Annotated in this window: 52 protein-coding genes, 1 pseudogene and 1 riboswitch (2 of these 54 only partly in view); of the genes and pseudogenes, 12 read left to right on the top strand and 41 right to left on the bottom strand. The window is 69.8% G+C overall.

Features of this window, described 5'->3' with window-relative positions:
- The 5 genes and pseudogenes from QWY84_RS03935 to QWY84_RS03915 form a co-directional block, all read right to left on the bottom strand.
- Window positions 1-290: the 5' portion of an SseB family protein gene (locus QWY84_RS03935; RefSeq protein ID WP_290201148.1), read on the bottom strand. 148 nt of this gene lie to the left of the window's left edge; the window shows 290 of its 438 coding nt (coding positions 1-290); the start codon lies at window positions 288-290; its stop codon lies off the left edge, out of view.
- A gap of 89 nt (window positions 291-379) precedes the next feature.
- Window positions 380-1,270: pseudogene (locus QWY84_RS03930) on the bottom strand (NAD(P)-dependent oxidoreductase); the annotation flags it as partial.
- 39 nt (window positions 1,271-1,309) lie between these two features.
- On the bottom strand, window positions 1,310-3,190 hold the full coding sequence (gene speA / locus QWY84_RS03925) for a biosynthetic arginine decarboxylase (RefSeq protein WP_290202669.1): 1,881 nt from the start codon (window positions 3,188-3,190) through the stop codon (window positions 1,310-1,312).
- A gap of 79 nt (window positions 3,191-3,269) precedes the next feature.
- Window positions 3,270-5,399 carry a methyl-accepting chemotaxis protein gene (locus QWY84_RS03920; RefSeq protein ID WP_290201147.1) on the bottom strand — a complete coding sequence of 710 codons (2,130 nt, stop codon included), beginning with the start codon at window positions 5,397-5,399 and terminating at the stop codon, window positions 3,270-3,272.
- A gap of 11 nt (window positions 5,400-5,410) precedes the next feature.
- A complete protein-coding gene (locus QWY84_RS03915; protein ID WP_290201146.1) occupies window positions 5,411-6,577 on the bottom strand; it encodes an ABC transporter substrate-binding protein in 1,167 nt (388 codons plus the stop codon).
- Between the two features lie 275 nt (window positions 6,578-6,852).
- Here QWY84_RS03915 and speE point away from each other — a divergent pair, with 275 nt between their 5' ends.
- Entirely contained in the window at window positions 6,853-7,716 is an 864-nt protein-coding gene (speE, locus tag QWY84_RS03910) for a polyamine aminopropyltransferase (protein WP_290201145.1), read from the top strand.
- Window positions 7,717-7,977: 261 nt separating this feature from the next.
- On the opposite strand, the gene QWY84_RS03905 is transcribed toward speE, so the two are convergent.
- From QWY84_RS03905 to cbiB, 9 genes are all read right to left on the bottom strand, one after another.
- Entirely contained in the window at window positions 7,978-9,435 is a 1,458-nt protein-coding gene (locus tag QWY84_RS03905; protein ID WP_290201144.1) for a cobyric acid synthase, read from the bottom strand.
- A 251-nt stretch (window positions 9,436-9,686) separates the two neighbouring features.
- The gene (gene cobO, locus QWY84_RS03900) at window positions 9,687-10,298 is read right to left on the bottom strand and encodes a cob(I)yrinic acid a,c-diamide adenosyltransferase (protein ID WP_290201143.1); all 612 of its coding nucleotides are present in this window, start codon (window positions 10,296-10,298) and stop codon (window positions 9,687-9,689) included.
- Between the two features lie 6 nt (window positions 10,299-10,304).
- Window positions 10,305-11,639, bottom strand: a complete 1,335-nt coding sequence (locus QWY84_RS03895) for a cobyrinic acid a,c-diamide synthase CobB (RefSeq protein WP_290201142.1) — start codon at window positions 11,637-11,639, stop codon at window positions 10,305-10,307.
- The gene (locus QWY84_RS03890; protein ID WP_290201141.1) at window positions 11,636-12,451 is read right to left on the bottom strand and encodes an ABC transporter ATP-binding protein; all 816 of its coding nucleotides are present in this window, start codon (window positions 12,449-12,451) and stop codon (window positions 11,636-11,638) included. The genes QWY84_RS03895 and QWY84_RS03890 overlap by 4 nt, the downstream gene beginning before the upstream one ends.
- Window positions 12,448-13,455 carry a FecCD family ABC transporter permease gene (locus tag QWY84_RS03885; RefSeq protein ID WP_290202668.1) on the bottom strand — a complete coding sequence of 336 codons (1,008 nt, stop codon included), beginning with the start codon at window positions 13,453-13,455 and terminating at the stop codon, window positions 12,448-12,450. Before QWY84_RS03885 ends, QWY84_RS03890 begins: the two co-directional genes overlap by 4 nt.
- A 7-nt stretch (window positions 13,456-13,462) precedes the next feature.
- Entirely contained in the window at window positions 13,463-14,377 is a 915-nt protein-coding gene (locus QWY84_RS03880) for a cobalamin-binding protein (protein ID WP_494337365.1), read from the bottom strand.
- Between the two features lie 140 nt (window positions 14,378-14,517).
- Window positions 14,518-16,326 carry a TonB-dependent receptor domain-containing protein gene (locus QWY84_RS03875; protein ID WP_290201140.1) on the bottom strand — a complete coding sequence of 603 codons (1,809 nt, stop codon included), beginning with the start codon at window positions 16,324-16,326 and terminating at the stop codon, window positions 14,518-14,520.
- A 126-nt stretch (window positions 16,327-16,452) separates the two neighbouring features.
- A riboswitch (cobalamin riboswitch) is annotated at window positions 16,453-16,691 on the bottom strand.
- A 279-nt stretch (window positions 16,692-16,970) separates the two neighbouring features.
- Complete coding sequence (cobD, locus tag QWY84_RS03870) at window positions 16,971-17,963, bottom strand: threonine-phosphate decarboxylase CobD (protein ID WP_290201139.1); 993 nt, start codon at window positions 17,961-17,963, stop codon at window positions 16,971-16,973.
- Window positions 17,936-18,868 carry an adenosylcobinamide-phosphate synthase CbiB gene (cbiB, locus tag QWY84_RS03865; protein ID WP_290201138.1) on the bottom strand — a complete coding sequence of 311 codons (933 nt, stop codon included), beginning with the start codon at window positions 18,866-18,868 and terminating at the stop codon, window positions 17,936-17,938. The genes cobD and cbiB overlap by 28 nt, the downstream gene beginning before the upstream one ends.
- A gap of 157 nt (window positions 18,869-19,025) precedes the next feature.
- Here cbiB and cobT point away from each other — a divergent pair, with 157 nt between their 5' ends.
- From cobT to QWY84_RS03850, 3 genes are read left to right on the top strand one after another with little or no spacing between them, the layout of a single operon-like run.
- Window positions 19,026-20,078: a nicotinate-nucleotide--dimethylbenzimidazole phosphoribosyltransferase gene (gene cobT, locus QWY84_RS03860; protein ID WP_290201137.1), complete on the top strand. Its 1,053-nt coding sequence runs from the start codon at window positions 19,026-19,028 to the stop codon at window positions 20,076-20,078.
- Window positions 20,068-20,688, top strand: a complete 621-nt coding sequence (locus tag QWY84_RS03855) for a histidine phosphatase family protein (protein ID WP_290201136.1) — start codon at window positions 20,068-20,070, stop codon at window positions 20,686-20,688. Before cobT ends, QWY84_RS03855 begins: the two co-directional genes overlap by 11 nt.
- Window positions 20,688-21,440: an adenosylcobinamide-GDP ribazoletransferase gene (locus QWY84_RS03850; RefSeq protein WP_290201135.1), complete on the top strand. Its 753-nt coding sequence runs from the start codon at window positions 20,688-20,690 to the stop codon at window positions 21,438-21,440. Before QWY84_RS03855 ends, QWY84_RS03850 begins: the two co-directional genes overlap by 1 nt.
- A 44-nt stretch (window positions 21,441-21,484) precedes the next feature.
- Here the strand turns inward: QWY84_RS03850 and cobU are convergent, their stop codons facing one another.
- Both cobU and QWY84_RS03840 read right to left on the bottom strand, forming a co-directional pair.
- Window positions 21,485-22,012, bottom strand: coding sequence for a bifunctional adenosylcobinamide kinase/adenosylcobinamide-phosphate guanylyltransferase (cobU, locus tag QWY84_RS03845; RefSeq protein WP_290201134.1), 528 nt, complete (start codon window positions 22,010-22,012; stop codon window positions 21,485-21,487).
- 115 nt (window positions 22,013-22,127) lie between these two features.
- A complete protein-coding gene (locus tag QWY84_RS03840) occupies window positions 22,128-23,075 on the bottom strand; it encodes an ABC transporter substrate-binding protein (protein ID WP_290201133.1) in 948 nt (315 codons plus the stop codon).
- A 176-nt stretch (window positions 23,076-23,251) separates the two neighbouring features.
- Between QWY84_RS03840 and betI the strand changes: the two genes are divergently transcribed.
- Genes betI through betA form a run of 3 tightly spaced genes read left to right on the top strand, consistent with a single transcriptional unit; the run spans window position 23,252 to window position 27,063 of the window.
- Complete coding sequence (gene betI / locus QWY84_RS03835; RefSeq protein ID WP_290201132.1) at window positions 23,252-23,854, top strand: choline-binding transcriptional repressor BetI; 603 nt, start codon at window positions 23,252-23,254, stop codon at window positions 23,852-23,854.
- Complete coding sequence (gene betB / locus QWY84_RS03830) at window positions 23,847-25,310, top strand: betaine-aldehyde dehydrogenase (protein WP_290201131.1); 1,464 nt, start codon at window positions 23,847-23,849, stop codon at window positions 25,308-25,310. Before betI ends, betB begins: the two co-directional genes overlap by 8 nt.
- 58 nt (window positions 25,311-25,368) lie before the next feature.
- Window positions 25,369-27,063 carry a choline dehydrogenase gene (gene betA, locus QWY84_RS03825; protein ID WP_290201130.1) on the top strand — a complete coding sequence of 565 codons (1,695 nt, stop codon included), beginning with the start codon at window positions 25,369-25,371 and terminating at the stop codon, window positions 27,061-27,063.
- Window positions 27,064-27,113: 50 nt separating this feature from the next.
- Here betA and QWY84_RS03820 read toward each other — a convergent pair whose 3' ends face one another.
- Entirely contained in the window at window positions 27,114-27,665 is a 552-nt protein-coding gene (locus tag QWY84_RS03820; RefSeq protein WP_290201129.1) for a hypothetical protein, read from the bottom strand.
- Between the two features lie 350 nt (window positions 27,666-28,015).
- Here QWY84_RS03820 and QWY84_RS03815 point away from each other — a divergent pair, with 350 nt between their 5' ends.
- Both QWY84_RS03815 and QWY84_RS03810 read left to right on the top strand, forming a co-directional pair.
- Window positions 28,016-28,465 carry an Hsp20/alpha crystallin family protein gene (locus QWY84_RS03815; protein WP_290201128.1) on the top strand — a complete coding sequence of 150 codons (450 nt, stop codon included), beginning with the start codon at window positions 28,016-28,018 and terminating at the stop codon, window positions 28,463-28,465.
- A gap of 22 nt (window positions 28,466-28,487) precedes the next feature.
- Window positions 28,488-28,904, top strand: coding sequence for an Hsp20/alpha crystallin family protein (locus QWY84_RS03810; protein WP_290201127.1), 417 nt, complete (start codon window positions 28,488-28,490; stop codon window positions 28,902-28,904).
- Window positions 28,905-28,961: 57 nt separating this feature from the next.
- Here the strand turns inward: QWY84_RS03810 and QWY84_RS03805 are convergent, their stop codons facing one another.
- From QWY84_RS03805 to QWY84_RS03780, 6 genes are all read right to left on the bottom strand, one after another.
- A complete protein-coding gene (locus tag QWY84_RS03805; protein ID WP_290201126.1) occupies window positions 28,962-29,528 on the bottom strand; it encodes a cob(I)yrinic acid a,c-diamide adenosyltransferase in 567 nt (188 codons plus the stop codon).
- A gap of 59 nt (window positions 29,529-29,587) precedes the next feature.
- The gene (locus tag QWY84_RS03800; protein ID WP_290201125.1) at window positions 29,588-31,285 is read right to left on the bottom strand and encodes a methylmalonyl-CoA mutase family protein; all 1,698 of its coding nucleotides are present in this window, start codon (window positions 31,283-31,285) and stop codon (window positions 29,588-29,590) included.
- On the bottom strand, window positions 31,272-32,252 hold the full coding sequence (meaB, locus tag QWY84_RS03795) for a methylmalonyl Co-A mutase-associated GTPase MeaB (RefSeq protein ID WP_290201124.1): 981 nt from the start codon (window positions 32,250-32,252) through the stop codon (window positions 31,272-31,274). Before meaB ends, QWY84_RS03800 begins: the two co-directional genes overlap by 14 nt.
- 3 nt (window positions 32,253-32,255) lie before the next feature.
- Window positions 32,256-33,680, bottom strand: coding sequence for a phenylacetate--CoA ligase family protein (locus tag QWY84_RS03790; RefSeq protein WP_290201123.1), 1,425 nt, complete (start codon window positions 33,678-33,680; stop codon window positions 32,256-32,258).
- A gap of 74 nt (window positions 33,681-33,754) precedes the next feature.
- Window positions 33,755-34,171, bottom strand: a complete 417-nt coding sequence (locus QWY84_RS03785; protein ID WP_290201122.1) for a cobalamin B12-binding domain-containing protein — start codon at window positions 34,169-34,171, stop codon at window positions 33,755-33,757.
- A gap of 38 nt (window positions 34,172-34,209) precedes the next feature.
- Window positions 34,210-34,890 carry a GntR family transcriptional regulator gene (locus QWY84_RS03780; protein WP_290201121.1) on the bottom strand — a complete coding sequence of 227 codons (681 nt, stop codon included), beginning with the start codon at window positions 34,888-34,890 and terminating at the stop codon, window positions 34,210-34,212.
- A gap of 171 nt (window positions 34,891-35,061) precedes the next feature.
- Between QWY84_RS03780 and QWY84_RS03775 the strand changes: the two genes are divergently transcribed.
- A complete protein-coding gene (locus QWY84_RS03775; protein ID WP_290201120.1) occupies window positions 35,062-35,487 on the top strand; it encodes an OsmC family protein in 426 nt (141 codons plus the stop codon).
- Between the two features lie 243 nt (window positions 35,488-35,730).
- On the opposite strand, the gene QWY84_RS03770 is transcribed toward QWY84_RS03775, so the two are convergent.
- The 7 genes from QWY84_RS03770 to QWY84_RS03740 all read right to left on the bottom strand — a co-directional run bounded on the left by QWY84_RS03770 (window position 35,731) and on the right by QWY84_RS03740 (window position 46,298).
- Window positions 35,731-37,176: a bifunctional 2-methylcitrate dehydratase/aconitate hydratase gene (locus QWY84_RS03770; protein WP_290201119.1), complete on the bottom strand. Its 1,446-nt coding sequence runs from the start codon at window positions 37,174-37,176 to the stop codon at window positions 35,731-35,733.
- Between the two features lie 76 nt (window positions 37,177-37,252).
- The gene (gene prpC / locus QWY84_RS03765) at window positions 37,253-38,380 is read right to left on the bottom strand and encodes a bifunctional 2-methylcitrate synthase/citrate synthase (protein ID WP_290201118.1); all 1,128 of its coding nucleotides are present in this window, start codon (window positions 38,378-38,380) and stop codon (window positions 37,253-37,255) included.
- Window positions 38,381-38,436: 56 nt separating this feature from the next.
- The gene (gene prpB / locus QWY84_RS03760) at window positions 38,437-39,321 is read right to left on the bottom strand and encodes a methylisocitrate lyase (RefSeq protein ID WP_290201117.1); all 885 of its coding nucleotides are present in this window, start codon (window positions 39,319-39,321) and stop codon (window positions 38,437-38,439) included.
- A 1-nt stretch (window position 39,322) separates the two neighbouring features.
- Window positions 39,323-40,321 (bottom strand): oxidoreductase, encoded by a 999-nt coding sequence (locus QWY84_RS03755; RefSeq protein WP_290201116.1) that lies wholly within the window; start codon window positions 40,319-40,321, stop codon window positions 39,323-39,325.
- A 237-nt stretch (window positions 40,322-40,558) separates the two neighbouring features.
- Window positions 40,559-41,980 carry a dihydrolipoyl dehydrogenase gene (lpdA, locus tag QWY84_RS03750; RefSeq protein WP_290201115.1) on the bottom strand — a complete coding sequence of 474 codons (1,422 nt, stop codon included), beginning with the start codon at window positions 41,978-41,980 and terminating at the stop codon, window positions 40,559-40,561.
- Between the two features lie 36 nt (window positions 41,981-42,016).
- Window positions 42,017-43,339: a 2-oxoglutarate dehydrogenase complex dihydrolipoyllysine-residue succinyltransferase gene (gene odhB / locus QWY84_RS03745; RefSeq protein ID WP_290201114.1), complete on the bottom strand. Its 1,323-nt coding sequence runs from the start codon at window positions 43,337-43,339 to the stop codon at window positions 42,017-42,019.
- A gap of 127 nt (window positions 43,340-43,466) precedes the next feature.
- Window positions 43,467-46,298, bottom strand: coding sequence for a 2-oxoglutarate dehydrogenase E1 component (locus tag QWY84_RS03740; RefSeq protein WP_290201113.1), 2,832 nt, complete (start codon window positions 46,296-46,298; stop codon window positions 43,467-43,469).
- 406 nt (window positions 46,299-46,704) lie between these two features.
- Between QWY84_RS03740 and QWY84_RS03735 the strand changes: the two genes are divergently transcribed.
- Window positions 46,705-48,483 (top strand): cyclic-di-GMP receptor FimW-related protein, encoded by a 1,779-nt coding sequence (locus QWY84_RS03735; RefSeq protein WP_290201112.1) that lies wholly within the window; start codon window positions 46,705-46,707, stop codon window positions 48,481-48,483.
- 132 nt (window positions 48,484-48,615) lie between these two features.
- Here the strand turns inward: QWY84_RS03735 and tatC are convergent, their stop codons facing one another.
- The 11 genes from tatC to QWY84_RS03680 all read right to left on the bottom strand — a co-directional run bounded on the left by tatC (window position 48,616) and on the right by QWY84_RS03680 (window position 55,124).
- On the bottom strand, window positions 48,616-49,377 hold the full coding sequence (gene tatC / locus QWY84_RS03730; protein ID WP_290201111.1) for a twin-arginine translocase subunit TatC: 762 nt from the start codon (window positions 49,375-49,377) through the stop codon (window positions 48,616-48,618).
- Window positions 49,364-49,777: a Sec-independent protein translocase protein TatB gene (tatB, locus tag QWY84_RS03725; RefSeq protein WP_290201110.1), complete on the bottom strand. Its 414-nt coding sequence runs from the start codon at window positions 49,775-49,777 to the stop codon at window positions 49,364-49,366. The genes tatC and tatB overlap by 14 nt, the downstream gene beginning before the upstream one ends.
- Window positions 49,778-49,909: 132 nt before the next feature.
- Window positions 49,910-50,194: a twin-arginine translocase TatA/TatE family subunit gene (tatA, locus tag QWY84_RS03720; RefSeq protein ID WP_290201109.1), complete on the bottom strand. Its 285-nt coding sequence runs from the start codon at window positions 50,192-50,194 to the stop codon at window positions 49,910-49,912.
- Window positions 50,195-50,231: 37 nt separating this feature from the next.
- Window positions 50,232-50,564, bottom strand: coding sequence for a phosphoribosyl-ATP diphosphatase (locus QWY84_RS03715; protein ID WP_290201108.1), 333 nt, complete (start codon window positions 50,562-50,564; stop codon window positions 50,232-50,234).
- The gene (hisI, locus tag QWY84_RS03710) at window positions 50,557-50,949 is read right to left on the bottom strand and encodes a phosphoribosyl-AMP cyclohydrolase (protein ID WP_290201107.1); all 393 of its coding nucleotides are present in this window, start codon (window positions 50,947-50,949) and stop codon (window positions 50,557-50,559) included. The genes QWY84_RS03715 and hisI overlap by 8 nt, the downstream gene beginning before the upstream one ends.
- Window positions 50,946-51,731: an imidazole glycerol phosphate synthase subunit HisF gene (hisF, locus tag QWY84_RS03705; protein WP_290201106.1), complete on the bottom strand. Its 786-nt coding sequence runs from the start codon at window positions 51,729-51,731 to the stop codon at window positions 50,946-50,948. Before hisF ends, hisI begins: the two co-directional genes overlap by 4 nt.
- Window positions 51,728-52,480, bottom strand: coding sequence for a 1-(5-phosphoribosyl)-5-[(5-phosphoribosylamino)methylideneamino]imidazole-4-carboxamide isomerase (gene hisA / locus QWY84_RS03700; RefSeq protein ID WP_290201105.1), 753 nt, complete (start codon window positions 52,478-52,480; stop codon window positions 51,728-51,730). Before hisA ends, hisF begins: the two co-directional genes overlap by 4 nt.
- 10 nt (window positions 52,481-52,490) lie before the next feature.
- On the bottom strand, window positions 52,491-53,138 hold the full coding sequence (hisH, locus tag QWY84_RS03695) for an imidazole glycerol phosphate synthase subunit HisH (protein ID WP_290201104.1): 648 nt from the start codon (window positions 53,136-53,138) through the stop codon (window positions 52,491-52,493).
- 11 nt (window positions 53,139-53,149) lie between these two features.
- A complete protein-coding gene (gene hisB, locus QWY84_RS03690; RefSeq protein ID WP_290201103.1) occupies window positions 53,150-53,743 on the bottom strand; it encodes an imidazoleglycerol-phosphate dehydratase HisB in 594 nt (197 codons plus the stop codon).
- 87 nt (window positions 53,744-53,830) lie between these two features.
- Window positions 53,831-54,289 (bottom strand): D-aminoacyl-tRNA deacylase, encoded by a 459-nt coding sequence (gene dtd / locus QWY84_RS03685; RefSeq protein ID WP_290201102.1) that lies wholly within the window; start codon window positions 54,287-54,289, stop codon window positions 53,831-53,833.
- A gap of 316 nt (window positions 54,290-54,605) precedes the next feature.
- Complete coding sequence (locus QWY84_RS03680; protein ID WP_290201101.1) at window positions 54,606-55,124, bottom strand: hypothetical protein; 519 nt, start codon at window positions 55,122-55,124, stop codon at window positions 54,606-54,608.
- Between the two features lie 159 nt (window positions 55,125-55,283).
- Between QWY84_RS03680 and QWY84_RS03675 the strand changes: the two genes are divergently transcribed.
- A protein-coding gene (locus QWY84_RS03675; protein ID WP_290201100.1) for a lysophospholipid acyltransferase family protein crosses the window boundary here: on the top strand, window positions 55,284-55,458 show its 5' portion. Its footprint extends 704 nt past the window's final position; 175 of the gene's 879 nt are visible here — the first part of the coding sequence; its start codon is at window positions 55,284-55,286; its stop codon lies beyond the right edge, outside the window.

Below are 55,458 nucleotides of genomic sequence, written 5' to 3'. Positions count from 1 at the left end.
GCGAACGCGGGATTCTGCTCGGTCATGGGGTAGCCCCGGGCAGGCGCGGTGAATACCGCCAGGAGCCCCTCGCCGGCCGCTCCCTCCAGAACCAGCGGACGCACCCCTTCCGGGTGCTCGGTATCGGCGAACTCCTGGTCCACCAGCAGGGCCACCTGCGCCCGGGCCAGCTGCTCCAGGAAGGACAGGCTGTCCGTCTCGCCTTCCTGCGCGGCGACCAGCCCGCGCTCCAGGTCATTGATGGGCTCGAAGGTCTCGAACCGTGGGTCGATGGAGCCGTCTTCAGCCATGGCGGCCTCCGGGTTGATCGGGGACGTAGCCGCCGGGCGCAGGACCGGGATTCCGACGGGGACCCCGGCCGCTTCCTCCGCCCGGCGGCCTACAGGGAGCGCTTGTTGCCGGTACGGAACAGCTCGCGCTTGTCGCGGTACAGCGCGGAGATGTCTTCCTCGCCGTAGCCGGCCTCCATCAGGCGCTCGTAGTGCTTGAGGGTCATCTCCACCACCGGCAGGGCGACGCCCATGTTGTCGAGCATCTGCCGGCAGATGGTCAGGTCCTTGTGGTGGAGGCCCAGCTTGAAGCCCGGCTCGAAGGTATCGTTGACCATGGTCGGCCCGCGCATCTGCAGGAACCAGTTGCCGGCGGCGCCGCCGCTGACCACCTCGATGACCTTGTCCATGTCGAGCCCGGAGGTCTGGCCGAAGGCCAGGGCCTCGGTGACCGCCTGGTTGATGCCGGCGACCATGATCTGGTTGACGGCCTTGGTCGCCTGCCCGGAGCCGACCTCGCCCATGTGCGTCGCGCTCTTGCCCATGGCGTCGAAGGCCGGCTGCAGGCGCTGGAACACGTCCGCATCGCCGCCCACCATGAACACCAGCTGGCCGTTCTGGGCCCCCTCCTTGCCGCCGGAGACCGGCGCATCCAGGAACTCCACGCCGGAGGTGGCCAGCTTCGCGGCCGCCTGCTTGGCGGTGTCCACGGCGATGGTGGAGGTGTCCACCACGGTCTTGCCCGACGCCAGCCCGGAGGCCATGGCGTCCATGACCGCGAGCACGTCCTCGTCCCGGGAGACACAGGTGACGATCACGTCGCAAGCGCTCGCCAGGGCCGCCGGGTCCGCGGCCGCCTCGACACCCAGCTCCCCGGCGATGGCCTGCGCCTTGTCCGGGGTCCGGTTCCACACCGCCTGCAGCAGGCCGGCCTTGTGCAGGTTTCTCGCCATGCCCGTGCCCATGGCACCCATTCCGATGACGCCGACATTCATGCCTGCTCCCTCCTTTCGTTTCGTTGCGCCGCACCCGGCGGCGGATCAGTCTTCAAGATAGGTGTAGCCGGCCAGCCCCGCCTCCAGCAGCGTCAGGCACTCCTGCCGCTGCGCCGCATCCAGGCCGGCGGCCGCGACCCGCTCGCGGTAGGCGGTCATGAGCCGGTCGCGGTCGAAATGCACGTAGCGCAGCACGTCCGCGACCGTATCGCCGGGCACCGGGTCGCTGAGCCGGTAGCCGTCGCCTTCGCGGTGCACGTTGATGGCGGCGGTGTCGCCGAACAGATTATGCATATCACCGAGGATCTCCTGATAGGCGCCGACCAGGAAGATGCCCAGCCGGTACGGCTCGCCGGGCCGGAACGGCGGCAGCGGCAGCGTACTCTCCACCCCCTGGCCGTCGACGTAGTAGTGGACGCTGCCGTCGGAGTCGCAGGTCAGGTCCTGGAGGACGGCGCGGGCGGTCGGCCGGCGATCGAGACCGGACAGCGGCAGCACCGGGAAGATCTGGTCGATGGCCCACACGTCGGGCATGGACTGGAAGATCGACAGGTTGCAGAAGAGCTTGTCGGCGAGCTTCTCGTTGAGATCGTCCAGCACTTCGCGGTGGTTGCGCACCGCCGGATCGAGCTGCCCCCGCACCTCCCGGCAGATGGCGGTGTAGAGCTCCTCCGCCCGGGCGCGCTGCTGGAGGTTCAGCACGCCGTGGGTATACATGGCCTGGGCCTCCTGGAGGCCGTTGACGGCATCGTGGTAGCGCTCCACCGGGGAGCGCCCGGACCCGCCGTCCAGGCTGCGCCAGAGATCACGCAGGATCTGCGGGGCGTCGGCGCCCGGCGCGTCCGCTTGCGTCGGCTCCAGGCGATCCCGGTCGATGACGTTGGTGAGCAGCACCGCGTGATGGGCCGTGAGGGCGCGGCCGGACTCCGAGATGATGTCGGGGTGGGGCAGGTCGTGCTCCGTGCAGATCTCCGTGAGCGCGTGCACCACGTTGCCGGCGTACTCGGAGAGGCTGTAGTTCATGGAGCAGAAGTTGCGCGAGCGGGTGCCCTCGTAGTCCACGCCCAGGCCGCCGCCCACGTCCACGGTGGTCACCGGGATGCCCATGGCGCGCAGCTCCGCGTAGTAGCGGGCGGCCTCCCGCAGGCCCCGGCGGATATCCCGGACGTTGGGGATCTGCGAGCCCAGGTGGAAGTGCAGCAGCTCCATGGCATGGCTCATGCCGGCCTCGCGCAGGCGCTCGACGACGGCCAGGGCCTGGGAGGCGCTGAGCCCGAACTTGGACTTCTCGCCGCCGGTGTTCTGCCACTTGCCGGCGCCGATGGAGGCGAGCCGCACCCGCATCCCCAGCCGCGGGGTCAGGCCCAGCCGCCGGGCCTCGGCCAGGACCAGCTCCACCTCGCTGTGCTTCTCCAGCACGATGCGCACGTCCAGGCCCAGCTGCTGGCCCAGCAGGGCCAGGCGCACGTACTCGCGATCCTTGTAGCCGTTGCAGATGACCGTGCCGCCGGGCGGTGCCAGGGCAAGCACGGCCATGAGCTCGGGCTTGCTGCCGGCCTCCAGGCCGACGCGCTCGCCGCCCCGGGCCAGGATCTCCTCCACCACGCGGCGCTGCTGGTTGACCTTGATCGGGTACACGGCCGTGTAGCGGCCCTGATAGGCATCCGCGTCCATGGCGGAGCGGAAGGCATCGCACAGGCGCTCGACCCGGTCATGGAGGATGTCCACGAAGCGCACCAGCACGGGCAGGGACAGCCCGGCCGCCTGCACCTGGTCCGCCAGGCCGGCCAGGTCGATGCCCGGGCCGTGGGACGTACCGCGGGGATGGACGACGACATGGCCGCCGTCGTCGATGTCGAAATAGCCGCTGCCCCAGTGCGCGGTGTTGTACAGCTCCCGCGCCTGCTGGATGGTCCACTCGCCCATGGTGCCGCCGTACCCTGATTCGCGCTGCCTGATGCGGCTCTCCGGCGGCAAGCCGGAGAGCCGCATCAGGGTAACACCATCAGGTCCGGAAGCGCCCTGCCATCTCGCGCAGCTCGCCGGCCAGCCGGGCCAGCTCCTGGTTGGCCTCGCCCACCTGCTCGTTGGACGCCGCGTTCTCGCGGGCGATCTCGCTGAGGCGCGTGATGCTCTGGTTCATGCTGTCCGCGGTGGTGCTCTGCTCCTCGGCCGCACTGGCGATCTGGGTGTTCATGTCCGAGATCTCGGAGACCGTGGTGCTCAGCGTCTCCAGGGCGGCCCCGGCCTCGCCGGCCTGGGTCACGCTGGTCTCCGCCTGCTGCCGGCTCTCCTGCATCACGGCCACGCTCTCGTCGGCGCCGCCCTGGAGCTTCTCGATCATCTCCTCGATCTCGCGGGCGGACGACTGCGTGCGGCTGGCCAGGCTGCGGACCTCGTCGGCGACCACCGCGAAGCCGCGCCCGTGCTCGCCGGCCCGGGCCGCCTCGATGGCCGCGTTCAGGGCCAGCAGGTTGGTCTGCTCGGAGACCTCCTGGATCACCGACAGCACCTTGGTGATGCCGTCGGTCTGCCCCTTGAGCTCGCCGATGACCCGCACGGCGCGCTCCACGGCATCGGACAGCCGGCTGATGGACTGGGTGGTCTCGTCCACCACCGCCTTGCCCTGGGACGCCGCGTCGCGGCCGCTGTTGGCCAGCTCCGCCGCATGCTGGGTATTCTTCGCCACCTCCTGCACGGTGGTGGCCATCTCGTTGACCGCCGCGGCCACCTCTTCCGACTCACTCTGCTGGCGCCGGCTGGCGTCCTGGCTGGCCTGGCTCAGCTGCTCCAGGCGCGTGGACTGCTGCTGGACGCCGTTGGCCGTCTCCACGATGGCGCGGATCATGTCCTGGAACGTCTCCATCATGCGGTTGAAGGCGTCCGCCGTGCGGCCCAGCTCGTCGTCGCGCCCGGTGTGGATACGCATGCTCAGGTCGCCGGTCTGGCTGGCCTCGCCGCTCATGCTCTCCATCTGCCGGCGCATCTGGCCCAGGGGCTTGAGCACGCGCTGCACCGTCCGCAGGCCGAAGACCGCCAGCAGGCCGACCACCACCAGAGTGACCACGATGATGGTGTTGCGCCCGGCCGCCGCCAGCGTGTGCGCCTGGTCGGCGGCGTCATCGGCCTCGGCCGTGACGTAGTCTTCCAGCGCGCCCATGGCGTCGGTCATGGATGCCTTGGCCGCACGCACCTCGTCCAAGGCCGCCGCCTCTTCCGCGCCCAGCTCCAGCTGCTGCTGCCGCAGGGCGTAGACGGACGCGTCGCCCCCGACCATGAGCTCGCCGAGCTCGACGACGATGTCGTGGAGCCGGGAAGCGCTTTCCTTCTGGCCCGCGCTGGTCCACTGGGAATCCCGGATCTTGGCGGCGGATTGCTTCGCCAGGTTGATCTGCTGGCTGATCTGGTTGTGGCGCATGCTGGTCAGCAGGTACGGATCATCCACCAGCTGCAGGTTGCGGCCCAGGCTGGCCAGCTGCCCCACGGCGATGCGGATGTCGTTGCTCAGGCCCACCACGTCCAGGCGCTTCTCCACCAGCGCCTCGACGAGCATCGGCGGGAGCTCGCGCGTGTCACCGCCGACCCGCTCCAGCTCCTGGCGCAGGTCCCGCTCCTGGCGGACCCGACGCAGCACGGCCTGGCCGGCCATGCGCTCCGAGGCCACCATGACCTCGCGGATCTTCTCGTCCATCGTGTCCACCCGCGCCTGGATCTGCTCCAGGCGCTCCAGGTACCGGGTGCGCGCCTGCTCCAGGCGCCGGTCCGCGGCCACCAGCTCCTGATAGCCGGCGTCCAGGCCGTCGGCGAGCCGGCGGGCCTCGCCGTCCAGCTGCTCGAGATCGGCGCTGGCCTGCCGGTACGCCGCTTCCAGCTCTTCCAGGGACGTCACGCCGTCGAGATCGGCCGTCGCCTCGGCGGCGAGCAGCTCGGCGTGGCGCTCGCCGAACTCGGCCATGACGTTGGCCACGTCGGCGCGGGCCACCTGGCTGGGCATGACGTCGTCCAGGATATAGTCCTGGGTGGTCACCAGCCGGGCGTTGGACAGCAGGGCCACCGCGGCCAGCCCGAGGGCGGCGATGATCGCCGCGCCGAACAGCCCCAGAAGCATGGCGCGAATACTCAGTTGCAGGCGCATGGGCATCATCCTCAGAACAGGTCCGACCAGTCGAGCAGCTCAAACTCCCCGTCCTGGATGCGAGTGGGCCAGATGGTGTCACTGGCCTGGTGGTCGTCCGGCCCCAGGCTGAGGGTCTCGCCCACGCCGATGTCGAACTCGCCCAGCGAGAGCAGGCCGTCGATGACGTCCTCGCGGCCGGGGTCGTCGCCGGCGGCCCGCAGCCCCTTCACGAAGGTGCGCGCGGCCAGGTAGCCCTCCAGGGAGATGAAGTTCGGCGACAGCTCGTCGTCGTAGGCTGCCAGGGCCTCGCGATAGTCGCTCACCGCGGGCAGGTCGGCGTCGTGGGGCGGCACCACCTGCGTCACCACCACGCTCTCGGCCATCTCCGGGTCCAGGGCATCGCGCAGGGCATGGCTGCCGACGAAAGACACGGCGAGAAAGACAGTGTCCGGAAGATCCCAGTAGGCTTCCTTGATGAACTCGGAGATGGGCCCGTAGGTGCCCACCATGATGATGGCCCGGGGCTCGCGCTCGGCCTCGAGGATAGTGGCCAGGCCGTGGTGGATATTGGTGGTGCCGCGGGTGTAGCGACCGTGCGCCAGCCTTCCCGGATTGGCCACGTCGTGGTTCTTCAAGGCGGCCATGGCCCCGGAGTGGCCGGCGTCGCCGAAACCGTCGTTCTGGGTGAAGAAGGCGATCTCCTCGGGGTCGATCCCGGCCTCCAGCAGCCCGTCCACCATGGCCGCCGTTTCCTGGTGATAGGATGCGCGGAAGTTGATCACGTAGCGATCCGGCGGGTCCTTGCGCAGGACGCCGGCACCGGTGAAGGCGCCGAACAGCAGCGTCTCGTGCCGGTTGTGGATGGGAATCGTGACGATGGCCGTCGGCGTGCCCACGTTGCCCACCGAGGCGAGGATGTCCTCCTCCTCGATGAGCTCCCGGGTGGCCGGCGCCGACCGCGACGGCTCGTAGCCGTCGTCCCGGGTGACCAGGGTCAGCTCCTCGCCGTGGACACCGCCCTCGGCGTTCACCTCGCGGAAGTGCGCCTGGATACCGGCGCGCATGCTGGTGCCCAGCGTCTCGGCCGCACCGGAGAGCGGCGCGACCATGCCGATGCGCAGCTCGGCGGAAGCCAGTGTCGGTACCAGGCAGAGCAGTAGCGGCAGGGCGGCCTGCCAGTGTTGTCCCCGGGCCATGAATGCTCCTCGCAATGATGATGTCCGTTATCTCGGTTATCGGCCGGGCACTCGTACCCATGAGCACGGGAGCACATTTCTGCGACGGGTTTCGCAGAATGCCCCCTGGCCCCGGGACCGGTCGTTGCCGGCCGTCACGACCTGGCATCCGCCGGGCAGTTTCCGCATAATCCCGCCCGGCGGCGCGGGCCGATGCAGGCGCAACGCAGCGCTGGCGACGCTGTGAGCCTCCCTTTGGGGCGCGGCATGGGTTACAGGACACTAGAGAGAGGACCATGGGACTGGATAGCAAGCGCTGGTTCAGCGAGCCGTTTGCCGACGAGGGCATCGCCTTCTCGCTGGAGGTCACGGACAAGCTGCACGAGGAGCACACCCCGTTCCAGACCATCCAGGTCTACGAGACCACGCGGTGGGGACGGCTGATGGTGATCGACGGCTGCGTCATGCTCACCAGCCGCGACAACTTCACCTACCACGAGATGATGGCCCACCCGGTGCTGTTCACCCATCCGGACCCGCGTAACGTGGTCATCATCGGCGGCGGCGACTGCGGCATGCTGCAGGAGGTGCTCAAGCACCCGGAGGTGGAGCGCTGCACCCAGGTGGACATCGACGCCGGCGTCACGCGTGCGGCCGAGCGCTTCTTCCCGGAGCTGTGCCGCGCCAACGACGATCCGCGTGCCGAGCTGCGCTTCGAGAACGGTCTGGAGTACATCAAGGGCCTGCCGGCCGGCAGCGTCGACGTGCTGATCGTCGACAGCACCGACCCCGTCGGCCCGGCCGAGGGGCTGTTCGGCGAGGCGTTCCTACGGGACGTCCACCGCGCCCTGCGCAACGACGGACTGATGGTCCAGCAGAGCGAGTCGCCGATCCTGCACCTGGACACCCTGCTCCGGGACCTCCACACGGCCCTGCGCGGCGCCGGCTTTGCCCGCGTGGTCACCCTGCAGTACCCGGTGTGCAGCTATCCCTCGGGCTGGTGGTCCGCCACCATGGCGGGCAAGGGGGCGGACCTGACGCGGTTCCGCGAGTGCGACGCCCGGGACAAGCCCTTCGCCACCCGCTACTACAACGCCGACATCCACCGCGGCGCCCTGGCGGTCCCTGAGTTCTGCCGGGAACTATTGACCGACCAGTAGGAGCGACGTCAGTCGCGATGGTTCCAGAGCGTCGGACCGGGTCGCGAGTTACCTCGCTCCTGCGGCGGGGTCCACGGCCCTGCACCCAGCAGCCGTCGCGGCTGAAGCCGCTCCCACAGGATTCTGCACCAGGCATCACCCAAGCCGCGTAGGAGCGGCTTCAGCCGCGACCATTCCAGGGCGGCAGGCATGGTCGCGAGTTACCTCGCTCCTACGGCGGCGTGCACGGGACGACGGGCGGAGGTGTTTGTGGGAGGGGCTTCAGCCCCGACCCACCCCCAGCAGCCGCTTCAGCAGCGCTGTGTCCAGATGTGCCTCCACCTGGTCCGCCAGCCGGTCCAGCTCGGCCTCGCGGTGGGCAGCGTAGTCCACGGCCCCGGCGGCGCGGAGGCCGGCGCGGGCGAGCAGGGCATTGGCCGCCTCCGGGTGGTCGAACAGCCCGTGCACGTAGCAGCCGAACACCCGGCCGTCATCGCTCACGGCGCCGTCGGCGCGTCCGCCCAGATCCACCAGGGGGTGCTGCAGGCCGGCACCCGCGGTGACGCCGTTGTGGATCTCGTAGCCCCGCAGCGGCACGCCTTCCGGCTCCAGGGTGCCGGTGACATCACGGAGCTGCTTGCCGGCAACCAGGCGCGTCTCCAGGTCCAGCAGGCCGAGACCGGGTGTCTCGCCCGGCTCGCCCTCCAGCCCGTCGGGATCGGCCACCATGCGGCCCAGCATCTGGTAGCCGCCACAGATACCGAGGACGCGGCCGCCGTAGCGCAGATGCCGCTGGAGCGCCGCATCCCACCCCTGCTCGCGGAGCCAGGCGAGATCCGTGCGGGTGCTCTTGCTGCCGGGCAGGATGACGAGATCCGCCGGCGGCGGATCCCGGTCGGGACCCGCGAACTCCAGGTGAACCCCGGGGTGCAGCCGCAGGGGATCGAAGTCGTTGTGGTTGCTCATGCGCGGCAGCGCCGGCACCACCACCCGCAGGGCGTCCTCGCCGGGGTCGCGCCCGGTCCGGCCGATGCTGTCCTCGGCATCCAGGACCAGCCCCGGCAGGAACGGCAGCACGCCGGCCACCGGCACGCCGGTGTGCTTCCGGAGCCAGTCCAGGCCGCTGTCGAGAAGCGCCGGATCGCCGCGGAAGCGGTTGATGACGAACCCCCGGATACGGGCGCGCTCGCTGGCGGAGATCAGCTCCAGGGTGCCCACCAGCTGGGCGAAGACGCCGCCCCGGTCGATGTCGCCGACCAGCAGCACCGGGCAGTCCGCCGCCTCGGCAAAACCCATGTTGGCGATGTCGTTGTCGCGCAGATTGATCTCGGCGGGGCTGCCGGCGCCCTCGGCGATGATGACGTCGTGGCGCGCCGCCAGCGCCCGCCAGGCCTCCATGACCGCTTCCCGGGCGCGGGCCTTGAAACCGTGATAGTCCACGGCGTCCATATTGCCGTACACCCGCCCGCGCAGGATCACCTGGGCGCCGCGGTCGCTCTGGGGCTTGAGCAGCACCGGGTTCATGTCGCTGTGGGGATCCACGCCACAGGCCAGCGCCTGCAGGGCTGTGGAGCGGCCGATCTCGCCGCCGTCCACGGTCACGGCGCTGTTCAGCGCCATGTTCTGGGGCTTGAACGGGGCCACGGCCACGCCGCGGCGGGCCAGCCACCGGCACAACGCCGCCACCACCGTGCTCTTGCCGGCGTCGGAGGTGGTGCCCTGGATCATGAGTGTCGGCATGGATGGCGTCTCAATGCTCGCAGGCTGACAGGAAGACCGGCATGGATCGCACCCGTCATGGATGATCGTGGTTGCCGGCAAATCGGGGCTGAAGCCCCTCCCACGAGAACCGGCACAGCATCAATGTGGGAGGGGCTTCAGCCCCGACTGGCGTCCCGTTGAAGCGGTCTGCAATGGTCGCGACTCACGTCGCTCCTACAGGCGCTTCTCCAGCCCGCGTCCCGGCCACGCCCGGGTGCGCGACACCGCGGTCACATCTCCACGCCCTTCTGGGCGCGGACACCGCCGTCCTTGAAGGCGTGCTTGACGGCCTGCATCTCGGTCACCGTGTCGGCGATCTCGATGAGCTCGGGCCGGGCATTACGCCCGGTCACCACCACGTGCTGCATCTCGGGCCGGGCCATGAGGTCGTCGAGCACCCGGTCCAGCTCCAGGTACTCGTGGCGCAGGACGTTGTTGAGCTCGTCGAACAGCACCAGGCCGTAGGCCGGATCCTGCAGCATGGCGGCCGCCTTCTCCCAGGCCCCGGCGGCAGCCGCCTCGTCACGGGCCCGGTCCTGCGTATCCCAGGTGTAGCCTTCGCCCATCACGTGGTAGGTCACGTCGGGGTGGTTACCCAGGAACGTATGCTCGCCGGTGGCGAAGGCCCCCTTGATGAACTGCACGATGCCCACCTTCATGCCGTGGCCCAAGGCGCGGGTGACCATGCCGAAGCCGGAGCTGCTCTTGCCCTTGCCGGGCCCGGTGAGCACCACCAGAACCCCCTTGTCCTGCTGGGCCCGGGCGATGCGCTCGTCGATGGCGCGCTTCTTCTTCGCCATGCGCGCGGCGTGGCGTTCGGGATCCTTGGCATTCTGACGCATGGTGTCTCACCCCTCCTCGATCTGCAGTGGTGCTCCGCGGAACATGGCGGCCACGGCCGCCGGCGCGGACGGAAAGTAGGCATGATAGTAGGTCGCGGTCAGGCTGCCCCGGCGGTACACGGCCTCGCCGGCGGAGCCGCCGCGAGTGCGCCGGGTTCGGGCCGCCGGCTCCAACTCGGTGTCGAGCCGCGAATGATGAAAGGTATGGCCGCGCAGCTCGCCTTCGGCCAGATCCAGGGACTGCAGCCCCAGCCCCGTGAGCCGCCCGGCCATCACCGCGCGCCCCGGCAGCAGTCCCAGCATGCGGTGGGCCGCGTCATCGCTGTCCACGAGCTCCTCCATGCAGACCATGAGCCCGCCGCATTCCGCCAGAATGGGGCATCCCGCGGCATGATGCGAACGAATGGCGAGCAGCAGCGGGAGATTGTCCGCCAGCCGCCGCGCGTGCAGCTCCGGGTAGCCGCCGGGCAGCCACAGGGCATCACAGGGCGGCAGCGCCTGGTCGCGCAGCGGCGAGAACTCGGTGAGCGTCGCCCCCATGGCCGCCAGCAGCTCCATGTTGGCGCGATAGATGAAGGCGAACGCCTCGTCGCGCGCCACGGCGATGCGCATGCCCTCCAGCAGCGGGGGCGGCCGCACCGGCGCCTCGCCTTCCAGGGTCACCGTGGCGGGCAGCGCCTCCAGGCCGGCATCGCGGAGGATCCCGGCGGCCGTGTCCAGGCGCTCGTCCAGGTCCGTCACCTCGCCGGCCTGCACGAGGCCCAGGTGGCGATCCGGAATATCCAGGGCGGCGTCCCGCGGCACCGCGCCGAGCAGCGGCAGGTCGTCCGGGAGGGCGCCCGCCAGCAGGCGGCCGTGGCCGGCACTGCCCACGCGGTTGGCGATGACGCCGGACAGGTGCACGTCGTCGCGGTAGGCCCTCAGGCCCAGTGCCACAGCGGCGAATGTCTCCGCCATGCCGGCCGCATCGATCACCGGCACCACGGGCAAACCCAGCGACGCCGCCAGGTCGCCGCTGGACGGGCTGCCGTCGAACAACCCCATGGAGCCCTCCACCAGCACCAGGTCGGCCGCGGCGGCCGCGGCGGCGAGGCGCCAGCGACACTCCGCCATGCCTGTCATCCAGGGATGGAGCTGGTAGACGGGGTTGCCGGAGGCGACCTCCAGGACCATCGGATCCAGGTAGTCCGGGCCGTACTTGAACACCCGCACGTCCCGGCCGGCGTTGCGGTGCAGCCGTGCCAGCGCGGCGGTCAGCATGGATTTCCCGGCGCCGGACCCCGGTGCGCTGATCAGCGCGGCCGGCACGTCGCCGCGGATCGTGGTGGCCGAATCACTCATTGGGTTCCTCCCTGCCGGGTTTGCGGGCGCGCCGACGTCGCGCCGCCCGCGGGCACGAACACCTGGGCGCCGTCGACTTCCGCCCGCGCCAGGGGCTGGCCGTACAGGCGCTCCAGGGCCTCGGGGACCAGCATGCGGTCGGCGGCGCCCCAGCAGGCCTCGCCGTCGGGGTACAGCAGCAGCAGGTGATCACACCAGCGCGCCGCCAGATTGATGTCGTGGAGGCACAGGAAGACACCCCGGCCGGCCCGCGCCTCGGCGCGCAGCAGCTCCATCACCGCCACCTGGTGGCGCAGGTCCAGGTGGTTCGTGGGCTCGTCGGCGAGCCAGACCGAGGGCGTCTGCGCAATGGCCGTGGCAATGGCGACGCGCTGGCGCTCCCCGCCCGAGAGCGTGCTCACCAGCCGCGCCTCCAGGGCCGCCAGGTCCATGCGGGCGAGGGCGTCCCGGGCGATGGCGATGTCCTCGGCGGACTCCATGTCCCAGGGCGCCAGGTAGGGGTGGCGGCCCACCAGCACTGTCTCCAGGACGGTGGCGGGAAAGCCGTCCTGGCGCTCCTGGAAAACCACCGCCAGGTGCCGGGCCACGGCCTTGCGGCGGTAGGCCGCCAGCGCCCACCCGTCCAGCAGGACCCGGCCGCGGCGCGGCCGCCGCAAGCCCGCCAGGGTCTGCAGCAGGGTGGTCTTGCCGGCGCCGTTGGGGCCCAGCACGCCCCAGATCTGCCCCGGTCGCACTTCCAGGTCCAGCGGCACGCCGTCCGGCCGCTCCGGGATGTCCATCACCAGGCCCTGGGTACCCAGCACCGTCATCATCGGCTCCGGTAGAGCAGGAACAGGAACGTGGGTACGCCGAGAAGCGCCGTAATGACGCCGACCGGCAGCTGCTCCGGCGCGATCAGGGTGCGCGCCAGGGTATCCGCCAGGGCCAGCAGGGCCCCGCCGGCCAGGGCCGCCGCGGGCAGGATCAGCCGCTGGTCATTGCCCAGCACCAGGCGCAGCATGTGCGGCACCACCAGGCCGACAAAGCCGATGCTGCCGGCCGTGGTCACCGCCACCGCGGTCATCAGGCTGGCCACCACGTACACGGACCACTCCACCACGCGCACGGGCACGCCCAGCGCCGCCGCCTGCAACGGACCCCGCGCCAGCACGTTGAGGCTCCGGGCCATGGGCAGGATCAGCAGGCAGATGCCCGCAAGCATCGCCAGGGCCATCCACGGCGTGCGCGCGTAGGCCAGGTCCCCCATGAGCCAGTACAGCATGCCGGGCAGCTGATCCGTCGGCCCAACGGCCAGCAGGAAGGTGATCAGGGCGCCCCAGCCGGAGGCCACCACGACCCCGGTGAGGAGCAGGCGGGTGGGCGTCCAGCTGCCGGTGCCGTGGGCCAGGCCGAAGACCAGTAGCGTGGACAGCAGCGCGCCGGCGAACGCCGAGCCCGAGACCACCGCCGCGCCCAGGCCGGCCAGCATCGCCCCGAGGGCGCCCACCGCGGCACCGCCGGAGACCCCGAGGACGTAGGGATCCGCCAGCGGATTACGGAGCAGGACCTGCATGAGGGCTCCGGCCGCGGCCAGCAGGCCGCCCACGGCAAATGCGGACAGTGCCCGCGGTGCACGCAGCTCGATCACGAGAGTGCGATGCAGGGGAGCGCCGTCACCGGTGAACACCGCCCACAACTCCGCCGGTCCGACCGGGACGCTGCCCACGGCCACGGCCACGCACACGGAGAGGGCGGCGAACACCGCCAGCAAGGCCAGCGGCAGCACTATGCGGCGCAGCCCGACCCGTCCCGCCGCGGCGCTGCGGGCGGACGACATGTTCTGCTCAGCGGCGCCCACGGACGACCTCCAGGTGCCGGCAGAGCGTCCGCGCGCCCTGGACCAGCCGCGGCGTCGGCCGCTGGATGCTGGACGGCGGTACGAAGAACAGGTTCCCCTGCCGCACGGCCTGCATGTGCTCGAACCGCCGCCATGCATCCAGCCAGCTCGCGTCCGCTTCCCCCATGCCCCCCGTGACGATGGCCTCCGGATCCCGGGCGAGCACGGATTCGCGGTCGACCCGGGGCGTCAGGCTGTCCAGGTCGCCGAAGACATTGACACCTCCGCAGAGGGCGGCCACCTGGCTGATCAGGTGCTCGTCGTTCACCGTCATCAGCGGATCCGGCCAGACCTGGTAGAACACGCGCACCGGGTCGCGATCGGCGTAACGGGCGCGGATCGACGCGATGGCATCGCGATACTCCGCCGCCGCGGCATTCGCCGCGCCGGCTGACCCGGCGAGACGTCCCAGGCGTTCCAGGGTTCTGGCCACGTCGTCCAGCGCCCGTGGCTCGGAGAGGTAGATCGGCTGGTCCAGCTGCCGCAGACGCTCGAGCTGCTCCGCCGGGTTGCCGCTGATCCAGCCCACCACGAGATCCGGGCGCCGTGCCAGCAGGGCCTCCATGTCCAGGCGCTTGTAGCTGCCGATCCGGGGGATGGTGCGCGCCTCCGGCGGGTAGTCGCTGTGGGTAACCGCGCCCACGATGCGGTCACCGGCGCCCGCGGCGAAAAGCAGCTCCGTGGCCCCCGGCGACAGGGACACGATGCGGCGGGCGGGCTGGTCGAGGCAGACCTCGCGCTCGGCGTCGTCGACGACGCACACCGACGCCGCCGCCGGGACGCCGGCGAGCGCAGGCCCCGCCAGCACCAGCAGCGCCGCGGCGGAGCGCAGCCAGCGGCGGATACGACGGCCGCACCTCACTGCTTGCCTCCGATCAGCACCATGCACCTCGTTCACCCATGCAAGCATCCGGTGGACGGAGCGCGCCACCGGCCTCATTCCGGCATCGCTGCCGGCCCCTGGCACTCTCCCGGCACGGGAAGCGTGGGGGCCTGGCACGCTCAGCGCACCCCGTAGCGGACGCTGACAAAGGCGCTGCGGCCGGCGTTGCGGTAGCCTCCGGCCGTTTCGTAGTCCTTGTCGAAGACGTTGTCGACGGTCAGGCGCGCCGACCAGTTGCGCGCAAAGGCCCAGCCGGCCCGGAGATTGACCAGGCCGTACCCGGACAGCCAGTCGTCGTTGGCGGCATCATCGTAGCGGCCGCCCTGGACGATGCCCGTGGCGCCGACGGTCACCGGGCCGAAGGCGCGGTCCACGTCCACGCGCAGGCTCCGCGTGGTCCGGCGACGCAGGCGGTTGCCCGTGTCCGTATCCCGCGGGTCGGTGAGCGACAGCGCCGAGCGCAGCTGCCACGGCCCCAGCTCGGCACCTGCGGCCAGCTCGGCACCATTGATGCGCGCCCGGTCCACGTTGGTGGGCCGGGTCACGCCGCCGGCATCCACCTCGTTCTGGATGAGGTCGTCGACATGGGTCTGGTACACGGCCACGTCCCAGAATGCGCGCCGGTACTGGCCGCGGAACCCGAGCTCCGCCGTCTGCGAGCGCTCCGGATCCAGGTCCGGGTTGCCCTCGAAGATGAAGCCGAAGCCGTAGTCGGTGTAGGGGAAGTACAGATCATTGAACGTCGGCGCCCGGAACGCGGTTCCGTAGCTCATGCGGATGCGGTGGTTGCGGTCCAGATCGTGGCCCATGGCCATGCCGCCGGTGACGTGCTCGCCGAACGCCTCGTTGTCGTCCATGCGCAGGCTGAGCTGGATGTCCGTGTCGCCGAAATCCAGCAGCGTCTGGCCGTACAGCGCGGCGTTGTCGCGCTGATCCTCCGTGAACGCCGTGGTGCTGTCCACGTCGTCGCGCAGGAAGTCGGCGCCCACGACGAGCTCGTGATCCCCGAAGAAGACGTGATTGTCCCAGCGCAGGTTGCGCGAGCGGGTGTCGAAGACCGAGCCGTCGGAGCTCTCCTGCTCGTCCCGGGCCTCGCTCACCTGCAGCTCGCCCACCCACCCGGTGGTGAGCGGGATCTGCGCGGTCAGGCCGGTGGCCTGGACCATGAAGTCCGTGTCGCCGCCGTCGTACTCCGTATTGCCCTGGGCGCGAAACCCCAGCAATCCCAGCTCCACGCCGCTGTCGAAGCGGTGCGTAACGCGGCCGATGCCGGCGCTGTTGCGAAAGCCCCGATCCTCGCCGTCCTCCTTGACCGGCTGCCCGTCGGTGGCGAAGTGGTTGCCGGCGAGGCTCCAGGACGTCCCGTCGCTGCTGCCGGCGAAACCGGCGCCGTATTCGTGGGCGTCGAACGAGCCGCCCCCGGCCCGGAGCCACCGCGAATCCCCCTCGCGGCCGTCCGGCGTGAACCCCTGCACGACGCCGCCCACCGCGTCGGCGCCGTAGAGGCTCGACCGCGGCCCCCGCACGATCTCCATGCGCTCGATGAGCTGCGGCGGAATGAACTGCCAGGGGGCGCCGCCGCTGGTGGCGGAGCGGATGCGGATGCCGTCGATGAGAAGCACGGTGGATTCGCTTCCGGTCCCGCGGGTGTAGACGCTGGTGGTCTTGCCGAAGGAGCCGTTGGTGGTCAGATCGATGCCGGGCTGGCCGCGAAGCACGTCGCTCAGCTCGCGCGGCTGCTGGCGCCGCAGCTGCTCGTCGTCGATGACCGTCACCGCGGACAGGCTGCTCTCCGCTGTCTCCGTGGACAGCGTGGGAGTGACGAGCACGGGATTGAGGCGGACACTGTCGCCGTCGTTCGCCTGGGCGACGAACGGCGCCATGCAGGCTGCCGCGACGGCTGCCCGGGCGGTATGTATGAAACGCATTGTCGTCCCCTTGCTGCCGTGCCACCCGCACGGACTTGCTGTGGTTATGGTCCGGGGCGCGTTGGGGGACGGTCAGGCGGGCGGATGGCGTGCACTCCTGCCGGCCTGTGCGTCGCCCTCCGCAACGCGCGGCAATCCCGGCAGGCCGGTCTACGGGCTGATGAGCGGAATGGGAGCCATTCCCGGGCGGCCGCCTTCCCGTGCTCGCGCACAGTGGCCTCGTGGCCGCCTTTGACTCAAACACCGTTGCGGGGGCAGCGTCGGAATAGGGCCTTGCGCCGCGGAGGGCGGGCCGGTACCGACTTCCCGTTTCATCCCGGGGGCAGTGGCAAACACCCCGGGACACCTGCCGAGAGGTCTGGCAACTTAGCAAGGGGGGCATGGGGAGTCAAACCGCGGGGCGGACGGGGATCGGCCATGGTGCCGTTGGGTCAGGCTTCGACGCGGCGTCCGGTGGAGGGGCTCTGGGAGGTCGCGACTGACGTCGCTCCTACGGCGGGGCCGCACCAGGTTGCAGGTTGTAGGAGCGGCTTCAGCCGCGACCTTCCAGGGCATCGCTCCGCCGGGGTGGTCGGGGCTGAAGCCCCTCCTACAGCACCCTACGAGAGCGCCCTCCTCCGCCGACTCCCGCCGTAGGAGCGACCTCAGTCGCGACCTCCCAGAGCATCGTCCAGGCGCGCCAGGCCCGCGCTGTCCGGCGGCAGCCCGAAGCGCAGGGCAGGCGGGTCCTGGAACCGCCGGACCAGGATCCCGCGCCGCGCCAGGCGCTCCTGTACCGCTGCCGCCTCGGCGTGGGGGCAATAGCGGAACAGCGCCGTGCCTCCCGCCGGCTCCAGCCCGTGCCGGACCAGAACCGTGTCCAGCTCGTCCGCGGCACGGGCCAGCCACCCGCGGGCTTCCGCCTGCCAGGCGGCATCCGCCAGCGCCCGCGCCATGATCCAGCGGGCCGGATGACTCACGGCCCAGGGACCCAGGCGCTCTCCCAGGGCACGGCAGAGGCCGTCCGGGCCGAACGCGAGCCCGCCCCGCAGCCCCGCCAGGCCGAAGAACTTGCCCACCGAGCGCAGCACCACCAGCCCGTCCGGCCCCGCGGACGGCACCAGGCTCCGTCCGGGGTCGGCATCCACGAAGGCCTCGTCCAGGACGAGCCAGCCGCCGCGGGCGGCCAGGGTCCGGTGCCAGGACCGAAGGCGCTCCGCGTCCACGACAAGCCCGGTGGGATTGTTGGGATGAATCCAGACCAGGACGTCCAGCTCGCCGATCCACCGGTCCACGTCGTCGTGGCCGACGGCGACCACCGTGTGGCCCGCCTGCCGCCACCACCAGGCGTGCTCGGCGTAGCCCGGCTCCGGCACCCCGACCCGGCCGGGACCACGCAGCCGGGGCAGCGCCTGGATGGCGGCCTGGGTGCCGGCCACGGGCAGGCACCCGGCCGTGTCCGGGGCACCCGACCATCGTCGCGCCACCGCGTCCAGGCCGTCGTCCGTCTCCGGCAGGCGCTGCCAGACGGACTCCGGCACGGCGGGTACCGGCCACGGCCGGGGGTTGATCCCGGTGGACAGGTCCAGCCAGTCGGCCCGGGGGATGCCGTACCGGGCCGCCGCCCGGTTCAGCCGGCCGCCGTGGTCAGGGACCATGCAACGCCTCCTGCAAGAATGAGTACCAGCCACAGCACCACGGCCCGGCGGACCAGCGCAACGGCGGCCGCGATGGTATGCGCCCCGGGCGCCGCTCCTTCACCGAGACGGGGCCGCTGACGCCAGCCGCCCGGGTAGGGCGCCGGGCCGCCCAGGGCGACGCCCAGGGCACCCGCGCCGGCGGCCATGACGGGCCCGGCGTTGGGGCTGGACCACCCGGCCGCCTGCGCCCGCCAGCAACGCAGCGCGGCGCCGGAGCGTCCCGCCAGGGCATAGCTCAGCGCCGTCAGCCGTGCGGGCGCCCAGTTGAGGGCGTCATCCAGGCGGGCCGCCACGCGCCCGAAGCGGTCGAACCGCGGCGTGTGATACCCCCACATGGCGTCCAGCGTGTTCACCAGCCGATGCAGCACCACCCCGGGCAGCCCGGCGAGCACGTACCAGAACAGGCTGGCGAAGACCGCGTCGGCGCCGTTCTCCAGGACCGACTCCACGGCGGCCCCGGCAACCCCGGCCTCGTCCAGCCGCTCGGCATCCCGGCTGACCAGCGCGGCGACGCCGCGCCGCGCCCCGGCGAGATCGCCGGCGGCCAGCGGCAGCGCCACCGCGCGGGCGTGCTCGCCCAGGCTGCGCAGGCCCACGGCCAGGTACAGCACCACCGCGTCCAGCACCAGCAGTGGCAGGACAGGCAGCGTCGCGGCGGCCCAGACGGCCGCCGCCACGGGCGGCGCCAGCAGCAGGCCGGCCGCCAGCGCACCGGTCGCGACCCCGGCGTCGGAGCCCGCATTGAGCCTGCGCTCCAGCCAGGCGGCCAGGCTACCGAAGGCCACCAGCGGGTGGCCGCGGCGGGGCTCGCCCGCCAGGGCGTCCAGCGTCAGGGCCGCGATACATGCCAGGGCCGTGTGCATGGACAGGGACCAGCCTCCAGAGCGACGCCGGCAGGGCGGCCGGAAACGCGACAGTCTACCCGCTCCTGCAGGCAAGACGAACCGCCGTGGCACGACTTGACAGTCGCCGGTGGCGGACCGACCATCAAGCGCCCTGCAGTCACAGGAACCTGTACCCATGACGGCGGAGCCCCCCTGGAACGCCCCCATTCCCGCACCGGACGCGGCCGTGGCGGAAGCCGCCCGGGCGCACCAGCGGCGGCTCACCAAGCCCCCCGGCTCCCTCGGGCGGCTGGAGGATCTGGCCGTCCGCCTCGCCGCCCAGCAGGGAACCGTCGCGCCGGCGGCGGAGCGCGTGGCGATCGTGGTCTTCGCCGCCGACCACGGGGTCTGCGACGAGGGCGTGTCGGCGTTCCCCCGGACCGTTACCGCACAAATGGTGGCGAACTTCGCCCACGGCGGCGCTGCCGTCAGCGTCCTGGCGCGGGCGCTGGATGCCGGCCTGGAGGTGGTCAATGTCGGCACGGCGGAGCCGACCCCGCCGGTGGCCGGCGTGGTGGATGCCATGGTGGCCCGGGGCACGCGCAACCTGGCGCGGGAGCCGGCGATGACCCCGGCGGAACGGGATGCCGCCCTGCGCGTCGGCGACGACGCCGCCGGGCGTGCCGCCGACAGCGGTGCGGAGCTGTTCGTCGGCGGCGACATGGGCATCGGCAACACCACCAGCGCGGCGGCCCTGGCCTGCGCCCTGCTCGAGGAGACACCCGAGACGCTGGTCGGCCGGGGGACCGGCGTCGATGATGCCGGCCTGGAGCGCAAGCGCGAGGCCGTCGCCCGCGGTCTCGCCCGGCACGGGACCGGGACGGAGCCCCTGGCCGTGCTGGCCTCCCTGGGCGGGCTGGAGATCGCGGCGCTCACCGGGGCCATCCTGGGCGCGGCGCGGCGCCGCATGCCGGTGCTGGTGGACGGCTTCATCGTCTCCGTGGCGGCTCTCGTCGCCGTCCGCCATGCACCGGCGGCAGCGCACTGGCTGCACTTCGCCCACCGCTCCGCCGAGGCCGGCCACGACACGGTCCTGGCGGCCCTGGAGGCGGCGCCGTTGCTGGATCTCGGCATGCGCCTGGGCGAGGGCAGCGGTGCGGCAATGGCGGTGCCGCTGCTGCGCTCGGCCTGCCGGGTGCACAATGACATGGCCACGTTCGAGTCCGCAGGCGTGAGCGATGGCGGCTGAGGACGCACGCTCCACCCGGGTGGACCTGCTGCGCCACGGCCAGCCCGAGGGCGGCCAGCTCTATCGCGGCCACCGGGACGACCCCCTGAGCCATCTCGGCTGGGAGCAGATGCGCGCGGCCACCGGGGCCGACGAGGCGTGGGATATGGTCATCACCTCCCCGCTGCTGCGCTGCCGGGCCTTCGCCCAGGCCCTGGCCGACGAGCGGGGCCTTCCCCTGCACGTGGAAGCGGCGTTCAAGGAGATCTCCTTCGGTCGCTGGGAAGGCCTGAAGACCGAGGAGATCCTCGCCCGGGACGGCGACCGGCTGGCCGCGTTCTGGTCCGACGGCGACCGCTATCCGCCACCCGGCGGCGAACGGCTCAGCGCCTTCCACGCCCGGGTCCGGGAGGGCTGGCTGCGGTGGCGCGCGGCGCTGGGCGGCCAGCGCGTCCTCGTGGTCACCCACGGCGGCGTCATCCGCATGCTGGTCGCCTGCGTCCTGGACGTTCCCCCGGCGCGTGTCATGGCCGGGCTTCACGTGCCCTACGCCTGCCGCAGCCGCATCCGGCTGGACCATACCGAGCACGGCCTGCTGAGCTGCCTCATGGCCCACGGGGTGCCCGACTGATGCTGCGCGGGCTCCTGTTGGCCACGGCGTTTCTCACCCGCATCCCCGTACGGCTGCCCGCCGGCACCGGCGACGCCGATCAGGGCATGGCCATCGCCCTGTACCCCGCGGTGGGGCTGGCCCTGGGCGCCTGTGTCGCGGCGCTGGGGGCGGCGCTCGCCGGCCTGGGCACACCCTCGCTCGTGGCCGCGGTGGTGCTGGTGGCCGCGTTCACCGCGGTCACCGGCGGGCTGCATCTGGACGGCCTGGCCGACACGGCCGACGCCTGGCTGGGCGGCCACGGCGACCGGGAACGCATGCTGGCGATCATGAAGGATCCGGCCTGCGGCCCGGCCGGGGTCATGGTTATCGTCCTGGCGCTGGCGGCCAAGATCGCGTCCGCGGCCGCGCTGCTGGACACCGGCGCCGGCTGGGCCGTCCTGGCGCTTGCGCCCATGCTGGCGCGCACGGCCTGTGCGTGGCTGTTTCCCCTGCTCGCCTACGTGCGTCCGGGCGGGCTCGGGGAAGCGGGGGCGGAACACCTGCGCACCGGCTCCCTGGCGGCCACCAGCGGCCTTGCGCTGCTACTGGCGCTGGTAGCCGGTGGTACGGCAGGGGCCGTCATGGCGGGGGTGGCTGCGGGTGTGCTGGTGCTCGGAGTGGCCTGGATGCGCCGCACGCTGGGCGGTTTCACCGGGGATACGGCGGGCGCGCTGCTGGAGTGCACCGAGGTCGCGGCCCTTGTCGCCGGTGCGACGGTGCTGGGCCCGTAGTCGCCTGGAGCGCGCCGTTGACTGCGGCGGCGGCACGCCGGGGGTCAGCTCTCCGGCAAGCGCCCCTTGAGCACCCAGGGCAGGCCGGCGACGGTGAACACCACGGTATCGCAGCGCGCGGCCAGGGCCTGGTTGAGCCGGCCCAGCTCGTCGGCGAAGCGCCGCGTCAGGGCCTCCATGCCGATGCCCCCGAGACCGACCTCGTTGCTGACCATGACGACACGGCCGGGATACGCCTCCAGGGCCGCCAGGAACGCCGTGCGCTCCCGGGCGAGGCGATCCTCGCCGGCGGCGAGGAGGTTGCTCAGCCACAGGGTCATGCAGTCCACCAGCAGTGCGGGCGCCGCCGGCGCCCGCGCGTGCAGCACGCCCGCCAGTTCCAGGGGCTCCTCCGCCAGGGCCCAGTCGGCCGGGCGCCGCGCCTGGTGGTCGCGAATGCGTGCCGCCATCTCGTCGTCGCCCGCCGTCGCCGTGGCGACGTAGCATACCGGTGCGCCGGAAGCGGCCACCAGGCGCTCCGCCAGGGCGCTCTTGCCGGAGCGCACGCCTCCGAGGACAAGTCCGTGCTCCATGGCGCGGCATGATAGCAGGTTCGGGAACGCGTCCCGCCGGTGGGCGGTGCGGCTGCAAAAAGAAGGCCCGGCGCAGGCGCCGGGCCGGGTCGTCGTCCGCTGACGGTGGGAGTCGTTACAGGTCCAGGGCGTCGCGGATCACCGTCACGGCGTCCTGCTCGCCATCGGCGGTGGTCACCCCCGCGAGCCAGCGCTCGACCAGCTCGGGCTTGTCCCGCATCAGGGCGCGGCCCGCCTCGGCGTAGCCCATTTCTTCCTCGGTCACGTAGCCCTGGCCGATGCTCTGCTCTTCCACGGAGATCTTGAACTGCTCCAGCAGCCGGCCCACGTTCCGGCACCGGTCGGTGTAGCCGCTGGTGGCCACCGTGTAGACCGTGGCACCACCCTGGTTGGGGCCGAAGTAGTCCGCGCCGCCGTCCAGGTACGCCATGTCGTAGTTGGTGTTCATCGGATGGGGCGCCCAGCCCAGAAAGACCACCCATTCCTCGCGGTCGGTGGCCCGGTCCACCTGGGTGAGCATGCCGGCCTCGGAGGACTCCATGAGCTCCCAGTCACCCAGGCCGTAGGCGTCGTCCTCGATCATGTCCAGGATCATCTGGTTGCCGTCATTGCCCGCCTCGATGCCGTAGAAGCGGCCGTTGAAGCGCTCCTTGTGCTCGTCGAGGTCCTCGAAGTGGGTCACGCCGGCGTCGTGGACGTACTGCGGCACCGCCAGGGTGTACTTGGCGCCTTCCAGGTTGGCGGTCACCTGCTCCATGTCCCCGGACTCCAGGTGCGGCTCCACCATGCTCTTCTGGGTGGGCAGCCACAGGCCCAGGAAGATATCCCGCTCGCCGCTGGAGACCGCCTGGAAGGCGATGGGGACCGAGGCCGTGGTGACGTTGGTCTCGTAGCCGAGCTCGTCGAGCATCCAGGCCATGGTCTGCGTCTTGACCGTCACCCCGGTCCAGCTGACGTTGGCGAAACCGACCTGGCGGCACTCCTCCGGTGCCGCCGCGTTCGCGCCGGCCGTTGCCGCGCCCAGGGTCAGTGCCGCCGCAATTCCGAGCATACCGTGTTTCATTGTCTTGTTACCTCCCCACATGCGCTGCCGTATCACGGGCGCGTGTGTTCGTGGAATGGGACATGAGGCGGCTGGACCGCCCGCTGCCACCATCAACTTTAATTGAATAATCAATCAATATCAAATAGAATGGCGGGCAGGTCATCGGGCAAGCCAGGCACAAGGAGCAGGCGGTCATGCCGAAACGCGGAATGGAGCCCATCCGGCAGATGCAGTTCATCGAGGCCACCGTGCAGATCATCCACGAGGAAGGACTGCACGGGACCACGCTGTCCCGCGTGGCCCGGCGGGCCGGGGCCTCGCCGGGGCTGGTGGCGCACTACTTCGGCGACAAGTCCGGCCTGCTGCACGCGACGTTCCGGCACCTGGCGCGTGCCCTGGGCACGGAATTCCGCGACCGGCTCATCGGCATTCGCGAGCCCCGGGCCCGGCTCATGGCGGTGATCGACGCCAACTTCGCCGAATCCCAGTCCAGCCCGGCGGTGGTGAGCGCCTGGCTGGCATTCTGGGGGCAGGTCAATCACCGGCCGGAGCTGGCCCGCGTACAGCGCGTGGTGACCGGCCGGCTGAAGAGCAACCTGCTCTACAGCCTCAGGGAGCTGGCGGATGCCGAAGCGGCCGAGCGCATCGCCTCGGGCCTGGCGGTCATGATCGACGGGCTGTGGCTGCGCGCCATGCTGCGCACCGGCGGCCTGAACGTCGCCGAGGCCCGGAGCATGGCCCGCGACTACCTCACGGCGCACCTGCTAGCACATCAATCGGAGATGATGAATGCCTGAATTCAGTGATCGCCTGCTGTGGATCAACGGCGCCCCGGTGGACGCCGTCGCCGGCGAGCGCTTCCCGACCCGGAACCCGGCCACCGGGGAGGTCCTTGCCGAGATGGCGCTCGCGGGGGCCGAGGACGTCGACCGCGCCGTCGCCGCGGCACAGGAAGGCCAGCGCCACTGGGCGGCCATGAGCGGCACCGCCCGCGGGCGGGTCCTGCAGCGCACCGCCGAGCTGCTGCGCACGCACCGCCAGGAGCTGGCGGAACTGGAGTGCCTGGACGGCGGCAAGCCCATCGCCGAGACGCCGGAAGCGGACGTGGACTCGGGCGCCGACTGCCTGGAGTACTTCGCCGGCCAGGCCTCGTCGCTGCAGGGGGAATACCAGGAGGTCGACGGCGGATTCTTCTACACCCGGCCGGAACCCCTGGGCGTCTGCGCCGGGATCGGCGCCTGGAACTACCCGCTGCAGATCGCCTGCTGGAAGTCCGCCCCGGCCCTCGCCGCCGGTAACGCCATGATCTTCAAGCCGGCCGAGCTCACGCCCCTGTCGGCCATGCGCCTGGCGGAGCTCTTCAAGGAGGCCGGGCTGCCCGACGGCGTCTTCAACGTCGTGCACGGCTTCGCGGAAACGGGCCGGGCGCTGGTGCGCCATCCGGGGGTGGCCAAGGTGTCCCTCACCGGCGAGGCCGGCACCGGCAAGGCCGTCATGCGGGACGCCGCCGATACCCTCAAGGCCGTCACCATGGAGCTCGGCGGCAAGTCGCCGCTCATCGTCTGGGACGACGCCGCCCTCGACGACGCCGTCTCGGGCGCGCTGCTGGGCAACTTCTACACCCAGGGCGAGATCTGCACCAACGGCACGCGGGTGTTCGTCCACGAGGACGTTCTGGAGGACTTCCTGGAGCGCCTGCGCGTACGCACCGGCCGGCTGAAGATCGGCAACCCCATCGAGCCGGACACCGACGTGGGCGCCATGATCTCGCCGGAGCACGGCGAGCACGTCCTCGTCTACATCGAGCGCGGCCGCAGCGAGGGTGCGCGGCTCGTCGCCGGCGGCGGGCGCGTGGAGGTGCCCGGCTGCGAGGGGGGCTGCTTCGTCGCCCCGACCATTTTCGCCGACTGCCGCGACGACATGACCATCGTGCGCGAGGAGATCTTCGGCCCCGTGATGTCCGTGCTGTCCTTCCGCGACGAGGACGAGGTGATCCGCCGGGCCAATGCCACCGACTACGGGCTCGCCGCAGGGGTGTTCACCCGTGATCTCAACCGTGCGCACCGTGTGGTGGCGGCGCTGGATGCCGGGACCTGCTGGATCAACCACTACAATCTCACGCCCATCGAGATGCCCTTCGGCGGCGTCAAGCACTCCGGCATCGGCCGCGAGAACAGCCGCCACGCGCTCACTCACTATACCCGGCTGAAGAGCGTGTTCGTGGCCTCCGGCGGCGTCGACGCCCCCTACTGAACCACCTTCCAGCGGTGCGCGGCCTCCGGGCCGTGGCGCCCCGGCAAGCGGAGCCCCCATGGCGAACGAGGAACGCTTCGACTACATCATCGTCGGCGCCGGTTCCGCCGGCGCCGTGCTGGCGCACCGGCTCACGGAAGACCCGGACGTATCGGTCCTGCTGCTGGAGGCGGGCCCCATGGACCGGAGCCTGTTCATCCACATGCCCTCGGCGTTCGCCTACCCGCTGGCGAACGACAAGTACAACTGGTACTACCACAGCGAGCCCGACCCGCACATGGACAACCGCGCCATGTACTGCCCGCGCGGCCGCGTCCTCGGCGGCTCCAGCTCCATCAACGGCATGGCCTACGTCCGCGGCCACGCGCTGGACTACGAGAACTGGGCGCGGGACTTCGGCCTGGACGACTGGCAGTACAGGCACTGCCTGCCGTACTTCCGCAAGGCGGAGGATTTCGACCAGGGCGGCAACGCCTACCACGGGGCCGGCGGTCCGCTGCACGTCACCACCGGCGCCATGGAGAACCCGCTCTACGGCGCCTTCGTGGAGGCCGGCGTGGCGGCCGGCTACCCGCACACCGACGACATGAACGGCTACCGGCAGGAAGGCTTCGGCCCCATGTTCCGGACCACCAAGGACGGCTGGCGCTGGAGCACCGCCAACGGCTACCTGCGGCCGGTGATGAAGCGGCCCAACCTCACCGTGCGCACGCGCACCTTCACCCGCCGCATTCTCATGGCCGGCACCCGCGCCATCGGCGTGGTGGTGGAGCAGGACGGCGCCAGCGCCAACATCCACGCCGAGCGGGAGGTACTGCTGTGCGCCGGGGCCATCAACTCGCCGCAAATTCTCATGCTCTCCGGCATCGGCCCGGCGGACCATCTGCGCGAGCACGGCATCGGCGTGGCCGCCGACCGCCCGGGCGTGGGACGGAACCTCCAGGACCACCTGGAGATCTACGTCCAGTACGCCTGCCGGCGGCCGGTGACCCTCTACAGCGCCATGAAGCCGTGGAACAAGGCCCTGATCGGGGCGGAGTGGCTGCTCCGGCGCTCCGGACTCGGCGCGACCAACCACTTCGAGTCGGGCGGGTTCATCCGCAGCGACGCCGGCGTGGAGCACCCGAACCTGCAGTATCACTTCCTGCCCATGGCCATTACCTACGACGGCGCCGCCACCCAGGACCGCCACGGCTTCCAGGCCCACGTGGGCCCCATGCGGCCGGACAGCCGCGGCTCGGTGACGCTGGACAGCGCCGACCCGCATCAGGCCCCGCGCATCCTGTTCAACTACATGAGCACGGACCGGGACCGCCACGAGATGCGCCAGGCCATCCGGCTCACCCGCGAGATCATGGCCCAGGCCCCCATGGACGACTTCCGCGCCGAGGAGCTGGCACCGGGCGGTGCCGCCACCAGCGATGCGGACCTCGACGCCTTCGTGCGCCAGCACGGTGAAAGCGCTTACCACCCCTCCTGCACCTGCCGCATGGGCCGGGCCGACGACCCGGACGCGGTGGTGGACAGCCAGGGTCGGGTTCACGGTGTCGAGGGGCTGCGGGTGGTGGATGCCTCCATCATGCCCCGCATCGCCAGCGGCAACCTGAACGCACCCACCATCATGATGGCGGAAAAGATCGCGGACGTCGTCCGCGGCCGGGAGCCGCTGGTGGAGGACCAGCCCTGGCACACGCCGGCCGACTGGCGACAGCGCCAGCGCGAAGGCGAGCCGGAACGCCCGCTCCAGGAGTGACGGACCCGGCGCGGCCGGGGCACGAGACCCCGGCCCGCGGGCGGGGGGCGTCAGAACATGAACCGGGCGCCGGCGAGCAGGCCGGGATCACCGTCGAACAGGTCCACGGAGCCGCTGAGGGCCAGGTCGCTGCGCACGTAGTACGTGGCCGTCCCCCGCAGGCCCCAGTAGTCCGCATCCCCGGTCACGGCCCGGAGCTCGCCGCTGACTTCCAGGTCATCGTTGACCATGTGCCGGATCCCGCCCCGCAGCCCGATGCTGGTGTCATCGCCGCCCGGATCGTAGTCCTGGTACTCGATGGTGGCACCGGCCCAGGCATCCGTTCTGGTATCGATGGGCAGGCGCAGCGCGCCGCCGCCGTGAAACGTGGTGTAGTCCACGTCATCGGTGAGGTACTGGAAGCCGCCCAGCAGGAAGAAATCCTGGTTCAGCGCATAGCGCCCCTCGGCATCCAGCCCGACATAGCTCTGGTCCCCGGGATCGGCGTCCGGATACACCGCCCAGCCGCCCTGGACGTAGTCGTAGCTGAATTCCTGTGCGCCCGCGGCGGCCGGAACGGCCAGGCCGGCCAGGACGGCGGTGTACAGCGTCTTCTTGAGCATCGGTGTTCTCCTTCGTTGCGTGGCCCTTGCGCCGCGTACACGCCGGGTCGCCCTGTGGCTGCGGCGCGTCCGCTCCCGGCGGAGGCAACAAGAGTACCGGAAGTCGGTGGGGCGTGACCAAGCGTGGTCGCCCGGCGACAGGCCGGGACGATGGAGCCGCCGCCGTCTTTCCCAATGCACTGACGAAAGGCGAATTTTTCTCTCCCCGCAGCCCTTGAAAACGAACGCGTCGCCCCTATCTACAGGAATGCCCGGGAAGGCCAGGCCCGCAAGGTTCCACAGCGCCGGCCGACGGGCGAGATAAGGAACAAGGTCAAAGGTAACGGGTCGGTTAACGGAGGTGATGGGCCATGTTCGGTGATCTGGCACGCTTCGATGTTCCGGTATTCAACGAGCTGAGCCGCGCGCTGCGGCTGATGGACGAGGCGTTCGGCGATTTCGGCTCCGCGGATCTGCGCTCGGCGCCGCGGGGGACGTTCCCCTACGTCAACGTGGGCGAGACGGAAGACGCGGTCAACGTCTACGTCTTCGCACCCGGCCTGAGCAAGGATGACCTGGAGCTGACCATCGAGAACAACACGCTGTTCCTCGCGGGCAAGCGGCAGCCGGCGTCGGACGCGGAGGGACGGACGTACTACCGGCGCGAGCGCTTCGCTGGTGAATTCAACCGCGCGATCCGCCTGCCCGAGGGTATCGACGCCGACAAGGTGCAGGCGCAGATGCAGGACGGTGTGCTGAACATCCGGTTGGAGAAGGCAGCCGAGCAGCGTCCGCGCCGGATCGAGATCAAGGCGGCTTGAACAACCAGGGGAGGTGATGGCCATGACGGAGATGCAGAGGACCAGCAATCAGGAGCTGAACCGGCAGCAGGACCAGGTGCTGCAGCAGTCCGAGCCGCAGAGCACCGAGCGCAGCCTGGTGCCGCCGGTGGAGATCTACGAGGAGGACGACGCGCTGTACGTGGTCGCGGATATGCCCGGCGTCACCAAGGACACACTGGACGTGGAAGTGGGCAACCAGGTGCTGGAGATCGAGGGACGGATCACCGTGGACATGCCCGAGAACGTAACGCCGATGTTCGCGGAGATCCGCGCCAGCCGGTATGCGCGCCGGTTCACGCTGGGTGACGACGTCGACGCCAGCGGCGCGGAGGCGACCATCCGCGACGGCGTGCTGACGGTGAAGCTGCCCAAGCAGGACAGCCACCGGCGGCGGCGCATCGACATCCAGGCTGCCTGACGGCAGCACCGGGAGCACCACACGACGGGGCGCCCGATGGCGCCCCGTTCTTGCTGGCTACCGGTGCTTGCCCGGCACCCAGAGCACGTCGCCCTCGGCGCCGGCGTTGACGTAGCGGGCGCTGACGAAGAGGTAGTCCGACAGCCGGTTCATGTAACGAACCGCGGCGGGATTGATGGCCTCGAGCCCGGCCAGCTCCGCGATCTCGCGCTCGGCGCGGCGCACGATGGTCCGTGCCATGTGCAGGGCCGCGGCACCGCTGTCGCCGCCGGGCAGGATGAACGAGCGCAGCGGCGGCAGGGATTCATTCAGCGCGTCCATGCGCTCCTCCAGCCAGGTCACCTGCGCGTCGACGACGCGCAGCGCCGTCTTCTCCGCCTCGGCATCGCCCTCCGGCGTGCACAGGTCTGCACCGACATCGAAGAGGTCGTTCTGGATGCGGCGGATGTCGTCGTGGATCTCGCCCTGGAGCGACGTGCACGCCACCCCCAGGGCGGCATTGGCCTCGTCCACGTCGCCGTAGGCGACCACCCGCGGCGAGTGCTTCTCCACGCGGCTGCCGTCGCCCAGCATGGTGGTGCCGGCGTCGCCGGTGCGCGTATAGACCTTCGTTATGCGAACCATCGATCGGCTCCTGGGTCGGTGGAGGACGGCCCCCTGCGGAGGCCGTCACCGTACCACGGTCAGATGACGGGGGTCTCCCGGTACGTGCCCCAGTGGGCGCGCAGGGCCTCCACGATCTCGCCCATGGAGGCGCCCGCCTTCACCAGCGCGATGGTCACCGGCATGATGTTCTCGGATTCGTCCTCGGCCAGCCGGTCGAGCTCGCCGAACAGCCGCTTGATCTCGCCGCTGTCGCGCTCGTTCTTGACCTGCTCGAGGCGCTCGATCTGCCGGGTCTCGGTTTCCGGGTCGTGGGGATGGATCTCCACGTCGGCGTAGTCTTCTTCCTCCTGGAAGCAGTTGACGCCGATTACCGGCCGGTCGCCGGAGGCCTTGCGCAGGGCGAAGTCGTAGGCCGAGTCGGCGATGCCCTTCTGGAACCAGCCGTCCTCGATGGCCTTGACGCAGCCGCCCATGTCGTCGACCTCCGCCAGCGTGTCCCACACGGCCTGCTCGATCTCGTCGGTGAGCTTCTCCACGTAGTAGGAGCCGCCCACCGGGTCGATGACGTCCGGCACGTTGGTCTCGTGGGCGATGATCTGCTGGGTGCGCAGGGCGATCTTCATCGCCTCCTCGGTGGGAATGGCGAAGGCCTCGTCCATGCCGTTGGTGTGCAGGGACTGGGCGCCGCCCAGCACCGCCGACAGCGCCTGGAACGCGGTGCGCACGATGTTGATCTTGTACTGCGGCTTGGTCAGCGTCGCCGCCGCCGTCTGGGCGTGAAAGCGCAGGCGGCACGACTCCGGCTTCTGCGCGCCGAAGCGCTCGGCCATGATGCGCGCATAGCACCGGCGGGCGGCGCGGAACTTGGCGATCTCCTCGAAGAAGTCCGCCTGGCTGACGAAGAAGAACGACAGCCGCGGGGCGAAATCGTCCACGGTGACGCCGGCCTTCAGGGCCTCCTCGACGTACTGCACGGTGGTGGCCATGGTGTAGGCCACTTCCTGGGTGGCGGTCGCTCCGGCCTCGGAGATGTGGTAGCCGGAGATGTTGATGGGATTGTAGCGGCGCATGTTGCGCGCCCCGAAGGCGATGCAGTCGCGCACCAGGCGCAGGGACGGCCGCACCGGGTAGATCCATTCCTTCTGGGCGATGTACTCCTTGAGGATGTCGTTCTGGATGGTCCCGGAGAGGTCATTGAGATCGTAGCCGCGTTTCTCGGCCAGGGCGATGTACATGGCGTACAGGATCCAGGCCGAGGGGTTGATGGTCATGGACACGGAGATCTTGGTCAGGTCGATGCCGTCGAACAGCCGTTCCATGTCGGCCAGGGTATCGATGGCCACGCCCTCGCGTCCGACCTCGCCCTCGCTCATGGGGTTGTCGGAGTCGAAGCCCATGAGCGTGGGCATGTCGAAGTCGATGGACAGCCCCGTCTGGCCCTGGTCGAGCAGGTACTTGAAGCGCCGGTTGGTCTCGTCGGCCGTGCCGAAGCCGGCGATCTGCCGCATGGTCCAGTTGCGGCCCCGGTACATGGTGGGATAGGGGCCCCGCGTGAACGGGTACTGGCCCGGGAAGCCGATCCGGTCGTAGTCCTGATCGGCGTTGTGCAGGGGCGTGTAGACGCGGTCCACCGGCAGGCCGGAGCCGGTGCGGTACTCGCTCTTGGCCTCGGGAGCGCGCTCGAGGAAGCTGTTGAGCTCGTTGTTCTCCCACTGCTCGAAGCGCTCGCCGATCGCCGTGAGGCTGTCGGCGTTGAAAAGCTTATGCTTGCTCATGGCTGATGTTCTCCCTCAATGCGCTGAGTAGGGCGACGGCCGCGGCGTAGGGGTCGGTCCGGCGACCGGTGACCCGCTCCAGCAGGTCGTCGAACTGGCCGTGCCGGCGGCGCTCGAAATCCTCGCGAACGATTTCCTCGGCGATCTTGATGATGCGGTTGCCGGCGATCTGCCGGCGCCGCTGCTCGATCTCGCCGGTGGACGCCAGGTGCTCGCGGTGCCGGTCGATGGCGCCCAGCAGATCGTCGATACCGCTCTTGGGCTCCACCGAGGTGGCAATGACCGGGCACCGCCAGATGTCGGCGCCGGGCTGCAGGTCCATGGACAGCATGCCCTTGAGCTCGGTGACCGTGCGGTTGGCATCGGGCCGGTCGGCCTTGCTCACCACGTGGATGTCCGCGATCTCCAGCACGCCGGCCTTGATGGCCTGGATGTCGTCGCCGAGCCCCGGGGCCGAGACCACCACCGTGGTGTGGCCGGCCTTGACGATGTCCACCTCGTCCTGGCCGACCCCCACCGTCTCGATGAGGATGACGTCGTAGCCGCCGGCGTCGAGGATGTCCACGGCGTCGAGGCTGGCCCGGGCCAGCCCGCCCAGGGTGCCCCGGGTGGCCATGCTGCGGATGAAGGCGCCGGCGTCGGCGGCCAGCTCCGACATGCGCACCCGGTCGCCGAGGATGGAGCCCCCGGAGTAGGGGCTGGACGGGTCGATGGCGATGACACCGACGGTGCGCCCGGAGGCGCGGATGTCCTGGGCGAGCTTCTGCACCAGGGTGGACTTGCCCGAGCCCGGCACGCCGGTGATGCCGACCACGTGGGCGCGGCCGGAATGCCGGTAGAGCTCGGCCAGGGCGGGCCGGCACTCGTCGTCGCCCGCCTCGGCGCGGGAGATCAGGCGCGCCATGGCCCGGCGGTTGCCGGCGCGCGCCTGCGGGACCAGTTCCAGGGAAGGAGTCGGCTTGGGCACGGGTCAACCTCCCTTCTGGTTCTGGAGGGACGTGAACAGCTCGCGGTCGTCGACCACGCGCTGGGCCTTGAAGTCCGTCCGCGGAAAGGTGCCCGGCGCCACCACGTCCATTTTCACGCGCAGCCCCAGGGTGCGCTGGAGGTCGGCGGACGCCCGCTGCCGCAGGATCTCGAAGCCTTCCTCGCCCTGCTGCGCCAGGGGCTCGCTGGCCTCCACCTGGATGACCAGCTCGTCCATGGTGCCCTCGCGGGTGATGACGATGCGGTGCTCGCCGCCGTAGCCGGCCACCTCGTTGAGAACGGCGTGAATCTCGGACGGGTACACGTTCTCGCCGCGGACCTGGATCATGTCGTCGATGCGGCCATAGATGCCGCGGGGGAGGACGGGATAGGTGCGCCCGCAGGCGCTCGGCCCCTCGACCCAGTGGGTCAGGTCCCCGGAGAACAGGCGGATCATGGGCTGGGAGGTGCGCTCCAGGTTGGTGTAGATCGGGGTGCCCTGCTGGCCGTAGGGCACGCGCCGGAGCGTGTCGGGGTCGGCCACCTCTGTGTAGACAATGTCCTGCCACAGCAGCATGCCCTCGCTTTCCGCCGAGCCGGCGGCGTTCATCCAGGGCGTGACCTCGGCCATGGTGCCGCTATCCACCACCCGGGCGCCGAACTCGTCGCGGATGCGGTCGCGGATGCCCGGCACCGAGGCCCCCGGCTCGCCGGAGAAGAACATGACCTTGAGGCCGAACTCGCGCGGATCGATGCCCTCCTCGCGGGCGATCTCCGCGAGGCGCAGTGCGTAGGACGGCGTGGCGTAGAAGCCGGCGGGCTTCATGATCTGCAGCCACTGGATGGCCCGGGAGGTCATGCCCGGCGCGCCGGCGCCGAACGGGAAGGCCTTGCAGCCCAGGCGCTCGGCCCCGGCCAGCGCGCCCCAGGAGCCCATGTACAGGCTGAAGATCGCGGCGATGAACACCGTGTCCCCGGGCCGCAGGCCCATAGCCCACATGATGCGGGCGTGATTGTTGGCGATGGTGTTCCAGTCGCGGCGGCCGATGCCGAACGCCGTGGGGCGCCCGGTGGTGCCGGACGTACCGTGGATGTGATGGATCTCGCTCTCCGGTATGCAGAGGTAGTCACCGAAGGGCGGGCTGCTGGCCTGGGACGCCCGGATGTCCTGCTTGGTGATCACGGGGACCTTCTCGAAGTCCGCCAGGGTCTTGATGTCCCCCGGCTCCAGCCCCGCCTCGGACCATTTTCTGCGGTACATGGGCGCGTTGTCCCAGGCGTACTGCATGACCTCCCGGATGCGCCCGAGGATCAGCTGCTCGCGCTCGGCCGGATCCATGGTCTCCCGCTGCGGGAACCAGTAGCGGCTGTCGCGGTTCGGGAAGTACGCGGAATCGTAGTCCGGCGGGAATCGCCATTGCTCTGCCATGTCTCCTCCAGTACGGCTCATGGCGCCGGCGGGCACCACGGTTATTGTTTTGCGGCCGGCACGCCGGCTGGTCATCAGCGCTCGCCGCGGGCCTCGACCAGCGCGCGGAAGCTGCTGACGATCTCGTCCGGCGGGGTGTCCTGGAGGAGAATCTTCTGGACGCCGAGCTCGTGGAGCTTGTCGATGTCCTCGTCGGGGATCACGCCGCCGGCGGTGACGATGATGTCGTCGGCGGATTCCTCGCGGAGCCTGGCCATGATCTTGGGGATCACGGTCATGTGGGCGCCGGAGAGGATGCTCACGCCGAGGATGTCCACGTCCTCCTGCATGGCGGCGGTGGCGACCTCTTCGGGGGTGCGGTGCAGGCCGGAATAGATCACGTCCATGCCGGCGTCCCGCAGGGCCCGGGCGACGATCTTCACGCCGCGGTCATGGCCGTCGAGCCCGACCTTGGCCAGCAACACGCGGATGGAACGATTGTCGTCGTTCATTTGCTTCTCCTCCTGGTGGTAGAGCCCGATGGCGGGCCTTATCCGGTACGTTTGTTGACGGCGGTGTCCTCTGCCAGCTGCTGCTGGAGCCAGTGCGAGGCGTCGTCGACATGGGCCCGGGCCAGGCGCTCGGCGCGCGCGCGGTCGCCGGCCGCCACCGCGTCCAGGATGGCTTCGTGCTCCTGCCAGATCCGGATCTGGTTCTCCGTGTCGTCGATGATCGCGCTCATGATCCGCCGGATGTGCTTCCACCGGGCGCCCATGACATCGGTAATGACCTCGTTGCCGGCCATTTCGTAGATGAGCTGGTGGAAGTCGATATCGGCACCGATGAGCATGGGGATGTCGCCCGCGGCCAGGGCCGACCGCCCCTCCGCCACGATCTCCCGTCCGCGCTCGCGCTGTCGCGCCGTGGCGCGCTCCGCGGCGGCACCGGCCGCGAACATGTCGACCCCGCTGCGGAACTCGTACAGGTCCCGCACCAGCTCCGGGCTCAGCGGCGTGACCTTCACGCCCCGCTTGCCGGCGCTGCAGACAAACCCCTCGGCCTTGAGCCACTGGAGCGCCTGCCCGACCGGCAGCCGGGAGACGTTCAGGCGTTCCGCCAGCTCTTCCTGGGTGAGCCGCTGGCCGGACTGCAGGGTGCCTTCGCAGATGCCGTTGAGAATCGCGTCGTAGACCAGCACGGGCAGGGGCTGCGGGGAGTCGACTGGCTGCATGGGCGCTGCTACCTCGTTATTCCGTATTCTGTATACAGAAAACAGTATTCACCGTTTTGCCGAACGTCAAGTCGCGGCAGTCATCGGCGTTGACATGGGCCGGCGGCGGGCCCCATGTTCTGTCGGGAGCCGGGTGTCCGGCTTCCCTGCCATCAGCAAGGAGGAGTCATCATGAAACGCAGTGCCAGCGCGCAGTGGAACGGGGATCTCAAGTCGGGCAAGGGCGTGATCAGCACCGACAGCGGCGTTCTCGACAGCACGCAGTACTCGTTCGGAACGCGATTCGAGGACGGCAAGGGCACCAACCCGGAAGAGCTCATCGGTGCGGCCCACGCCGGGTGCTATTCCATGGCCCTGTCCATGATGCTGGGCGAGGAAGGTCTGACAGCGGACGATATCCGTACCAAAGCGGATGTCACGCTGGACCAGGTCGAGGGCGGATTCGCGATCACCGCGATCCATCTGACGGTGCGGGCCCGGGTGCCGGGCGCCGACGATGGGGCGTTCCAGCGGGCCGCCAATAACGCCAAGGCCGGCTGCCCGGTATCGAAGCTGCTGAACGCGGACATCACCATGGATGCACAGCTGGAGGGGTAGGGATCGGTGCGGCGGGCAGTAGGAGCGGCTTCAGCCGCGACCTTCCAGAGGCATTAGGCTCTCTGGAACATCGCGACTGACGTCGCTCCTACGAGTCGCTCCTGAATCCGTTGCGGCCGCTGGTGTGATGCCTGTGGGAGGGCCTTCAGCCCCGATTATCATCGGACAGAGCAGCCTGCCCCGAACGTCGTGGCCGAGAAGCCGCTCCCACAGCACGTCCGCGGCGCCGCGGCCGCGGCTACGCTACATGGCCCACAGGTCCATGAACTCGTTGACCGGCATGTCCTCCAGCGCCCGCTGGTTCTCGCAGGCGCGGCGGATGGCCTCGGCCTGGCGCGGCGCGAAGCGGGTGGCCAGGGCGTTCTCGAACTTCTCCACCAGCACCGGGATACCCTCGTCGCGGCGGCGGCGGTGGCCGATGGGGTACTCCACGGCCACACGGTCCGTCTTCGAGCCGTCCTTGAAGATCACCTGCACGGCGTTGCCGATGGAGCGCTTGTCCGGATCCAGGTAATCCTTCGAGAACTGCTTGTTCTCGGTCACCTCCATCCGGTCGCGCAGCGCGTCGATGCGCGGGTCGGCCGCCACGTCGTCCTCGTAGTCGTCGGCGGTGAGCCGGCCGAAGATCAGCGGCACGGCCGTCATGTACTGGATGCAGTGATCGCGGTCGGCCGGGTTGTCCAGCGGGCCGGTCTTGTCGATGATGCGCACCCCCGCCTCCTGGGTCTCGATCACCACCCGGTCGACCTCGTCGAGGCGGTCCTTGACCTGGGGATGCAGGGTCATGGCCGCCTCCACGGCGGTCTGGGCGTGGAACTCGGCGGGGAAGGAGATCTTGAACAGCACGTTCTCCATGACGTAGCTGCCGAAGCCCTGGCTGAGCTTCAGCGGCTCGCCCTTGAACAGCACGTCGTTGAAGCCCCAGCCCTTGGCGGACAGCGCCGACGGATAGCCCATCTCGCCGGTGCGCGTGATCAGCGCCAGGCGCACGCCGCGGGCGGAGGCGTCCCCCGCCGCCCAGCTCTTGCGCGAGCCGGTATTGGGCGCATGGCGATAGGTGCGCAGGCTGGAGCCGTCGATCCATGCGTGGGACAGGGCGTTGATGACGTCGTCACGATCGCCCCCCAGCAGCTGCGTGGCCACCGCCGCCGTGGCGATCCGGCAGAGCATGACGTGGTCCAGGCCCACGCGGTTGAAGCTGTTCTCCAGCGCGATCACGCCCTGGATCTCGTGGCACTTGATGGCGGCGGTGAGCACCTCGCGCATGGCCAGCGGCGCCTTGCCGTTGGCCACGTTGCGGCGGCTGATGTAGTCGGCGATGGCCAGCACGCCGCCCAGGTTGTCGGAGGGATGCCCCCACTCGGCCGCCAGCCAGGTATCGTTGAAGTCCAGCCAGCGGATCATGGCACCGATATTGAACGCGCCCTGCACCGGGTCCAGCTGGTAGGCCGTGCCCGGCACCCTGACGCCGTTGGTCATCTGCGCCTCGGGAACCACGGGCCCCAGCAGCTTGGTGCAGGCCGGATACTGCAGGGCCAGCATGGCGCACGCCAGGCTGTCCATGAGCATGTGGCGGGCCGTGTCATAGGCCTCGTCGCTGTCGATGGCCTGGTTGGCGACATAGTCGGCGATGTCGACGAGCTCCCTGTCGGGATCGGGGCGCTTGGCGCTGCGGATATCGGCGCACATGGATCGGGTCTCCTGATTGGGTTCCGGGTCGCGTGCGCCCGCCGTCGCGGGCGGGCGCGCATGGGGTCGGTCCGGGTCAGCCGCGCTGGTCGATGGGCTTGACCTCGCGCAGCTCCGGGCCCACGTACTCGGCGCTGGGCCGGATGATGCGGTTGTTCTCGCGCTGCTCCATGACATGGGCGACCCAGCCGGTGAGCCGGGACATGACGAAGATCGGCGTGAACAGCTTGGTGGGGATGCCCATGAAGTGGTACGCGGAGGCGTGATAGAAATCGGCGTTGGCGAACAGCCTCTTCTCGTCCCACATGAGCTGCTCCACCGCTTCGCTTACGGGGTAGAGCACGGTGTCGCCGACATCGTCGGCCAGCTTCTTCGACCACGCCTTGATCACCGCGTTACGCGGATCCGACTCGCGGTAGATGGCGTGGCCGAACCCCATGACCTTCTCCTTGCGGTCCAGCATGCCCTTGAGCTCGCGCTTCGCCTCTTCCGGCGACGACCACTGCTCGATCATGGCCATGGCCGCCTCGTTGGCGCCGCCGTGCAGGGGGCCGCGCAGGGAGCCGATGGCGCCGGTCACGCAGGAGTGCATGTCCGACAGCGTCGACGCGCATACCCGCGCGGTGAACGTGGAGGCGTTGAACTCGTGCTCGGCGTAGAGGATCAGCGAGACGTTCATGACGTCCGCATGCAGCCGGGTCGCGGGCCTGCCGTGCAGCAAATGGAGAAAATGGCCACCGATGGAGGCGTCGTCGGTATTCGGGTCGATGCGCACGCCGTCGTGGCTGTAGCGGTACCAGTAGGTAATCACCGAGGGAAGCACCGCCAGGAGGCGGTCGGCGACGTCGTACTGCTGGGAGAAGTCCGTCTCGGTCTCCAGGGTGCCCAGCATCGAGGCGCCGGTGCGCATGACGTCCATGGGGTGGGCATCCGCCGGGATGCGCTCCAGGACCTCGCGCACCGGCTCGGGCAGATGGCGCATGCCCTGGAGGCGCTTGATGTACGCGTCGAGCTGGCTGCGCGTGGGCAGCTCGCCGTAGAGGATCAGGTAGGCGACCTCCTCGAAACTGGTGTTGTCCGCGAGATCGCGCACGTCGTAGCCGCGATAGGTCAGGCCCGTCCCCTTCTGGCCCACGGTGCACAGCGCCGTCGCACCGGCTGTCTGCCCGCGCAGTCCGGCCCCGCCTTGCTTTGTCTCCGTCATGATCCGCCTCTCTGTGGTTACTAACCTTCCCGCAACCCCCTCGGGAGCCGCCCGGATTACTGGTCCTTCCGGAACAGGGCGTCGAGCTTTTCCTCGTACGCGTGGTAGCCGAGGACATCGTAGAGCTCGGCCCGGGTCTGCATGGTATCCACCACCCCGGACTGGGTGCCGTTCGCGCGGATACTGGCGTATACCTGCTCGGCGGCCCGGCTCATGGCCCGGAATGCCGACAGCGGGTAGAGAACCATGCCGGCGCCGGCCTGCCGCAGCTCGTCGGTGGTGAACAGCGGCGTCTGGCCGAACTCGGTGATGTTGGCCAGAACCGGGACCGGCACCCGGTCCGCGAACGCCTTGAACTCGTCCAGGGAGTGCAGGGCCTCGGCGAAGATCATGTCGGCGCCGGCCTCCACGTAGGCATTGGCCCGGTCCAGCGCCGCTTCCATGCCCTCCGAGGCGTAGGCATCGGTGCGCGCCATGAACACGAACTGCTCGTCCCGGCGCGCGTCCACGCCGGCCCGGACCCGGTCCACCATCTCGTCCCGGGAGACCAGCTCCTTGTTGGGCCGGTGCCCGCAGCGCTTGGCCGCCACCTGGTCCTCCAGGTGGATGGCGGCGACACCGGCGCGCTCCATCTCGCGCACCGTACGGGCGATGTTGAAGGCGCTGCCCCAGCCCGTATCCACGTCCACCAGCAGCGGTGTATCGGTAATGCCGGTGATCCGCCGGGCGTCCTCGAGGACGTCCGCCAGCTGGGTGATGCCGAGATCGGGCAGCCCGTAGGAGGCATTGGCGACGCCGCCGCCGGACAGGTAGATGGCGCGGAAGCCGGCCCGCTGGGCCAGCAGGGCCGAATAGGCGTTGATGGTTCCGGCGATCTGCAGCGGCCGCTCCGCCTGCAGGGCGGCGCGGAAACGGGCGCCGGCGGTGTTGGTCTCGCTCATGTCATTGCTCTCCGCTGAGGCGCACCAGCATCCGGCCCCGGACCCTGCGGTCCAGCAGCTCGGCGCAGGCGCGGGGAACATCATCCAGCCCCAGCTCGCTGTGGCAGATGGTGTCGAAGTCCTCGTCGCGCAGCAGCTGCGCGGCCCGCTCCCAGATCTTCAGCCGCAGCGTGACAGGACAATAGACCGAGTCGATGCCGAGCAGGCTGGCGCCCCGCAGGATGAACGGCAGCACCGTGGTCTGCAGGTCCGTTCCCTGGGCCAGGCCGATGGCGGCGATGTTGCCGAAGGGCTTCACGGTCCGGGTCAGCCAGGTCAGCGTCTCGCCGCCCAGGGCGTCGACCGCACCGGCCCACTGCGCCTTCTCCAGCGGCCGCTTGCCGTAGTCCACATCCGCGGGATCGAGGATCGAGGCAGCGCCCAGGGAGCGCAGGTAGTCGGCCGCGTCGGCCTTGCCGGTCATGGCCGTGACCTCGTATCCGGCGCGGCTGAGAAGGCGCGTGGCGAAGCTGCCGACCCCGCCGCTGGCGCCCGTGACCACCACCGGCCCCTGCTCGGGGCGCTGGCCGTTTTGCTCCATGCGGACCAGGGCCATGGCCGCGGTGAAGCCGGCCGTGCCCACCAGCATCGCCCGGCGCAGATCCAGCTCGTCGGGCAGCGGCACGACCCAGTCGCCGTGGACGCGCGTGCGCTCGGCATAGCCGCCGTCGTGGGTCTCGCCCATGCCCCAGCCGGTGACCAGCACCGGCTGGCCCGGCTTGTAGCGGGGATCCTCGGAGGTCTCCACGGTCCCGGCGACATCGATGCCGGCAACCAGAGGGAACTTGCGGGCGATCTTGCCGGCGCCGGTCACCGCCAGGGCATCCTTGAAATTGATGCCGGACCAGGCGCTGCGGATCTCCACCGCACCTTCGGAGAGATCGTCCAGCGTGATGTCCTCGACCCGTGCGGTTACGCCCCCGTCGGCCTGGTGAATGCGCAACGCCTTGAACGAACTCATCTTCTCCCCCTGAACCGTGGCGGTTCGTCAGTTTACCCCACGCGCAAAGGCGTTCCCAAAACCCCGCCGGAACAGCATGTTACTGCGGAAAACCGGGCACACGGGCGGCCGCAGGCCGGTGAGCGGGACCGATCCCCGCCCGGGCAGCCTTTGATATTTCAATACTGCCCGCGCGGCACGATTGGCAACGTGGCCGCGCGCCGGTCCGCAACGGGCCCGGCACGCGGCCGTCCCGGCTTAGTTGGCCTTGTGGATGGCCCGCCGGGAGACGGAAAGGGCCGCCTCGTGGACCGCCTCGGACAGGGTCGGGTGCGCATGGATGGTCCGGGCCAGATCCTCCGAGCTGGCATGGAACTCCATGGCCACCACGGCCTCGGCGATGAGCTCCGACGCCTGGGGCCCGACGATATGGACCCCGAGGATGCGGTCGGTCTCGGCATGGGCGATGACCTTGACCATGCCGGCCAGATCTTCCATGGCGCGCGCCCGGCCCGTGGCGCCGAAATTGAAGGTGCCGCTCCTGAAGGGCACGCCGGCGGCCTTGAGCGCCTCTTCCGTGCGCCCGACCCAGGCGATCTCCGGGTGCGTGTAGATGACCCAGGGGATGGTCTCGTAGTTCACGTGCCCGGGCTGGCCGGCGATCATCTCGGCGACCATGGCGCCTTCCTCGGAGCCCTTGTGCGCGAGCATGGGCCCGCGCACCACGTCGCCGATGGCGTAGACGCCGGGGAGGTTGGTCTGGCAGTGATCGTCGACATTGATGAAGCCGCGCTCGTCGAGCAGCAGATTGGCGTCCTCCGAGAACAGATCGCCGGTATTGGGCCGGCGGCCCACGCAGACCACGAGCTTGTCCACCTGGATGCTCTGCTTGCCCTTCTTGTCCTCGTAGTGAACGGTGACGTTCTTGGCCGTCTTGGCACTGGTCACCCGCGCGCCGAAGCGGATATCCAGGCCCTGCTTCTTGAACTCCGCCTGGGCCGCCTTGGCGACCCGCTGGTCCACCGGCGGCAGGAACTGGTCCTGGGCTTCCAGCAGCGTGACCTTGGACCCGAGTCGGCTCCAGACGCTGCCCATCTCCAGGCCGATGACGCCGGCGCCGATGATCCCCAGGCGCTTGGGCACCTCGTCGAACTCCAGCGCGCCGTCGGAGTTGACGATGCGCTTGCCGTCCAGCGGCGCGGCGTCGATGTCGATGGGCCGCGAGCCGGGCGCGAGGATCACGTTCTCCGCCTGGTAGGTCTCCTGCTCGCCCTTGTGGCGCGTCACCTGCACCTGCTTGTTCTCCAGCAGCTTGCCGTGCCCCTGGACCCAGGTGATGTTGTTCGCCTTGAACAGCTGCGCGATCCCTCCGGTGAGATCCTTCACCACCCTGTCCTTGCGCTGGATCATCGCCTTGACGTCCAGCTCGACGCCGCTGGCCTTGATGCCGTGCGCGGACAGGGTATTGGTGACCTTGTGGTACTGCTCGGACGAATCCAGCAGGGCCTTGGAGGGGATGCAGCCGACATTGAGGCAGGTGCCGCCCAGGGAGGGCTCCCCGTCCTTGTAGACGAAATTGTCCACCACGGCGGTGGACTGGCCGAGCTGCGCGGCGCGGATGGCGGCGACGTAACCGGCGGGACCGCCGCCAACGACGATGACGTCAAAATGCTTGGACATGAATCGCTCCTGAATCGGGTGACAACGCGACGCGGCTCAGACCTCGAGCAACAGACGCGCCGGATCCTCGATGCACTCCTTGAGCGCCACCAGGAAGCTCACCGCCTCCTTGCCGTCGATGATGCGGTGATCGTAGGACAGCGCCAGGTACATCATCGGGCGGATGACGATCTCGCCGTTCTCCACCACCGGACGTTCCTGCGTCTTGTGCATGCCGAGGATGGCGCTCTGCGGCGGGTTGAGAATCGGCGTCGACAGCAGCGAACCGAAGATGCCGCCATTGGTGATGGAGAACGTGCCACCGGTGAGCTCGTCCATGGTCAGCTTGCCGTCCCGGGCGCGCTTGCCGAAATCGACGATGTTGGACTCGATGTCGGCATAGCTCTGGTGGTCGGCGTCGCGCAGCACCGGCACCACCAGGCCGCGATCGGTGCTCACGGCGATGCCGATGTCCTGGTAGCCGTGGTAGATGATGTCGGTACCGTCGATGGAGGCGTTCACCGCGGGGTAGCGCTTCAGCGCCTCGCACGCCGCCTTGACGAAGAAGCTCATGAAGCCGAGCTTGACGCCGTGGGTCTTCTCGAACTGCTCCTTGTAGCGGGCCCGCAGGTCCATGACCGGCTTCATGTTGACCTCGTTGAACGTGGTCAGCATGGCCGCGGTCTGCTGGGCCTCCACCAGGCGCTCGGCGATGCGCTGACGCAGGCGGGTCATGGGGACGCGGCGTTCCGGCCGCTCCGCCGCCCCGGCCGCAGCACTGCCGAGGGGCTCCGGCTCCGCCTCCTTGGCCTCCCGGGAGGGGTCGCGGGCCGGCGGCGTCGGCGGCTGGGACGGCTCGGTGGTCGGCCCCGCGGCGCCGGCCGACTCCATGTAGTTGAGAACGTCCTCCTTGGTGATCCGCCCGCCGGGACCGGTGGCCGGTATGGCGGCGGGGTCGAGGTCGTTCTCCGCGACCAGCCGGCGCACCGCCGGGCTGAGCTCGGATTCGTCCACCGCCGCGCTCGCTCCGGCGGCGGGCTTGGCCGGCTCGGCCTCCGGCGCCTTGGCGGGCTCGGGAGCGGGCTCCTGCTCCTCCTTCGCCGGCGCCGACGGCTGCGCTTGCTCCCCGCCGCCGGCCTTGGCCTGATCGTCCAGGCTGCCGATGACCTGGTCGGCCATGACGGTATCGCCTTCACCGGCCTGGATCTCGCCCAGAACGCCGTCCGCCGGTGCCGGAACCTCCAGCACCACCTTGTCGGTCTCGATGTCTACCAGGTTCTCGTCGCGGCTCACCGCATCGCCCGGCTGCTTGTGCCAGGTGACCACGGTGGCTTCCGAGACGGATTCCGGCAGGGGCGGTACCTTGATATCGATGCTCATCCAGTGCCTCGCTTGTTTTTGCTTCCGGTTCCCGGGGACGGGGCAGGGCCGCGGCGCATGCAGGCGACCCTGGTTGTGCGTGGTCTGCCCGCTGGAGAAGCGTAGCAGGCAGGGGCCAGGAGCGCTGTCACAGCGTGAGCGCCTCGTCGACCAGTTTCCGCTGCTGCTCGTGATGGATCCGCGGATACCCCACGGCGGGGGATGCGGACGCCTCGCGCCCGGCGTAGTGCAGCTCCTGGCCTTCCTTCATGCAGCGGCGGAAGTGGTGCTGGGTCGAGTACCAGGCGCCCTGGTTCTTGGGCTCCTCCTGGCACCAGACGATGGTCTTCGCCTTGCCGTAGCGACGCCGCAGCAGCGCCGTGAGATCCTTCTCCGGGAACGGGTAGAGCTGCTCGATGCGGACAATGGCGATGTCCTTGAGCTCCCGGTTCCGGCGCTCGGTGAGCAGGTCGTAGTACACCTTGCCGCTGCACAGGATGACCTTGCTGACGTCCTTGACCTTGATGTCGTCGATCTCGTCGATGACGTTGTGGAAGTGCCCCTCGGTGAGATTCTCCAGCGCCGAGGTGGAGAGCTTGTGGCGCAGCAGGCTCTTGGGCGTCATCACCACCAGGGGCTTGCGGTAGCTGCGCAGTTGCTGCCGGCGGATCATGTGGAAGAACTGCGCCGGCGTGGTCGGCACGCACACCTGGATGTTGTGGTCCGCGCACAGCTGCAGGAAGCGCTCCAGCCGGGCCGAGGAATGCTCCGGGCCCTGGCCCTCGTAGCCGTGGGGCAGGTACAGGGTCAGCCCGGCCAGGCGGCCCCACTTGGTCTCGCCCGAGGTGATGAACTGGTCGATGACCACCTGGGCGCCGTTGACGAAGTCGCCGAACTGGGCCTCCCAGATCACCATGGTGCGGGGGTCGTTGCTGGCGTAGCCGTACTCGAAGCCCAGCACCGCCTCCTCGGACAGCAGCGAGTCGATGATGACGAAGTCTTCCGGCTCCGTGGTGACGTTCTTCAGGGGCACGTAGGTGGTGCCGTCCTGGGCGTTGTGGAGCACCGCATGGCGGTGCGAGAACGTCCCGCGGCCGCTGTCCTGGCCGGTGAGGCGTACCTTGTAGCCCTCCCGCAGCAGGCCGGCGTAGGCCATGGTCTCGGCGAAGCCCCAGTCCATGGCCAGGGCCCCGGCGCCCATCTTGCGGCGGCTCTCCATGATGCCCGCGACCCGGGGGTTGAGCTCGAACCGGTCGGGCAGCTGCTGCAGGGTCTCATTGAGCTCCCGCAGGGTCTGGGGAGCCAGGGTGGTATCCACCGGGTCGTCCCAGTTGCCCTGGAAATAGGTATCCCAGTCCACGGCGTAGTCGTTGCGCACGCCGGTGAGGATATGGGGCGCGACCACCTCCTCGTTGTCCAGTGCGTCGCGGTAGTCGCGGCTGATGGTCTCCAGGTCCTCCTCGGCGATGACCTGCTGCTCCGTCAGGCGCTTGGCGTAGAGCTTGCGGACCGTGGGGTGCTGCTTGATCTTGCTGTACATCATGGGCTGCGTCGCCGCGGGCTCGTCGGCCTCGTTGTGGCCGTGCCGGCGGTAGCAGATCACGTCGATCACCACGTCCTTGCGGAAGCGCTCGCGGAAGTCCAGCGCCAGCTGGGTGACGAAGACCACCGCCTCGGGATCGTCCCCGTTCACGTGGAAGATGGGTGCCTGCACCATCTTCGCCACCTCGGTGCAGTACAGCGTCGACCGGGAGTCCAGGGGGTTGGACGTCGTGAACCCGATCTGGTTGTTGATGATCACGTGGACCGTGCCGCCGGTATAGAAGCCCCGCGCCTGGGACAGCTGGAATGTCTCCATGATCACGCCCTGGCCGGCGAACGCGGCGTCCCCGTGGATCAGCACCGGCAGCACCTCCTCGCCCATGCGGTCGTGGCGACGCTGCATGCGCGCCCGGCAGGAGCCCTCCACCACCGGATTGACGATCTCCAGGTGCGACGGGTTGAACGCCAGGGCAAGGTGCAGCGCGCCGCCGGGGGTCTGGATGTCCGAGGAATAGCCCAGGTGGTACTTCACGTCGCCGGAGCCGGCGTTCTCCACGTTGAAGGTGCCCTCGAACTCCTGGAACAGGTCCGCCGGCGACTTGCCCAGGATGTTGATCAGGACGTTAAGCCGGCCCCGGTGGGCCATGCCCAGCACCAGCTCCTTCACGCCCTGGCCGCCGCTGTGCTGGATCAGCTCGTCGAGCAGCGGGATGAGGGACTCGCCGCCTTCCAGCGAGAAGCGCTTCTGGCCGACGTACTTGGAATGCAGGTACTTCTCGATCCCCTCGGCCGCCGACAGCCGCTCGAGGATGCTGCGCCGCTGGTCCGGCCGCAGGTCGGGGCGGCCCTGGACCCGCTCCAGGCGCTCCTGGATCCAGCGCTTCTCGCGGGTGTCGGTGATGTGCATGTACTCGGAGCCGATGGTGCCGCCGTAGGTCTCCTTGAGGAAGGCGATGATGTCGCGCAGCTTCATCCGGTCGGCGGTGAACAGGGAGCCGGTATTGAACTCCGCGTCCATGTCCGCCTCGGTGAGGTTGTGGAAGGCGGGATCCAGGTCCGGCACCTCGTGGGTCTCGCGCAGGTCCAGGGGGTCCAGGTTCGCTTTCTGGTGTCCGCGCACGCGCCAGGCGTTGATCAGGCGCAGCACCGCGGCCTGCTTCTCCGCCGCATCCGGCGACAGGGCGCCGCCGCTGACCGCCGCGGCCGCGCCGTTGCCGTTGTGCCGGGACAGCCGTGCGAACTCCTCGCGGACCTGGCTGTGCGGGACTTCCTTGACCTGCCGCGGCTCGGCCGCCTCCAGCCCCTGGAAGTAGGCGCGCCACTCCTGGGGAACCTGGGAGGCGTCCCGCAGGTACTGCTCGTAGAGGTTCTCGATGAACGCGGCATTCCCGCCCGCGAGGTAGGAGCTGCGCTGCAGCTTCTGGAAGTCGCCTTTCATTGCGTATCACCTTTTCCGTCGGTGCGTCTGGAGACGGCGGGGGAGGCGCTTTCGCGGAAGGATACGGCCCGTTCCCGATCATCCGGCCCGGATGAATCACCGAACACCGAGGCTCCCTGGCAGGGCATGCACTGTGAGGGGTGTCCCATGGGCGCCACCCACCTCCCGGGGGGTCGTGTCATGCAGTTCCCGAAGAACCTTACCGCGTCGCGCCGCGCCTGACCACTCGAAACCGAAAAACTTACTAGGTAGTCAGTTTTCACGCCCGCGACCGTCAGTGCCGTCAAAGTAACGCGGTCCACCACCCCAAAGCAACCGCCGTGCACGCTTCGCGACGCCGGAGCTCGTGCCTTGCACCGGCGGACATGTGGTAATGTGCCGCGCAGGGAATGGCGCGGTATCACTCATGGTAAGTCCTACGCCGCTGAAAGTACCCGAGATGCAGGCCGGCAGCGGTACGTTCACCGACCGGTCTCCGGGGGGAATCGCCGACTGGCTGGAGCAGCTGCCGCGGGGCAATCCGGATGCATGCGCCACCGCCGTGCTGAATGCCCTCCATGACAGCAACCGCAGCCCGCTGCGGAAGAGCTCGCGCTACCGGGTCGCCGAGCTGATGCGGCCGGTGGTCAACGACGTCAGCGAAGCCCTGGTCCGCCAGTACCGGAATGCGGCACTGCCCCTGAACGGCAGCGAGGAACAGCGTGCCGGGATGGTCCAGCAGCTGTACAACGAGCTGACCATCGCCTTCCGGCATGCGGTGAACGGCGCCCTGGCGAACCGCCCCGCGGGCGGCGACCCCAGGAGGCATCTCCTGGTCGCCACCCAGCGAGCGCTGCTCGCCCAGGGCCGCGCCCTGCTGGAGGCCTACCGGGTTCATGCACCGGAGCCCCAGGGGTTCTGGCGTACCCTGCATACCCTGTACGCGAACGCCGAGGCATTGCGCCTGCAGGCGCTGCCCATCGAGGGCGAGCCCGACAGCGACGAGACCGCCCTGTCCGTCAAGCAGGCCTATCTGCGCATCGTGATTCTCGCGCTGGCCAATCCCTATCACCTCATGCAGGGAGAAGCCGAAGAGCTGTATCGGCGGATCGGGCGCTGGGCGCATTTCACGCGCCTGGACCAAACCGGGCCCGGAACGCCGCTTGCCGGCCGCTTCGTGGTGGACCTGGACTCGGACTTCCCGCCGCGCTATCTGGCGCAGCAGCAGCGCCGGCAACTCCCCCTGGCGGAGCCGCGCGTGCTGGATCTCGAGCAGCTGGTGAGCACCCTCGACGGGCAGGTCGCGCGCCTCGACGACGAGCTGCGCCGCAGCCGCCATTCCGGCGCCCTGTCGCTGCGGATGCAGCGGAACATGTACCTGCGCTTCCAGAACGCCCTGGGCGGGCGCCAGGAGCGTACCACGGCCCGCCATTCGACCATGGCGCGCGTGACCCTCGTCGACGGGCTCGTGCGCTGCCACTACGTGCTCAACGGCCAGCGCCCGTTCCTGCCGGAGGCGGACGAACTCCGGTGGCGGCGGAAGCTCGCCGAAGCGTCCCGCGGGCGGGAAGGCCTGGAGCTGGCCGGGGACGAGTGGATTCAGCATCCCGGCAATGCGGGCCGACGCAACGCGGAGTTCCGGGCCTTCGACGCCGAAGCGGACGACATCTGGGCGCGCGCCCACCGGGTAGAGGTCGAAGCCGCCGACGACGACACCGGGGAGCCGGAGGCCATCGCCGGGGTGACCTTCAGCCGCAAGAACGCGAGCTCCGGGGGAATGGCCCTGTTCCAGCCCAGGGAATGCCCTCTGCGCACGCGCGTCGGGGAGCTGGTGGCCTACAGCGAGCCCGGCGCCGGGCAGGAGCCCGGGCAGTGGCGTCTCGCCACCATCCGCTGGTTGCGCACCCGCCCCGAGCGCGGGCTGGAACTGGGCGTCGAGTTCCTGGCCGACGACGGCCATGCCGCGGCGAGCAAGGCCGAGAGCGGCCCGGGTGCGGGCTCCGACTACCTGCGCACCCTGATCGTCCCCCGGGTCAACCCGCTGGCGGCCGCGGCGACCCTGATCACGCCGGCCAATGTCTACGACGTCGGCACCCGGCTCGCCCTGAACCTGGGCGAGCTCGTGATTCACGTCCAGCTCACGGAAACCGTGGAGAGCACCCGCCACTACACGCAGTTCCGCTACCAGCCCGTTACCGGCGGCTAGTTGTCCTGTAACCCGAATTCGTCGGATTTTGCCTGTTCTCCGGGCCGCTGAGGCAAGGCCGTCGGCCCGACGGCGTAGAGTGCCCTACGGCGAGGGCCGGCAACGCCGCCTACGGGACGCGACGCGAGCCACTCACTCGTCCCGGTTCTCGTCGGACCGCTCCTCGGGCGCCTGGATGCCGTACCAGCGCGACAGCCACAGGCCCAGCTCGAAGAGCAGCCACACGGGAATGGCGAGCATCACCTGGGAGATGATGTCCGGCGGCGTCAGCAGCATGCCGACCGCGAACGCGGCCACGATCACGTAGGGTCGCTTGGCGGCCAGCGCATCCCGGCTGGTCGCCCCGGTGCGGATCAGCAGCATGGTGGCGATGGGCACCTCGAAGGCGAGGCCGAAGACCACCAGCATGGTCAGCACGAAATTCAGGTACTCGCTGATATCCGGCTGGTAGTTCACGCCCAGCGGCGTCACGCCGGCGAAGAACGGGAACACCAGCGGCAGCACCACGAAGTAGGCGAACACCGCCCCCAGGTAGAACAGCAGCGTGCTGGAGATCAGCAGCGGCCACACCAGCGTGCGCTCGTGGCGATAGAGCCCCGGCGCGACGAACGCCCAGAGCTGGTAGAGCAGGTACGGCATGGCCACGAACAGGGCGGCCACCAGCGACAGCTTCATGGGGATGAGAAACGGCGACGCCACCTGGACGGCCAGCAGCTCCCCCTCCGGCAGCACCCGCCGCAGGGGCGTTGCCACGAACGTGAACAGCGTGTCGTAGAAGGGATAGATGCACAGGAAGGCCACCAGGGTGGCCCCCAGGGCGCGCATCAGGCGCGAGCGCAGCTCCAGCAGGTGGCTGAGGAAGGGGCGATCCTCGTCGAACTCAGGTATTGCCATCGTCGCCCTGCCTGCCTTCGCCGGTACTGCCCGCGCTGCTGTCCGCGGCGGACCCGCCACCACCATCATCCGCGATGGACGGCCGCGCGCCGGCCGCGCCGGAGTCCCCGCGCGTCCGGGCGCCCCCGCTGCCGCGCCGGGCGGAACGGCCCTCGGTTCCCTTCATGACGTCCTGGTCGAGCCCGAGATCCGTGTCCTTGCGGAAGTCCCGCTCGGCCTGCTTGAGCTCGTCCAGGCGCACCTCGCGCTCCACGTCCCGCTTGACCGAATTGAACACCGACCGGGCGCGCCCGACCCAGAAGCCCATGGTCCGGGCCACCCGCGGCAAGCGCTCCGGGCCGATCACCACGAGGGCAACCACCAGAATCAGGAGCAGTTCCGGAAAGCTGAAATCAAACATGGTGGTGGCTGGCGCTCTCCCGATCAGGGGGGATCCATGCCCGCGAGCCGACGGCGCGCATGGGCAACGCACGCCGATGGAGCCGGAGGCCGCTCAGGCCGCCCGGCGGCTCGGCATACCGGGCGGGCCGCTTCAGGACGTATGTTCCCGGGATTGCCCGGCCTGCTTGTGCTCGCTCTGCCCGGCCTGCTCACCGTCCGCGGACTGCTGCAGCTGGGCCGGCTCGCCCTTGGACCCGTCGTCCGCTTCGTCGTCCTCGCGCTTGCCCTCTTCGCCGTCCTTCATGGCGCCGCGGAAGCCCTTGATGGCCGACCCCAGATCCGTACCCACGTTGCGCAGCTTCTTGGTGCCGAACAGCAGCAGCACGATGAGAAGAATGACGAGCAACGAACCGACACTGATTCCACCGATACCCATTTCTGTCTGTCTCCTGCACGGTCGCGCCGTGCGTGGTTCAGGTCTGGCGGGACGCCTTCTCGTCCAGCCCGGAAAGCCCGAAACGGCGCTCCAGCTCGGCCAGGACCTCGGCGGGGCCGAGGTCCGCGGCCGCCAGCATTACCAGTGTATGGAACCACAGATCCGCGGTTTCATAAACAAGCTGCTGCCGGTCCCCGGCCTTGGCGGCGATCACCGTCTCCGTGGCCTCCTCGCCCACCTTCTTGAGAATGCCGTCCATGCCCTTGGCGTAGAGCTTCGCCACGTAGGAGCTGTCGGGCGCGGCGTGCTTGCGCTCCTCGAGCACCCGGTGCAGGGCGTGCAGGACGGCGTCGCTGTTCGTGTCACTCACGGTAGATCTCCCCCGGATCCCGCAGCACGGGGTCCACCTCTTCCCAGGCGCCGCCGTGCAGGCGCCGGTAGAAGCAGGTCCGTCGGCCGGTGTGGCAGGCAATGCCCCCGAGCTGGGTCACCTTCAGCAGGATGACATCGTGGTCGCAGTCGACGCGGATCTCGCGCACGGCCTGGGTGTTGCCGGATTCCTCGCCCTTGTGCCAGAGGCGGCCGCGGGAGCGGGACCAGTAGACCGCCTCGCCCCGGGCCGCGGTGGCCGCCAGGGCGTCGCGGTTCATCCATGCCACCATGAGTACCTCGCCGGAGTCGGCATCCTGGGCGATGGCCGGCAGCAGGCCGTCCGCCCCCCAGGCAAGCTGCTCCAGCCAGTCGCCGCCGCTCATGGGGCCTCCTGCATGCGCACCGTCACCCCGCGGGCCGCCATGTAGGCCTTGGCCTCGGCGATGGTGTGCTCGCCGAAATGGAAGATGCTGGCCGCCAGCACGGCGTCGGCGCGCCCCTCGACGACGCCGTCCACCAGGTGCTGCAGCCCCCCGACCCCGCCGGAGGCGATCACGGGAACCGTCACGGCGTCGCTCACCGCCCGTGTCAGCTCCAGGTCGAAGCCCTCCCGGGTGCCGTCGCGGTCCATGCTGGTGAGCAGGATCTCGCCGGCACCGCAGTGCGCCATGCGCTGGGCCCAGGCGACCGCGTCCAGGCCGGTCGAGCGCCGCCCGCCGTGGGTGAACACCTCCCAGCGCGGGGGCTCGCCCGGGTCGCTGACGCGCTTGGCATCGATGGCCACCACGATGCACTGGGAGCCGAACCGCTCGGCCGCGTCCTCGACGAACTCGGGCTGATGGATGGCGGCGGTGTTGATGCCCACCTTGTCCGCGCCGGCGTTGAGCATGCGGCGGATGTCCGCGGGCGTGCGGATGCCGCCGCCGACGGTCAGCGGCATGAACACCTCCGCCGCCACGGCCTCCACCACCTGCACCAGGGTCTCGCGGTCGTCGGAGCTGGCGGTGATGTCCAGAAAGGTGATCTCGTCGGCGCCGGCTTGATCGTAGCGGCGGGCCACCTCCACCGGGTCGCCGGCATCGCGGATGTCCACGAACCGCACGCCCTTGACCACGCGCCCGGCGTCCACGTCCAGGCAGGGGATGATGCGCTTCGCCAGGGTCATGACACGCCCCGGGCCCCGCGGCTGCCGTTGACCACCGCCTGGGCCTCGTCCAGATCGAGCTTACCCTCGTAGAGCGCGCGCCCGATGATCGCTCCGGAGACGCCGTCCTGCTCGGCCTCGCACAGGTCGCGCACGTCATCCAGCGTGGTGACGCCGCCCGAGGCGATCACCGGGATGCTGATGCTGCGGGCGAGCTCGCGGGTCGCGCCGGTGTTGACGCCCCGCATCATGCCGTCGCGGCCGATGTCGGTGAACACCAGGGACTCCACCCCGGCCTCCTCGAAACGCTGCGCCATGTCGATGGCGCTGTGGCTGGACAGGCGCGACCACCCTTCCACGGCCACCTTGCCGTCGCGGGCGTCCAGGCCCACGAACACGTGGCCCGGGAACTCCAGGCAGGCATCGTCGACGAAGTGCGGCGTCCGCACCGCCTGGGTACCGATGATGACGTAGTCGACACCCACGTCCAGGAACGTCTGGATGGTATTGAAATCGCGGATGCCCCCGCCGACCTGGATCTCCACGTCGGGGAAGGCCTCGGCGATGCGGCCGATGATGTCGGCGTTCACCGGGAAGCCCTGCACGGCCCCGTTGAGATCCACCAGGTGGAGGCGGCGGGAGCCCGCTTCCACCCAGCGCGCGGCCATGGCGACCGGATCGTCGGAGAACACGGTCTCGTCGTCCATGTTGCCCTGGCGAAGGCGGACGCATCTGCCGTCCTTGAGGTCGATGGCGGGTATCAGCAGCATGATCTCCAGCCTAGTCGGTCCCGTCCCAGCGGGTGAAATTGGCGAGCAGCCCCAGCCCGGCGTGCTGACTCTTCTCCGGGTGGAACTGCGTGGCGAATATGTTCTCGCGGGCGATGACCGCGGTAAAGTCGAGCCCGTACGTGGCCACCCCGGCGGTCAGGTCAGGCCCCAGCAGCGGCACGTAGTAGCTGTGCACGAAATAGAACCAGCTGTCGTCGGGAACGCCGGCCCACAGCGGGTGCCCGCGGGTCTGGCGCACCTGGTTCCAGCCCATGTGGGGCACCTTGCCGGGCGCGGCCATGCCGGCCTCCGCGAACCCGGCGGCGAAGTGCCGCACCGTGCCCGGAACCAGCCCGAGGGCCGCGGTGCCGCCGTTCTCCTCGCTCTCTCCGAGCAGCGCCTGCATGCCCAGGCAGACCCCGAGAAACGGCTTCTCCCGGGCGACCTCCCGGACCACCCCGTCCAGCTCCAGGCGCTGGAGCTCACTCATGCACTCGCGGATGGCGCCGACGCCGGGCAGGATCACCCGGTCGGCCCCGCGTATGACCTCGGGCTCCCAGGTCACCCGCACGCGGGCACGGTCGTCCACGTGCTCCAGGGCCTTGGCCACGGAGCGCAGATTGCCCATGCCGTAATCGATAACCGCGATGGTCGCCATCGCCGCGCCCCCTACAGAGCCCCCTTGGTGGACGGCGTGGCCTCGGGCGAGCGCGGATCGGGCTCCGCCGCCATGCGCAATGCCCGTCCGAAGGCCTTGAATACCGTCTCCACCACGTGGTGCGTATTCTCGCCCCGGATCCCGTCCACGTGCACGGTCATGCACGCATGATTGACCAGCGCCCGGAAGAACTCCGGCACCAGCTCGACGTCGAACGCGCCCACGCGGTCCCGCGGGAACGGCACCTGGAACACCAGCCCGGGACGACCGGAGAAGTCGACCACCACCCGCGACAGCGCCTCGTCCAGCGGGCAGTACGCATGCCCGAAACGGCGGATCCCCTTCTTGTCGCCGACGGCCTCGCGCAGTGCCTGGCCGAGGGCGATACCGACGTCCTCCACGGTATGGTGGTCGTCGATGTGCGTATCGCCCGTGGCCGCGACGGTGAGATCGACCAGGCCGTGGCGCGCCACCTGGTCCAGCATGTGCTCGAAAAAGGGCACGCCGACGCGGAGGTCGCCGGCGCCCTGACCGTCCAGGTTCAGCTCCACACGGACCCGGGTTTCCAGGGTGTTGCGCTCAACGGTGGCCTGTCGATCCGCCATAGTCGTCATCGCCTGCTCGCGATCTGTCCGAAACGGCTGGGCATCATAGCACAAGCATCCCGGAAGCCATGCCTTGCGGGGCACGGGCTACGCCCTGGGGGTTGCCGGCGGCACCTCCAGCCAGAAGGTGACCGGGCCGTCGTTGACCAGGTGCACCTGCATGTCGGCGCCGAACCGGCCGGCCGCCACCGGCGCGTGCACGTCCCGGGCCGCCGCCACCAGCGCCTCGAAGCACGCCTGGCCCTCCTCCGGCGCTGCCGCCGGCCCGAAGCCCGGCCGGTTGCCCTTGCGCGTGTCGGCAGCCAGGGTGAACTGCGGCACCAGCAGCAGGCCACCCGCCGTGTCCTGGAGCGACCGGTTCATGCGCCCGGCGGCATCCGGAAAGACGCGATAGCCCAGCAGACGCTCCAGAAGCCGGTTGCGCTCGCGCTGGCCGTCACCGTGCTGCACGCCGACCAGGACCAGCAGCCCGTCGTCGATGGCCGCCACGACCTCCCCGGCAACCGCCACGTGGGCCCGTTCCACCCGCTGGAGCAAACCGATCACGCATGACCTCCCGGGGACGCATGGTCCGCATTGTCAGAAAATTCTTACAAAAGGAATCGGGGTTTACCGACTTGCCCGACCACCGGCTTGTGGCAATCTGTCCCTGTCACCGCAACGCAGGAAGCGTGACGCGCCAGGGACGGAGAGGATACAAAACCAACAACAGGGAAGCGCAACTGCAGTCAGGGAGGACATACGGGTCAGGGAGAGCCCGCGCAGAGCACCTTCAGCTGAGCCAACCTGCCAACCGGCACAACGGATGTGCCGGTTTTCTTTTGTCCGCGCCCCGGACAGCGGCGCGGCCGCTCCCGTCGCCCTATTTCTTGCGCGAGCCGCTCCCCTTGCTGCCGGACGAGCCGCTGCCGCCGCCCTGCGCCGTCTGCGACCACTGCATCATGGTCTCCTGGGCCCGCTGCGCCGCCTGCTGCCAGGCCTCCAGCACCTGCCGGCTCTCCTTCTCCCACTGACTCGCGGCCTTGCCCGGGTCCATCTGCTGGACGCTGCTCAGCCAGGCATCCCAGAGCTGCTTCTGGGCCTCCGTCCAGCCCTTCATCATTTCCTGCATCTGCTGCATCCACTGCTCCATGCCTTCCGGTGTCTGGGCACCGGACTGCTCCGACAGGCGTCTCGCCCACTGGGTCTGGGCCTCGAGGGCCTGACGGACGGACTTCTCCCAGGCTTCCAGCTGCGCCTTGTGGTCGGTGCCGGGAACACCTGCGCCCTGGGGCATGTCCTGACTGAGCTGCTTGACCGTACTCAGCCAGTTATCCCACATGCGACGCTGGGTCTCGGTCCAGGCGTTCATCATCTCTTCCATCTGCTTGTTCCAGTCCATCACTCCACCTCCGGTACGGGTCCGGCAGCGAACCGCTGAAGCCGCGTGCACCGCGGCAATCAAGGCAGAGGCCCACTGACCCGTTGCAAAAACGCTATACTCCGCCCCCTCAATGGTAGCAGGGCGGCGACGCCGCGGAGCGTCTCCGCTGGGGGGTTCGTGTCGCGCATTCAACTCATTCGGGGATTCCTGCGGGCCGCCAGCCGCCTGCCGCTGCCCGTTGCCCACGCCCTGGGGGCGGTGATCGGGACCGCGGCGGCGCTGGTGCCGAGCCGCGCGCGCCATGTCACGCGCGTCAACCTGCGCGTGTGCTTCCCGCGGGCGAGCCGCCCGT

This window comes from Aquisalimonas lutea, assembly GCF_030409225.1.
GTDB lineage: Bacteria > Pseudomonadota > Gammaproteobacteria > Nitrococcales > Aquisalimonadaceae > Aquisalimonas > Aquisalimonas lutea.
This window is presented reverse-complemented; position numbering and strand designations above follow the sequence as displayed.

Bases quoted from the DNA above. Each gene is read 5' to 3' on its own strand.
- QWY84_RS03775 (WP_290201120.1), top strand. From the start codon at position 35,062: ATGAAACGCAGTGCCAGCGCGCAGTGGAACGGGGATCTCAAGTCGGGC.
- hisH (WP_290201104.1), bottom strand. From the start codon at position 53,138: ATGGCGACCATCGCGGTTATCGATTACGGCATGGGCAATCTGCGCTCC.
- QWY84_RS03840 (WP_290201133.1), bottom strand. From the start codon at position 23,075: ATGAAACACGGTATGCTCGGAATTGCGGCGGCACTGACCCTGGGCGCG.
- QWY84_RS03680 (WP_290201101.1), bottom strand. From the start codon at position 55,124: ATGGACTGGAACAAGCAGATGGAAGAGATGATGAACGCCTGGACCGAG.
- QWY84_RS03915 (WP_290201146.1), bottom strand. From the start codon at position 6,577: ATGGCCCGGGGACAACACTGGCAGGCCGCCCTGCCGCTACTGCTCTGC.
- QWY84_RS03855 (WP_290201136.1), top strand. From the start codon at position 20,068: ATGGCGGCTGAGGACGCACGCTCCACCCGGGTGGACCTGCTGCGCCAC.
- hisB (WP_290201103.1), bottom strand. From the start codon at position 53,743: ATGGCGGATCGACAGGCCACCGTTGAGCGCAACACCCTGGAAACCCGG.
- QWY84_RS03780 (WP_290201121.1), bottom strand. From the start codon at position 34,890: ATGCAGCCAGTCGACTCCCCGCAGCCCCTGCCCGTGCTGGTCTACGAC.
- lpdA (WP_290201115.1), bottom strand. From the start codon at position 41,980: ATGTCCAAGCATTTTGACGTCATCGTCGTTGGCGGCGGTCCCGCCGGT.
- QWY84_RS03755 (WP_290201116.1), bottom strand. From the start codon at position 40,321: ATGAGTTCGTTCAAGGCGTTGCGCATTCACCAGGCCGACGGGGGCGTA.
- cobO (WP_290201143.1), bottom strand. From the start codon at position 10,298: ATGCGTCAGAATGCCAAGGATCCCGAACGCCACGCCGCGCGCATGGCG.
- QWY84_RS03790 (WP_290201123.1), bottom strand. From the start codon at position 33,680: ATGGCAGAGCAATGGCGATTCCCGCCGGACTACGATTCCGCGTACTTC.
- speE (WP_290201145.1), top strand. From the start codon at position 6,853: ATGGGACTGGATAGCAAGCGCTGGTTCAGCGAGCCGTTTGCCGACGAG.
- QWY84_RS03920 (WP_290201147.1), bottom strand. From the start codon at position 5,399: ATGCGCCTGCAACTGAGTATTCGCGCCATGCTTCTGGGGCTGTTCGGC.
- QWY84_RS03740 (WP_290201113.1), bottom strand. From the start codon at position 46,298: ATGAAAGGCGACTTCCAGAAGCTGCAGCGCAGCTCCTACCTCGCGGGC.
- QWY84_RS03875 (WP_290201140.1), bottom strand. From the start codon at position 16,326: ATGCGTTTCATACATACCGCCCGGGCAGCCGTCGCGGCAGCCTGCATG.
- odhB (WP_290201114.1), bottom strand. From the start codon at position 43,339: ATGAGCATCGATATCAAGGTACCGCCCCTGCCGGAATCCGTCTCGGAA.
- tatA (WP_290201109.1), bottom strand. From the start codon at position 50,194: ATGGGTATCGGTGGAATCAGTGTCGGTTCGTTGCTCGTCATTCTTCTC.
- hisI (WP_290201107.1), bottom strand. From the start codon at position 50,949: ATGAGCGGCGGCGACTGGCTGGAGCAGCTTGCCTGGGGGGCGGACGGC.
- QWY84_RS03785 (WP_290201122.1), bottom strand. From the start codon at position 34,171: ATGAACGACGACAATCGTTCCATCCGCGTGTTGCTGGCCAAGGTCGGG.
- QWY84_RS03895 (WP_290201142.1), bottom strand. From the start codon at position 11,639: ATGAGTGATTCGGCCACCACGATCCGCGGCGACGTGCCGGCCGCGCTG.
- QWY84_RS03810 (WP_290201127.1), top strand. From the start codon at position 28,488: ATGACGGAGATGCAGAGGACCAGCAATCAGGAGCTGAACCGGCAGCAG.
- prpB (WP_290201117.1), bottom strand. From the start codon at position 39,321: ATGAGCGAGACCAACACCGCCGGCGCCCGTTTCCGCGCCGCCCTGCAG.
- QWY84_RS03890 (WP_290201141.1), bottom strand. From the start codon at position 12,451: ATGATGACGGTGCTGGGTACCCAGGGCCTGGTGATGGACATCCCGGAG.
- betA (WP_290201130.1), top strand. From the start codon at position 25,369: ATGGCGAACGAGGAACGCTTCGACTACATCATCGTCGGCGCCGGTTCC.
- hisA (WP_290201105.1), bottom strand. From the start codon at position 52,480: ATGCTGCTGATACCCGCCATCGACCTCAAGGACGGCAGATGCGTCCGC.
- tatC (WP_290201111.1), bottom strand. From the start codon at position 49,377: ATGGCAATACCTGAGTTCGACGAGGATCGCCCCTTCCTCAGCCACCTG.
- tatB (WP_290201110.1), bottom strand. From the start codon at position 49,777: ATGTTTGATTTCAGCTTTCCGGAACTGCTCCTGATTCTGGTGGTTGCC.
- hisF (WP_290201106.1), bottom strand. From the start codon at position 51,731: ATGACCCTGGCGAAGCGCATCATCCCCTGCCTGGACGTGGACGCCGGG.
- QWY84_RS03820 (WP_290201129.1), bottom strand. From the start codon at position 27,665: ATGCTCAAGAAGACGCTGTACACCGCCGTCCTGGCCGGCCTGGCCGTT.
- QWY84_RS03905 (WP_290201144.1), bottom strand. From the start codon at position 9,435: ATGCCGACACTCATGATCCAGGGCACCACCTCCGACGCCGGCAAGAGC.
- QWY84_RS03770 (WP_290201119.1), bottom strand. From the start codon at position 37,176: ATGTGCGCCGATATCCGCAGCGCCAAGCGCCCCGATCCCGACAGGGAG.
- cobT (WP_290201137.1), top strand. From the start codon at position 19,026: ATGACGGCGGAGCCCCCCTGGAACGCCCCCATTCCCGCACCGGACGCG.
- prpC (WP_290201118.1), bottom strand. From the start codon at position 38,380: ATGACGGAGACAAAGCAAGGCGGGGCCGGACTGCGCGGGCAGACAGCC.
- QWY84_RS03885 (WP_290202668.1), bottom strand. From the start codon at position 13,455: ATGTCGTCCGCCCGCAGCGCCGCGGCGGGACGGGTCGGGCTGCGCCGC.
- QWY84_RS03805 (WP_290201126.1), bottom strand. From the start codon at position 29,528: ATGGTTCGCATAACGAAGGTCTATACGCGCACCGGCGACGCCGGCACC.
- betB (WP_290201131.1), top strand. From the start codon at position 23,847: ATGCCTGAATTCAGTGATCGCCTGCTGTGGATCAACGGCGCCCCGGTG.
- cbiB (WP_290201138.1), bottom strand. From the start codon at position 18,868: ATGCACACGGCCCTGGCATGTATCGCGGCCCTGACGCTGGACGCCCTG.
- QWY84_RS03850 (WP_290201135.1), top strand. From the start codon at position 20,688: ATGCTGCGCGGGCTCCTGTTGGCCACGGCGTTTCTCACCCGCATCCCC.
- QWY84_RS03735 (WP_290201112.1), top strand. From the start codon at position 46,705: ATGGTAAGTCCTACGCCGCTGAAAGTACCCGAGATGCAGGCCGGCAGC.
- QWY84_RS03815 (WP_290201128.1), top strand. From the start codon at position 28,016: ATGTTCGGTGATCTGGCACGCTTCGATGTTCCGGTATTCAACGAGCTG.
- speA (WP_290202669.1), bottom strand. From the start codon at position 3,190: ATGGGCGAGTGGACCATCCAGCAGGCGCGGGAGCTGTACAACACCGCG.
- betI (WP_290201132.1), top strand. From the start codon at position 23,252: ATGCCGAAACGCGGAATGGAGCCCATCCGGCAGATGCAGTTCATCGAG.
- cobD (WP_290201139.1), bottom strand. From the start codon at position 17,963: ATGGTCCCTGACCACGGCGGCCGGCTGAACCGGGCGGCGGCCCGGTAC.
- cobU (WP_290201134.1), bottom strand. From the start codon at position 22,012: ATGGAGCACGGACTTGTCCTCGGAGGCGTGCGCTCCGGCAAGAGCGCC.
- QWY84_RS03800 (WP_290201125.1), bottom strand. From the start codon at position 31,285: ATGAGCAAGCATAAGCTTTTCAACGCCGACAGCCTCACGGCGATCGGC.